Source organism: Asticcacaulis tiandongensis (genome assembly GCF_006475605.1).
In the GTDB taxonomy this organism is placed as follows: Bacteria; Pseudomonadota; Alphaproteobacteria; order Caulobacterales; family Caulobacteraceae; genus Asticcacaulis; species Asticcacaulis tiandongensis.
This window is the reverse complement of record NZ_SSBC01000010.1, coordinates 57672-115342: the sequence shown is the minus strand read 5'-3', so window position 1 is coordinate 115342 and position 57671 is coordinate 57672. Positions and strand designations below refer to the sequence as shown.

55 protein-coding genes (2 of these 55 cut by a window edge) are annotated in these 57671 nt (G+C 55.7%); 25 read left to right on the top strand and 30 right to left on the bottom strand.

Annotated elements, in window-relative coordinates; translation table 11 throughout:
- The 3 genes in view from hutG to E5201_RS04525 are tightly spaced (at most 26 nt apart) and all read left to right on the top strand, a layout consistent with a single transcriptional unit that may run on beyond the window.
- On the top strand, nucleotides 1-107 hold the 3' portion of the coding sequence (gene hutG / locus E5201_RS04535) for an N-formylglutamate deformylase (RefSeq protein WP_246050396.1). 793 nt of this gene lie to the left of the window's left edge; 107 of the gene's 900 nt are visible here — the last part of the coding sequence; its start codon lies beyond the left edge, outside the window; the stop codon is at nucleotides 105-107.
- Nucleotides 108-133: 26 nt separating this feature from the next.
- On the top strand, nucleotides 134-1057 hold the full coding sequence (locus E5201_RS04530; protein WP_140984821.1) for a bifunctional 5,10-methylenetetrahydrofolate dehydrogenase/5,10-methenyltetrahydrofolate cyclohydrolase: 924 nt from the start codon (nucleotides 134-136) through the stop codon (nucleotides 1055-1057).
- The gene (locus E5201_RS04525) at nucleotides 1058-2281 is read left to right on the top strand and encodes an NAD(P)/FAD-dependent oxidoreductase (protein WP_140984820.1); all 1224 of its coding nucleotides are present in this window, start codon (nucleotides 1058-1060) and stop codon (nucleotides 2279-2281) included.
- Here E5201_RS04525 and E5201_RS04520 read toward each other — a convergent pair.
- The 4 genes from E5201_RS04520 to E5201_RS04505 all read right to left on the bottom strand — a co-directional run bounded on the left by E5201_RS04520 (nucleotide 2278) and on the right by E5201_RS04505 (nucleotide 5007).
- Nucleotides 2278-3000 (bottom strand): hypothetical protein, encoded by a 723-nt coding sequence (locus E5201_RS04520; protein WP_140984819.1) that lies wholly within the window; start codon nucleotides 2998-3000, stop codon nucleotides 2278-2280. The genes E5201_RS04525 and E5201_RS04520 overlap by 4 nt on opposite strands.
- A complete protein-coding gene (locus tag E5201_RS04515) occupies nucleotides 2990-3730 on the bottom strand; it encodes a hypothetical protein (protein WP_140984818.1) in 741 nt (246 codons plus the stop codon). Before E5201_RS04515 ends, E5201_RS04520 begins: the two co-directional genes overlap by 11 nt.
- 105 nt (nucleotides 3731-3835) lie before the next feature.
- A complete protein-coding gene (locus E5201_RS04510; RefSeq protein ID WP_140984817.1) occupies nucleotides 3836-4291 on the bottom strand; it encodes a MarR family winged helix-turn-helix transcriptional regulator in 456 nt (151 codons plus the stop codon).
- A gap of 50 nt (nucleotides 4292-4341) precedes the next feature.
- Nucleotides 4342-5007, bottom strand: coding sequence for a J domain-containing protein (locus tag E5201_RS04505; protein WP_140984816.1), 666 nt, complete (start codon nucleotides 5005-5007; stop codon nucleotides 4342-4344).
- 139 nt (nucleotides 5008-5146) lie between these two features.
- Between E5201_RS04505 and E5201_RS04500 the strand changes: the two genes are divergently transcribed.
- From E5201_RS04500 to E5201_RS04490, 3 genes are all read left to right on the top strand, one after another.
- Nucleotides 5147-5428 carry a BolA family protein gene (locus E5201_RS04500; RefSeq protein ID WP_140984815.1) on the top strand — a complete coding sequence of 94 codons (282 nt, stop codon included), beginning with the start codon at nucleotides 5147-5149 and terminating at the stop codon, nucleotides 5426-5428.
- 135 nt (nucleotides 5429-5563) lie between these two features.
- Complete coding sequence (locus E5201_RS04495; protein ID WP_140984814.1) at nucleotides 5564-7375, top strand: long-chain-acyl-CoA synthetase; 1812 nt, start codon at nucleotides 5564-5566, stop codon at nucleotides 7373-7375.
- Between the two features lie 216 nt (nucleotides 7376-7591).
- Entirely contained in the window at nucleotides 7592-9289 is a 1698-nt protein-coding gene (locus tag E5201_RS04490) for a cellulase family glycosylhydrolase (RefSeq protein WP_140984813.1), read from the top strand.
- A gap of 44 nt (nucleotides 9290-9333) precedes the next feature.
- Here E5201_RS04490 and E5201_RS04485 read toward each other — a convergent pair whose 3' ends face one another.
- Complete coding sequence (locus E5201_RS04485) at nucleotides 9334-11952, bottom strand: TonB-dependent receptor (protein ID WP_140984812.1); 2619 nt, start codon at nucleotides 11950-11952, stop codon at nucleotides 9334-9336.
- Nucleotides 11953-12439: 487 nt separating this feature from the next.
- Between E5201_RS04485 and E5201_RS04480 the strand changes: the two genes are divergently transcribed.
- Nucleotides 12440-13861, top strand: a complete 1422-nt coding sequence (locus tag E5201_RS04480) for a protein adenylyltransferase SelO (RefSeq protein ID WP_140984811.1) — start codon at nucleotides 12440-12442, stop codon at nucleotides 13859-13861.
- Between the two features lies 1 nt (nucleotide 13862).
- On the opposite strand, the gene E5201_RS04475 is transcribed toward E5201_RS04480, so the two are convergent.
- The 6 genes from E5201_RS04475 to E5201_RS04450 all read right to left on the bottom strand — a co-directional run bounded on the left by E5201_RS04475 (nucleotide 13863) and on the right by E5201_RS04450 (nucleotide 19540).
- Entirely contained in the window at nucleotides 13863-14222 is a 360-nt protein-coding gene (locus tag E5201_RS04475; protein ID WP_140984810.1) for a hypothetical protein, read from the bottom strand.
- Between the two features lie 19 nt (nucleotides 14223-14241).
- Entirely contained in the window at nucleotides 14242-16167 is a 1926-nt protein-coding gene (dxs, locus tag E5201_RS04470) for a 1-deoxy-D-xylulose-5-phosphate synthase (RefSeq protein WP_140984809.1), read from the bottom strand.
- Between the two features lie 98 nt (nucleotides 16168-16265).
- A complete protein-coding gene (locus tag E5201_RS04465; RefSeq protein ID WP_181404537.1) occupies nucleotides 16266-17183 on the bottom strand; it encodes a polyprenyl synthetase family protein in 918 nt (305 codons plus the stop codon).
- Nucleotides 17184-17238: 55 nt separating this feature from the next.
- Nucleotides 17239-17481 (bottom strand): exodeoxyribonuclease VII small subunit, encoded by a 243-nt coding sequence (locus E5201_RS04460; protein ID WP_140984808.1) that lies wholly within the window; start codon nucleotides 17479-17481, stop codon nucleotides 17239-17241.
- Between the two features lie 24 nt (nucleotides 17482-17505).
- Nucleotides 17506-18108, bottom strand: a complete 603-nt coding sequence (locus E5201_RS04455; RefSeq protein WP_140984807.1) for a histidine phosphatase family protein — start codon at nucleotides 18106-18108, stop codon at nucleotides 17506-17508.
- A 175-nt stretch (nucleotides 18109-18283) separates the two neighbouring features.
- Nucleotides 18284-19540: an SAM-dependent methyltransferase gene (locus E5201_RS04450; protein ID WP_140984806.1), complete on the bottom strand. Its 1257-nt coding sequence runs from the start codon at nucleotides 19538-19540 to the stop codon at nucleotides 18284-18286.
- A gap of 163 nt (nucleotides 19541-19703) precedes the next feature.
- Between E5201_RS04450 and E5201_RS04445 the strand changes: the two genes are divergently transcribed.
- Nucleotides 19704-20183, top strand: a complete 480-nt coding sequence (locus tag E5201_RS04445) for a surface-adhesin E family protein (RefSeq protein WP_140984805.1) — start codon at nucleotides 19704-19706, stop codon at nucleotides 20181-20183.
- 63 nt (nucleotides 20184-20246) lie between these two features.
- Here the strand turns inward: E5201_RS04445 and E5201_RS04440 are convergent, their stop codons facing one another.
- Nucleotides 20247-23120 carry a TIM-barrel domain-containing protein gene (locus E5201_RS04440; protein ID WP_140984804.1) on the bottom strand — a complete coding sequence of 958 codons (2874 nt, stop codon included), beginning with the start codon at nucleotides 23118-23120 and terminating at the stop codon, nucleotides 20247-20249.
- Nucleotides 23121-23146: 26 nt separating this feature from the next.
- On the bottom strand, nucleotides 23147-24766 hold the full coding sequence (locus E5201_RS04435; RefSeq protein WP_140986040.1) for a GH35 family beta-galactosidase: 1620 nt from the start codon (nucleotides 24764-24766) through the stop codon (nucleotides 23147-23149).
- Nucleotides 24767-25189: 423 nt separating this feature from the next.
- Here E5201_RS04435 and E5201_RS04430 point away from each other — a divergent pair, with 423 nt between their 5' ends.
- From E5201_RS04430 to E5201_RS04390, 9 genes are all read left to right on the top strand, one after another.
- Entirely contained in the window at nucleotides 25190-25894 is a 705-nt protein-coding gene (locus E5201_RS04430; protein ID WP_140984803.1) for a FadR/GntR family transcriptional regulator, read from the top strand.
- Between the two features lie 107 nt (nucleotides 25895-26001).
- Nucleotides 26002-26241 (top strand): aa3-type cytochrome c oxidase subunit IV, encoded by a 240-nt coding sequence (locus tag E5201_RS04425; RefSeq protein WP_140984802.1) that lies wholly within the window; start codon nucleotides 26002-26004, stop codon nucleotides 26239-26241.
- 77 nt (nucleotides 26242-26318) lie between these two features.
- A complete protein-coding gene (locus E5201_RS04420) occupies nucleotides 26319-27161 on the top strand; it encodes a DUF817 domain-containing protein (protein WP_140984801.1) in 843 nt (280 codons plus the stop codon).
- Between the two features lie 205 nt (nucleotides 27162-27366).
- Nucleotides 27367-28497, top strand: coding sequence for a Re/Si-specific NAD(P)(+) transhydrogenase subunit alpha (locus tag E5201_RS04415; RefSeq protein WP_140984800.1), 1131 nt, complete (start codon nucleotides 27367-27369; stop codon nucleotides 28495-28497).
- A gap of 12 nt (nucleotides 28498-28509) precedes the next feature.
- Nucleotides 28510-28839 (top strand): proton-translocating transhydrogenase family protein, encoded by a 330-nt coding sequence (locus tag E5201_RS04410; RefSeq protein ID WP_140984799.1) that lies wholly within the window; start codon nucleotides 28510-28512, stop codon nucleotides 28837-28839.
- On the top strand, nucleotides 28839-30257 hold the full coding sequence (locus E5201_RS04405; RefSeq protein WP_140984798.1) for an NAD(P)(+) transhydrogenase (Re/Si-specific) subunit beta: 1419 nt from the start codon (nucleotides 28839-28841) through the stop codon (nucleotides 30255-30257). The genes E5201_RS04410 and E5201_RS04405 overlap by 1 nt, the downstream gene beginning before the upstream one ends.
- 165 nt (nucleotides 30258-30422) lie before the next feature.
- Nucleotides 30423-30797, top strand: coding sequence for a hypothetical protein (locus E5201_RS04400; protein WP_140984797.1), 375 nt, complete (start codon nucleotides 30423-30425; stop codon nucleotides 30795-30797).
- Nucleotides 30798-30861: 64 nt separating this feature from the next.
- Nucleotides 30862-32496 carry an FMN-binding glutamate synthase family protein gene (locus E5201_RS04395; RefSeq protein ID WP_246050394.1) on the top strand — a complete coding sequence of 545 codons (1635 nt, stop codon included), beginning with the start codon at nucleotides 30862-30864 and terminating at the stop codon, nucleotides 32494-32496.
- 105 nt (nucleotides 32497-32601) lie between these two features.
- Nucleotides 32602-33315 carry a hypothetical protein gene (locus E5201_RS04390; protein ID WP_140984796.1) on the top strand — a complete coding sequence of 238 codons (714 nt, stop codon included), beginning with the start codon at nucleotides 32602-32604 and terminating at the stop codon, nucleotides 33313-33315.
- Here E5201_RS04390 and E5201_RS04385 read toward each other — a convergent pair.
- Both E5201_RS04385 and rpsU read right to left on the bottom strand, forming a co-directional pair.
- A complete protein-coding gene (locus E5201_RS04385; RefSeq protein WP_140984795.1) occupies nucleotides 33308-33808 on the bottom strand; it encodes a hypothetical protein in 501 nt (166 codons plus the stop codon). The genes E5201_RS04390 and E5201_RS04385 overlap by 8 nt on opposite strands.
- Before the next feature lie 140 nt (nucleotides 33809-33948).
- Nucleotides 33949-34209 carry a 30S ribosomal protein S21 gene (gene rpsU, locus E5201_RS04380; protein WP_140984794.1) on the bottom strand — a complete coding sequence of 87 codons (261 nt, stop codon included), beginning with the start codon at nucleotides 34207-34209 and terminating at the stop codon, nucleotides 33949-33951.
- Between the two features lie 186 nt (nucleotides 34210-34395).
- Here rpsU and E5201_RS04375 point away from each other — a divergent pair, with 186 nt between their 5' ends.
- From E5201_RS04375 to E5201_RS04365, 3 genes are read left to right on the top strand one after another with little or no spacing between them, the layout of a single operon-like run.
- Nucleotides 34396-35043 carry a COQ9 family protein gene (locus E5201_RS04375; RefSeq protein ID WP_140984793.1) on the top strand — a complete coding sequence of 216 codons (648 nt, stop codon included), beginning with the start codon at nucleotides 34396-34398 and terminating at the stop codon, nucleotides 35041-35043.
- On the top strand, nucleotides 35040-35366 hold the full coding sequence (locus E5201_RS04370) for a hypothetical protein (protein ID WP_140984792.1): 327 nt from the start codon (nucleotides 35040-35042) through the stop codon (nucleotides 35364-35366). Before E5201_RS04375 ends, E5201_RS04370 begins: the two co-directional genes overlap by 4 nt.
- A 39-nt stretch (nucleotides 35367-35405) precedes the next feature.
- A complete protein-coding gene (locus E5201_RS04365) occupies nucleotides 35406-36611 on the top strand; it encodes a hypothetical protein (protein WP_140984791.1) in 1206 nt (401 codons plus the stop codon).
- A 31-nt stretch (nucleotides 36612-36642) separates the two neighbouring features.
- Here E5201_RS04365 and E5201_RS04360 read toward each other — a convergent pair whose 3' ends face one another.
- The 9 genes from E5201_RS04360 to ispH all read right to left on the bottom strand — a co-directional run bounded on the left by E5201_RS04360 (nucleotide 36643) and on the right by ispH (nucleotide 45042).
- Nucleotides 36643-37140, bottom strand: coding sequence for a hypothetical protein (locus E5201_RS04360; protein WP_219993565.1), 498 nt, complete (start codon nucleotides 37138-37140; stop codon nucleotides 36643-36645).
- A gap of 219 nt (nucleotides 37141-37359) precedes the next feature.
- Nucleotides 37360-38901 carry an aminomethyl-transferring glycine dehydrogenase subunit GcvPB gene (gcvPB, locus tag E5201_RS04355; RefSeq protein WP_140984789.1) on the bottom strand — a complete coding sequence of 514 codons (1542 nt, stop codon included), beginning with the start codon at nucleotides 38899-38901 and terminating at the stop codon, nucleotides 37360-37362.
- Complete coding sequence (gene gcvPA / locus E5201_RS04350) at nucleotides 38898-40241, bottom strand: aminomethyl-transferring glycine dehydrogenase subunit GcvPA (protein ID WP_140984788.1); 1344 nt, start codon at nucleotides 40239-40241, stop codon at nucleotides 38898-38900. The genes gcvPB and gcvPA overlap by 4 nt, the downstream gene beginning before the upstream one ends.
- 13 nt (nucleotides 40242-40254) lie before the next feature.
- Nucleotides 40255-40623, bottom strand: coding sequence for a glycine cleavage system protein GcvH (gcvH, locus tag E5201_RS04345; RefSeq protein ID WP_140984787.1), 369 nt, complete (start codon nucleotides 40621-40623; stop codon nucleotides 40255-40257).
- A 2-nt stretch (nucleotides 40624-40625) separates the two neighbouring features.
- A complete protein-coding gene (gcvT, locus tag E5201_RS04340; protein ID WP_140984786.1) occupies nucleotides 40626-41750 on the bottom strand; it encodes a glycine cleavage system aminomethyltransferase GcvT in 1125 nt (374 codons plus the stop codon).
- Nucleotides 41751-41843: 93 nt separating this feature from the next.
- Complete coding sequence (locus E5201_RS04335; protein ID WP_140984785.1) at nucleotides 41844-42752, bottom strand: EamA family transporter; 909 nt, start codon at nucleotides 42750-42752, stop codon at nucleotides 41844-41846.
- 63 nt (nucleotides 42753-42815) lie between these two features.
- Entirely contained in the window at nucleotides 42816-43562 is a 747-nt protein-coding gene (locus tag E5201_RS04330; RefSeq protein ID WP_140984784.1) for an NYN domain-containing protein, read from the bottom strand.
- An 83-nt stretch (nucleotides 43563-43645) separates the two neighbouring features.
- Nucleotides 43646-44092: a ribonuclease HI gene (gene rnhA / locus E5201_RS04325; RefSeq protein WP_219993591.1), complete on the bottom strand. Its 447-nt coding sequence runs from the start codon at nucleotides 44090-44092 to the stop codon at nucleotides 43646-43648.
- Entirely contained in the window at nucleotides 44089-45042 is a 954-nt protein-coding gene (ispH, locus tag E5201_RS04320; RefSeq protein WP_140984782.1) for a 4-hydroxy-3-methylbut-2-enyl diphosphate reductase, read from the bottom strand. Before ispH ends, rnhA begins: the two co-directional genes overlap by 4 nt.
- 172 nt (nucleotides 45043-45214) lie before the next feature.
- On the opposite strand from ispH, the gene E5201_RS04315 reads away from it, so the two are divergent.
- The 3 genes from E5201_RS04315 (at nucleotide 45215) to E5201_RS04305 (ending at nucleotide 48369) form a co-directional block, all read left to right on the top strand.
- Nucleotides 45215-45877, top strand: a complete 663-nt coding sequence (locus E5201_RS04315) for a Tat pathway signal sequence domain protein (RefSeq protein WP_140984781.1) — start codon at nucleotides 45215-45217, stop codon at nucleotides 45875-45877.
- Nucleotides 45878-45956: 79 nt separating this feature from the next.
- A complete protein-coding gene (gene argS, locus E5201_RS04310) occupies nucleotides 45957-47750 on the top strand; it encodes an arginine--tRNA ligase (protein WP_140984780.1) in 1794 nt (597 codons plus the stop codon).
- Between the two features lie 85 nt (nucleotides 47751-47835).
- Complete coding sequence (locus tag E5201_RS04305) at nucleotides 47836-48369, top strand: hypothetical protein (RefSeq protein WP_140984779.1); 534 nt, start codon at nucleotides 47836-47838, stop codon at nucleotides 48367-48369.
- 30 nt (nucleotides 48370-48399) lie between these two features.
- Here E5201_RS04305 and E5201_RS04300 read toward each other — a convergent pair whose 3' ends face one another.
- Nucleotides 48400-49287 carry an SDR family oxidoreductase gene (locus E5201_RS04300; RefSeq protein WP_140984778.1) on the bottom strand — a complete coding sequence of 296 codons (888 nt, stop codon included), beginning with the start codon at nucleotides 49285-49287 and terminating at the stop codon, nucleotides 48400-48402.
- 74 nt (nucleotides 49288-49361) lie between these two features.
- Between E5201_RS04300 and E5201_RS04295 the strand changes: the two genes are divergently transcribed.
- Complete coding sequence (locus E5201_RS04295; protein WP_140984777.1) at nucleotides 49362-50900, top strand: UbiD family decarboxylase; 1539 nt, start codon at nucleotides 49362-49364, stop codon at nucleotides 50898-50900.
- Nucleotides 50901-51045: 145 nt separating this feature from the next.
- Nucleotides 51046-52311 carry a phosphoribosylamine--glycine ligase gene (gene purD / locus E5201_RS04290; protein WP_140984776.1) on the top strand — a complete coding sequence of 422 codons (1266 nt, stop codon included), beginning with the start codon at nucleotides 51046-51048 and terminating at the stop codon, nucleotides 52309-52311.
- A gap of 38 nt (nucleotides 52312-52349) precedes the next feature.
- Here the strand turns inward: purD and E5201_RS04285 are convergent, their stop codons facing one another.
- The 5 genes in view from E5201_RS04285 to E5201_RS04265 are tightly spaced (at most 3 nt apart) and all read right to left on the bottom strand, a layout consistent with a single transcriptional unit that may run on beyond the window.
- Complete coding sequence (locus tag E5201_RS04285; RefSeq protein ID WP_140984775.1) at nucleotides 52350-53189, bottom strand: aldo/keto reductase; 840 nt, start codon at nucleotides 53187-53189, stop codon at nucleotides 52350-52352.
- Between the two features lie 3 nt (nucleotides 53190-53192).
- Nucleotides 53193-54191, bottom strand: coding sequence for a tetraacyldisaccharide 4'-kinase (lpxK, locus tag E5201_RS04280; protein WP_140984774.1), 999 nt, complete (start codon nucleotides 54189-54191; stop codon nucleotides 53193-53195).
- Nucleotides 54181-55479, bottom strand: coding sequence for a 3-deoxy-D-manno-octulosonic acid transferase (locus tag E5201_RS04275; protein ID WP_140984773.1), 1299 nt, complete (start codon nucleotides 55477-55479; stop codon nucleotides 54181-54183). Before E5201_RS04275 ends, lpxK begins: the two co-directional genes overlap by 11 nt.
- On the bottom strand, nucleotides 55476-56171 hold the full coding sequence (locus E5201_RS04270) for a lysophospholipid acyltransferase family protein (RefSeq protein WP_140984772.1): 696 nt from the start codon (nucleotides 56169-56171) through the stop codon (nucleotides 55476-55478). The genes E5201_RS04275 and E5201_RS04270 overlap by 4 nt, the downstream gene beginning before the upstream one ends.
- On the bottom strand, nucleotides 56168-57671 hold the 3' portion of the coding sequence (locus tag E5201_RS04265) for an ABC transporter ATP-binding protein (RefSeq protein ID WP_140984771.1). 353 nt of this gene lie beyond the right edge of the window; the window shows 1504 of its 1857 coding nt (coding positions 354-1857); its start codon lies beyond the right edge, outside the window; the stop codon is at nucleotides 56168-56170. The genes E5201_RS04270 and E5201_RS04265 overlap by 4 nt, the downstream gene beginning before the upstream one ends.

The window sequence follows — 57671 nt, the reverse complement described above, 5'->3', positions numbered from 1 at the left end:
ATATGGCGGCACCGCAAATCTTCGACGAAGACCGCGCCCAACCCCTTATTGACGCCCTGAAGGTGCTCACCAAGGCCTTGCTTTTGGCGGCAAAAAGGGTCAATTGAAACCCGATTAATTCCGGAGCCTGATCATGACCGTTACCGTTCCCTCTCCACGTGGCAATATCATCGATGGCTTCGGTTACGCGAAGGGACTGCGTGAGCGGATCACCACTCAGGTCGCGGCCCTCAAGGCTGATCATGGCCTTACGCCCTGTCTTGTGGTGGTCATTGTCGGTGAAGACCCCGCCAGCCAGATCTATGTGAAAAACAAGGGCGAAACCACCAAGGCCGTCGGCATGGAAAGCCGCACCATTACCCTTCCGGCAACCACCTCTGAGGCTGATCTTCTAGCATTGGTAGCAGAACTTAATGCAGATAAGGCCGTCAATGGCATTCTGGTGCAACTGCCTTTGCCGGAACATATGTCATCCCTTAAGGTGATTGACGCTATCGATCCGCTGAAGGACGTGGACGGCTTCCACATTCAGAACGTCGGCAAGCTGTCGGTCGGCCTTGAAGCGATTGTCCCCTGCACGCCGCTGGGGTCGCTGATGCTCCTGAAGGACGCGATCAAAACGCATGGCAACGGCAGCCTGTCGGGCCTGAACGCCGTCATCGTCGGACGCTCGAACATTGTCGGCAAGCCGATGGCCCAGCTTCTGCTCAATGAAAACTGCACGGTCACTGTCGCCCATTCGCGCACACAAAATCTGGCTGAGGTCTGCCGCAGCGCCGACATTCTCGTGGCCGCTGTCGGTCGTCCTAAATTCATTAAGGGTGACTGGGTCAAGGACGGTGCCTATGTCATTGATGTCGGCATCAACCGCATCGATACCGCAGATGGCAAATCGAAAATCGTCGGCGATGTGGACTTTGACGCCGCCAGGGAACGTGCCACGGCCATCACCCCTGTGCCACGCGGTGTAGGCCCGATGACCATTGCTTGCCTCCTGAACAACACGCTCCACGCCACCCGCCTGCAACACGGCATCGCTGCCCCGCAAGAGGCATAGATGTCAGGCGTCGTCATTATCGGCGCCGGTCATGCCGGCGGCTCGGCAGCGGCCTTTTTACGCCAATACGGCTATGAAGGTCCGATCACCCTGATCGGCGCGGAACAGAGCCTGCCCTATCAGCGCCCGCCCTTATCAAAGGCATGGCTCAAGGGTGAGGCCGGTGAAGATGACCTTCAGCTACGCCCGCAGGCATTTTATGATTCCAACAATATAACTGTACATCTTTCGACATCGGTCGAAGCGATAAATACCGATGCACAGGAAATCATCCTTCCCACGGGTCGCTTGGGTTACGACCACCTGATCATTGCGACAGGCTCCAAAGCGCGACCGTTTACACTCCCTTATGCGGATGAGACACCCTATTTTACTCTACGCACTATTGAAGATGCCGAACGGCTAAAACCGCGGCTTATTGCCAACGAACCCATAGGTATTATTGGCGCCGGTTATGTGGGGCTTGAAGTTGCCGCCGTAGCCCGCAAACTGGGCTGCATCGTTTCGGTTTTTGAACGCGAAAACCGTATATTGTCGCGTGTAGCTTCCCCCACCTTGTCTGCCTTCTACACCCGTATTCACAAAGACAATGGTGTACTTCTGTACACTGATGCACAGATCAAATCCATTCAGCCGCGCAGTGACGACGTAACCGTCGCCATGCAGTCGGGCGACAGCTTCCCGTTCCATGCTCTGCTGGTCGGCATTGGCGCGCTGCCTGCCGATGATCTGGCTCAGGCCGCGGGTATCACCTGCGCTAACGGCATAGTCGTCGATGCTGAGGCCCGTACCTCAGTGGCCAATGTCTTTGCCATAGGCGATGTTACCTCGCGTGAAATCAAGCCGTGGTATGAGGGCCGCTACCGCCTTGAGAGCGTGCCCAACGCCCTTGAACAGGCCAAACAGGCCGCTGCCGCCATTACCGGCTTCAAAGCCCCGACACCCGAAGTTCCATGGTTCTGGTCGGATCAGTACGAATACAAACTTCAGATTGCGGGCATTTCCCGCGCTGACGCGCAGCTGATTACACGCGGCGACCCCGACAGCGGCGCGTTCAGCGTCTTTCACCTAAACGACAATCAACAGTTGATTTGCGTCGAAGCCGTCAACCGCCCCGCTGACTTCATGGCCGGAAAGCAACTGATCGCCAAACAGGTCCCGCTGGACGCCGCCATTATCCGTGACGCGGACGCCTCCCTCAAACCGCTTCTGGCCCGCTATTAAGCCAGCATGTTTTTCTTATGTTTGGGCAAGGGTTTGCGTTTCGGCTTGCCGCCCGTTGAAGGCGCTTCAGGAGGCGGCATCTCTGGGGCAGTAGTCGCCATTGCGGAAGGCAACGCAACGGACGTTACCTTCTCAGGCACAGCCTTTTTGCGGGCATCTTCCAACCGCAGCAGATCAGCCTGAGCCGCTTCGATCATGGCTTTGATCGTCGCCTCCTCGTCCCAGACAGTCTTGAAGTCGTGCAGAGCCTGCCAGACCTCAATATTTTGCTGAGTGATGGTCTTGTCATACTTCACCATTTGCGGCTTTTGAGTGGGCTCCGCAGGCCCTTCAGGCGCATCCAGCGCCTTGCGCAGATCATCAAACAACTGGCCGGATTTTTGGTGCAATATCCGCACATGCCCAAGTCGGGCCTCAATGACTGCCAGCAGTTCACGCGCATACTGAAGCTGAAGCCCCCCCCCGGCGCCTGCGGCGCGTTTAAGGTGATAGGCGATACTGTCATAGATAAGGCTGACACTGGCGCTAGTACGTTTGCGATACAGATACTGCCCGGCAAAATGCCCCAGCCCCCAGCCTAATAACCCTACACACGCTATGATCAGCAGAAAAAGAAGTATCAGCCGAAAGTCCAGCATATAGAACAGGCTGTCCCCCGTGCGCTCATAGACAGAACCGCCAAAGGGATCGGCAAAATCATCAGGTGTGTCAGGATACATGAGGTTTATGTCCTGATGATTTAGCCTGCAAATGCCCATGCGCCAGACCGTCAGGCGGCGACCAGCCCTCTGCCCTGAGCAATTGCGTCTGCGCCCCATGATAATAGGCGTGTATCAGAACCTTGTCCCGCCACAGGTCAGACAGCTTCTGCAAAGCAAGCCACAGACGCGCGGCCCTCGATAGCGCGAAAGACCTCCCCTTAAGCTCAGATGATGCCTCGGCAATCGCAGTACAATCCGAAACCGGTGGCACAATCTGACCGCTTTGATTGACGGCTATATTAATCACCGTGCCGTTGGCACCCACAGCCCCACCGACCGGGCCAGCCCCCTGACGCCGCCTGATATCTTCGGCAGTCTCTGCACGCTCGCCCGTCGGTGACAGGGCGCTCGACAAGGCCTTGGTGCGGGTTTCCAAAAGTTTGGCAAAAGCATTCAAACGACCAAAGGCGCTTTCATCGGCCCCAAGTACAGCCTTAGCATGGGTCTCTACATCGGACTGGCTGCCCGTAGTTCCGTCCGAAATCGCCCTGTTTACCTGATGTAGCCTGCCGGATATATCCTGTCCCTGCCTCAGGCCACGGCGGAAGGCGACGAAGGCACAGATGGCCGCAACAGACACACAGACAAAGATCAGGCTGGCCCCGAGGATTGTGGTCAGCAACAGATCATGCAAGCGCGCTTCATCCGTAAAGCCGCCAGACGCAGATGTATAATAATCGTTGTACATGCCCCCGCCCCGCTGCCTGTGCTACCCCTCACACGACAAAAAGGTTAACAGAAGGATTTAAGCGAGGCGAGTCCTAAGACTGACAGTGAGGCGACAAATTTAGGCTCAGGTTTTGCTCTGGGCTTTGATCGCAGCATCCTCGACACGACGCAGCAGGTCTTTGAGGGTCTGGATTTCCTCCGGTGACAAACCAGCCAGGACTTCTTTTTCATATTCCACGGCGGAGGGAGACACGTCGTCAAACAGCCTCTGCCCCTCAACGGTGAGGATTAGGTGGTGTGAACGACCATCATGCTCATGCGGGGCGCGGGTGATCAAGCGACGTTTGGCCAGCGCCTGAGCGGCACGGGAAATGGTCACCTTATCCATGCCGGTACGCTTGACCAGCGCCTGCTGCGTCGAAGGCCCGTCCTCGTTCAGCACCCAGATCAGACGCCATTCCGGCACCTTAAGGGCATAGAGACTGTCATAGGCCGTCGAAATAAGGCTTGAGACCGCATTGGAGGCGACCGAAAGGCGGTACGGCAGGTAGTTATCCAGAGCCAGTTTTGTAAAAGCCATCGATGCCTCCTGATTCGTATAGACATCCACAGGATGCAACGAATTTCAGCCTATGCCAAAGCCATTTTTTTCAGCACCTTATAGGCCTTGATGACACGCTGGAGCTTGTCTTCAGCGGACCGGTCACCACCGTTATTATCCGGGTGACAACGCTTAAGGAGTTCGGTGTAACGCGCACGTACCTCTGCCGGATCGGCACCGGCCTCAAGGTCAAGGTCTGCATAGGCCTGACGCTCGATCTTACCGTACTGACGCTTGGAGGCTTCGGCCTTCTCACGGATCGGCGCGGCACCGGCCCCAAAGACGCTATGGGGGTCATAGAAACCATTCCCCTTACCGGTTTTGGCGGTAAAGGCTGCGGCTTCACGACTGGCGGATGAGGCCCGAAAGGCCCATGTCGGACGACCGCCGGTCATGGTGGCTTCGCGATGCTGCTTGGCCTCACCTTCGCTCATGCCGGCAAAGAAGTTCCAGTTTTTGTTATATTCGCCGGCGTGCTGCTGACAGAACTGATAGTATTCGTTCATCATTTCACGCGACTTGGGCGCGCGCGCACTGGCGGCGCGGTGGCATTCCGGCCATTCGCAGCGTACCTGACCGGGCTTGAGCGACAGGACATCATCCTCAGGACGCTTACCCTGAACCTCACCCTCCTTGGGCGGGCGGATACGCATATCCAGACCAAACTTCGGTTTAAATTTATACCCTTCGCTCATTACGAACGTACGCCCCTGATAAAGCCCTCATGTCAAAAGCGGAGACCGACTTTTGAAAAAAACATGCGGCGTCAGATTAAATAATAACAGACTCACCCCATATGGGCGCTCTAGCATAGAGCTTCAATGAGGTAAAATTATGGGAATGATCACCGACCGCATCACCGCCAAACTCACCGAGGCCTTCCAACCCTTGCGTCTGGAAGTCACCGACGACAGCGACAAACATAAAGGTCATTCGGGCGCACGTGAAGGGGGCGAGAGCCATTTTTCTGTGTTCATTGTCTCAGAAAGCTTTGTTGGGCAGAACCGTGTGGCCCGTCAGAGACAGGTCAATGCCGCCTTGCGCGAAGAACTGGCCGGGCCGGTACACGCCCTGAGCCTGCAAACCTTGACACCTGATGAGGCGGAAAAGGGCTGAATAAAGGCCGGGCGATAACTTTCCGTTCACGTCAATTTGTGAATAGCCAATTCGCAAATTGGATATATGTTTGTGTTTAAAGTCATTTGTCTGTCTTACAGACAGTGAACACAAAACAATAACGGAGGTGACCGGATGAAGTTGACGGACAGGGTCAAGCGCGAGTTCATTTTCCTTAAGCGCCTGCTGCGTCTTCTGAAACGCATCAAGTCTATTTCTCCGACCTCTGCGGAACTGATCTGCGATAATTTTGAGGCGGTCGTGGATAAACATGCCACCCGTCCGGCCCTGCTGTTCGAAGGGCGCACCCTGACCTATGCCGAGACAGACGCCCTGGCCAACCGCTATGCCCACTGGGCGCGCGGACGGGGTCTTAAGGCGGGCGATACGGTCGCCGTCATGCTGCCTAATCGCATAGAATATTTCCCCCTCTGGCTGGGGCTGAACAAGATCGGTGTGGTCGCCGCCCTGATCAATAATTCACTTACCGGTGCCGGACTGGCGCATTGCGTCAATATATCTGATGCCCGAATCAGCATCGTCGATTCCAGCACAGTCAGCGCCTTTAATGAGATCGAATCCGAATTGACACTCAGCCAGACCGTCTGGGTGCTCGATCTGGCGCGCGAAGACGAAACTGAGCATCGCCGTTCGCTTATGCATGCCCTCAAGAGCGTAAGCTCAGTGCGGCCTGACAAGGAATTGCGCCACGAACTGTCATCCGCCTCGACCGCGCTCTATATTTATACCTCCGGCACCACAGGTCTTCCCAAGGCCGCAAAGATATCCAACGCCCGTGTTCAGCTCTATATGAAGGCCTTTGCCGGTGTGACCGGCATGACGCCTGATGACCGTATCTATATTGTCCTGCCGCTCTATCATTCGACAGGCGGACTGTGCGGCATGGGGGCGGCCCTGCTTAATGGCGCATCGGTTTGCCTTAAGCGCAAGTTCAGCGCCTCGGCCTTCTGGAGCGATATCACTCAGCATAACTGTACGCATCTGGTCTATATCGGCGAACTGTGCCGCTATCTGATCAATTCGCCTCCGGCTCCCAATCCTGATGACGAGAAAAAGCACAAGCTCCGCATGGCCTTTGGCAACGGGATGCGGCCCGAAGTCTGGGAAGAATTCCGTAAGCGTTTCCGCATTCCGGTGATTGTTGAGTTTTATGGCTCGACTGAAGGCAATGTGTCCTTGTTCAATCTTGATGGTCATCCGGGCGCGATCGGACGGGTGCCCTCCTACCTCAAGAGCCAGTTCAATATCCGTTTGGTACGCTTTGATGTCGAACAGGAAATCCCCGAACGTCGCATGAACGGCCTGTGTTATGAATGTAAGCCCGGTGAAATCGGTGAGGCTATTGGTGAAATCGCCAGCGACCCGCGCCATGCCTATAGCGGCTATGCCGATAAGGCCGCATCCGAGAAAAAAATCCTGCGGGATGTCTTCAAGAAGGGCGATCAATGGTTCCGAACCGGCGATCTGATGCGTCAGGACAGGGACGGCTACCTGTATTTCATTGACCGCATCGGCGACACCTTCCGCTTCAAGGGAGAAAATGTCTCCACCTCAGAGGTCGCAGAATACTGCGCCCGCGCTACCGGCGTGGATGAGGCCATCGTCTATGGCGTCGAGGTGCCTCATTATGATGGCAAGGCGGGTATGGTATCGCTGATTGTGGATGACAACTTTGATATCACGGCATTTGGCGAACATGTGCGTGATCACCTGCCAACCTATGCGCGGCCACGCTTTGTCCGCCTGTTGCAGGAGGCAGAAACCACCGGCACGTTCAAGTATAAGAAAATGGATCTGGTCAAGGCAGGCTATGATCCGGCCTTAGTCACAGACCCTCTGTTTGTTCTGTCTCCGGATAGCGACACCTATGTGCCGCTTGATGCGGCCTGTTACGGCCTGCTGACAGATGGTGAATACCGCTTCTGAGCCCCCCCCCCTTCTCCTCCCTGCGCTGAAGGCATGGGTGGTGCCTGAGCAAAACGAGGGCGGACAAACAGCCTTCAAATCGAAATGACATCGATGTCATTTTTCTTGACTTGCCCGTTCACTCCCCTAATTTACCGCGCATAATCATAATAATGCCGATCAGGATTTTCCGGTTTTCACACCGGAGAACGACACGTGCAACTCAGGGGAGCTATCATGAAACGAGCCGTTCTTTATCTGGCATTAGGCTGTCTTTCATTGGGCCAGTCTGCCATCGCCAAAGATTTTCTATCGACGCAGGGCCATCACATCATCAACGAGCGCCAGGAGCCGGTTATATTACGCGGCATGGGGCTGGGTGGCTGGATGTTGCAGGAAGGCTATATGCTGGAACTGTCGAACTTCGGCACGCAGCAGGTTATCCGCGCCGAAATTGAAAAGCTGATCGGGCCACAGAAGACAAAAGATTTCTATACAGCATGGCTCGATAACCACACCACCAAGGCCGACATCGATGCCATGAAGCGCTGGGGATTCAACTCCGTGCGCCTGCCGATGCACTACAACCTCTATACCCTCCCCGTCGATCAGGAGCCGGTGAAGGGGGAAAACACCTGGCTAGAGGACGGATTTCGCCGCACAGATCAACTGATTGAATGGGCGAAGGCCAATGACATCTATGTCATTCTGGATCTGCACGCCGCGCCGGGGGGACAGGGTAATGACCTCAACATATCTGACCGCGACCCGACAAAACCGTCTTTCTGGGACGACATGGCCCACCAAGACAAGGCAGTGGCGCTGTGGGTTAAACTGGCCGAGCGTTACAAGGATGAGCCCTATATCGCCGGTTATGACCTGATCAATGAGCCGAACTGGGGGTTCACTGATCCGGCCGATAAAAACGGCTGTAAGGAAAAGGACAACACACCTCTGCGGCAGTTCCTGACGCGGGCCACCAAGGCCATCCGCGAAGTCGATACGAAACACATCATCTTCATTGAGGGCAATTGCTGGGGCAATAATTACGAGGGCGTGTTCAGCAATGGTGTCTGGGATGACAATATGGTCATCAGTTTCCACAAATACTGGAACCATACGACGCCTGATACGTTGGCCGGTGTTCTGGCCCTGCGCGATCAGCATAATCTGCCGCTGTGGCTGGGGGAGACGGGTGAAAATTCCAATGACTGGTTCGCCCGCACCGTTCATCTGGCTGAAAGCCATGGCATCGGTTGGGCGTGGTGGCCGCTGAAGAAAATCCGCTATAATAACCCGCTGCAAATCGTACCGAACGAAGGCTACAACCGTCTTCTGGCCTACTGGCAGGGTAAGGGTGAAAAGCCTGCGCCTCAGGAAGCGGAAGCCGCCCTGATGCAGTTTGCAACTCACGACATACATCATGATAACAACATTTATCACCCCGATGTCGTCGATGCCCTGTTCCGTGCGCCGCACACCGACTCCACAGTCCCGTTTAAGGCGCATAATATCGGGCCGGAAGGCGGGTCTGTGCGCGCCGCTGATTTCGACATGGGGCGCAATCATCACGCCTATTTTGACCTGACACCGGCCAATTATCATGTCTCAGACGGCGGGGAACGGGTGACATGGAATCCGGCCATGACCTATCGCAATGACGGGGTTGATCTGGGGATCGCTCAGGACGGCAGCGTCTTCGTTGCGGATATGCAGGCGGGGGAATGGCTGAAATTCACCTTGAATGCCGAAGCCGACGGGGCCTTTGACCTGACGGTTGATAAAAGCGGTGGTGAGGTTGCGCTGTACCTGAACGGGCAAGTTCTGCCTGACCTTACGGGTGTAAAGCTTCTGAAAGGCAGCAACACCCTAATAGTAAAGGCCGAAACCAATGGTTTCGACCTTTATGGCATCGATTTCGCGCCCGTAAGATAATCTGCGCGCCTCCCTCCTGCTTAGCGGGAGGGAGGTTGAAAATCCTAGTACTTCACCCGCAGGGTCAGGCCATAGGTTCTTGGCTGGCCCATAAAGGCATCGTAGGTATTGCTATCAAGCGTCGCATTATAATAGGTGCCATCCGGCTGAACCGTGGGCTGGAAGCCTGAGCCCTGCATTGGCGCATTGATGACCACCTGCTTATAGGCCTCGTCAGTCAGGTTCTGCGCCCAGAGTTCTAGCATCCAGCGCTGATCCGGTGCACCAATGCCGAAGCGGGCATTCACCAGCGTGTAGCCATCCTGCATCTTGAACGGGATCAGATCCGAACCGGTATTATAGGAGTCCGAATATTTGGCCGAGATATTGGCCAGACCGCGCAGATTTTCCGTAACCCGTCCAGTCCATGTCGCCGCCAGAGAGCCTGACCATTCCGGTGCAAACGACATCTGCGCACCGGGCAAAAGGGACAGTTGCGGGAAGCGCGCCGGATTAGACAGGTCCCCCGGCCCGAAGTCGCCAAACTCGGTCTTGGCATAGGACAGGCCACCTTGAAGGCTCAGGCCACGGATAGGCGTGTTCCAGTAAATGTCAGCATCGATACCCTGCGACGTCAGTTCAGGGATCGATTCCACCACAAAAGCCGTTCCCAGGAAGGTATTGAGTTGGAAGTCATGATAGGTCTGATCGAACACCGAGACATTGAGGATCAGGCGATTATTATAGAAATTGCTCTTAACCCCGAGTTCATAGGAATCGACGGTTTCCGGCCCGAAGTAGAGCGATGCCTCAGGCGTAAGGCCGGTTGTGGCCCGATCCAGATTATAGCCCCCGCCCTTATAGCCACGGGCATAGGAGGCATAGGCCATGAAATTATCACTGAAGCGGTAGCTGCCCTTAAGGGTGCCCGACCATTCTTTTTCGGTGACTTTTTCGGCCAGCGAACGGTTGGTGAAGGCCGGATTGGCCCAGAAGGTACAAAGATTGCCCGCTAGTGTCGCGGCGCGGTTATTGGTTGGGGTTGAAGCGGCAATTGCCCCGATCCAGTAAGGGTTGGCACCCGCACCAATGGCCGCAGCAGCATCACCGTTGTTTTGCGCATAGAGTGCGCCCGCCTGCTGATAAACCGCCAGTGCCGAACCACAGCCTATGCCGCCATCGGTATTATTGTAATAGGCGGACATCTTCTTGGTTTCCTGCGTATAGCGCAGTCCCATAGTCACTTCGAAGCGGTCAGTGAACTTGTAGCTGTTGTTGGTAAACAGCGCGAGGCTTTCGGAATTTTGCTTATACCTATCAAGTGCCTGCTGCCCGCCCACATAGGAGGTGCCCGGCGCGCGTCCGGTCAGTGCCGAAATAAAGGTCGGTGTCGCATTGGCCTGACCGAGCATATTGGCCGACAGTACCAGTGACAGATAGGTTTCGTACTGGCTGCCGTAAACATAGGAGTCGTTACGCGTCAGGTCTTCGTCGGAATAGAAGGCACCCACCAGCCAGTTGAGCCGGTCATTGCCGCCTGCCAGGCGCAGTTCCTGAGAAAACGTGTCGAACTTGGCAGAGAAATCGCCATTGTCATTGCGATAGAGAATGTCGGCACCGGTATAGTCGATATCCTGACCATTGACGTTCTTCCAGCTACGGATGCCGGTCACCGAGGTCAGGGTCGAACCGCCGAAAGCGTTAAGCTCTTGGTTGACCTCGACCGTTACCCCGCCATCGGTAATGCGCTGGGCTGTGTCGCGGTTGGAATAAGCGACACGGGCTTCCGGGTCAGCCGTAGCCGCAATCCCCTGCCCGCCCGTCAGCATGTTGATAATCGCGCCTGTCGGGCCGGTACGGGTCTGAACGGTGGCGCAGCAATATTCCGAACGGCGCGAATAGTCGCCGATAACGCGGATCTTGGTGCGCTCAGACGGGGTAAATAGTAACTGACCACGAATAGTGCCAAAATTCTGCGTGGCATCTTCGGTAACGGTACGCGGCCCGATACCGGTATTCACATCATAAAAGCCGCCGCGTTCGCGCTTGGCGATATAGAGACGCGCTGCCACCTGATCCTCAACCAGAGGACCGGTTATAGCCGCCGAGAAACCGCGCGCATCATAGTTGCCCACCGTGGCTTCAGCTTCGGCCCCGAAGAAGAAATCCGGTTCCTTGGAGATAATATTGATCACACCGGCCGAGGTATTTTTACCAAACAGCGTACCTTGCGGCCCCTTAAGGACTTCAATGCGCGACAGTTCGCCCAGATCACCAAAGCCTACGCCATTACGCGGGCGGTAAACGCCGTCAATAACCACACCAACTGACGATTCCATGCCGGGATTATCGCCCACCGTACCCACGCCGCGAATCCGCGCGGTGGTCAGGCTTTCGTTCTGGGTTGAGGTCACCGTCAGGCCAGGTGTCAGCACCTGCATATCCTTGATGTCACGTACACCGGCATCCTGAAGAAGCTTGGCCGGAAGGGTCGTGACCACAATCGGCACATCCTGCAAGGATTGTTCGCGCTTTTGCGCCGTGACTGTAATAGTCGTGACTTCATCCGTTTCATCCTGGGCATAGACAGGCGCCAGACCACTGAGGACGAAGACAAGACTTGTGGTGACCATTAAAGACTTATTAAGGGTAATTTTCGCTTTAACTGAATTGACGGTGCGCATTTCACTTCCCTTAGGTAAACAGGCGTCAGTACATAACCCACGCAGGCACTACAAAGGGTTAATAAGTGACGCGGACGGCGTTCCTATCTTATAGTTTCTTAATTCACACCCCGTTTGGGGGTTACATTACTTTACCCTAAGAGTTATGGCACAGCACGAAGGCATGACAATTCATAAATTTCATTGCACTGCACACAGCATGTTTGAATAAAGCGGTGGATAAACGGATTAAAAATGCGCCGAAAAAAACCCAACAACCATAAAAACCAATGAATAATTGACACTTACGTAAACGTAAAGTTTATCCATGAACGCGCAACCGCCATATTGCGCCCGCACATAGCCGATATCACAGTTGCGTCATATTTTGTTCGCTATGGTATTTTGATCACCATTCCCATAGGTAAGGCGATTAATCGCGCATACTGATGCGGTTTAAAGTGCCGATTTACAAACATAATTTTTATATTCTGCGAAAGCGTTCCGCATGCCCTCCTTACGCACCTATCATCCTGATCCGCTTTTGAGTCGCAGCGGCATTGATGTGCTCGATAGGGTAGAAGCGGCAGATTTTCCGCAGACTGTATTGCGCTATCGCAATAATTGGGCGGCGGCGTCCGTTGGACTAGACGACCTGTCTGATGCCGAATGGCTGGCCCATTTCGGGCGATTCGCCCCCCTGCCCAACAATCAGCCTCAGCCGCTGGCCCTGCGCTATCACGGCCATCAGTTCCGGCAATATAACCCCGATCTGGGGGACGGACGCGGATTTTTGTTTGCACAATTACGCGATAATCAGGGGCGTTTACTTGATCTTGGCACCAAGGGGTCAGGCCAGACCCCGTGGTCGCGCGGCGGTGACGGACGCCTGACCCTCAAAGGCGGCGTGCGTGAGGTACTGGCCACAGCCCTGCTTGAGGCCGTGGGCGTCAACACCTCAAAAAGCTTTTCCCTGATTGAAACGGGAGAAGCCCTGCAACGCCACGATGAGCCCTCTCCGACACGTGGCGCAGTTCTGGTGCGCCTGAGCCATAGTCACATCCGCTTTGGCACCTTTGAACGCATGGCCTATCTCAATCAGACCGATGAGATGACGCAACTGATCCGGTTTGTGGCCGACACCTACTACCCTGATCTGTCAGCTCATGAAGGCGCGGCCTTAAGCGCGGCCCTATTCGATCAGGTCGTCAGCAAAACAGCTCAACTCTGTGCGCAGTGGATGTGCGCAGGTTTTGTGCATGGCGTGCTGAATACAGACAATATGAACATTACCGGCGAAAGCTTTGATTACGGCCCTTACCGTTTTCTACCCTATTATCAGCCGGACTTCACAGCGGCCTATTTCGACCGTACGGGGCTTTATGCCTATGGCCGTCAGCCGGAAGCCGTGTTCTGGAACCTCAACCGTCTGGCACAGTGCTTCCTCCTGACCTGTGAGGACAAGCCGCTGATTGCATCGCTGGAAACCTTCGGTGAACGTTTTGAGGCAGCGATGAATATCGCGTTTCTCAGGCGGCTGAACCTCAGCCCCAGAGATAACGAGAGCGACACTGCGCTTGTGGCAGCAGGCTTCAAAGGCCTGGCGCACCTGTCACCGGATGGCGGATTTGAAGGCTTCTTCTTTGACTGGTTTGGTGGTTCCTTAAGCGAAGCCCGCGCCCTGAACGGCCCGCGCAAAGCCTTTTATCAGGACGAAGCCTTCGCACCGTTTCGAAACTTGCTTGAGCCTTACGAGGCCGTGGACGCCACCCGACTGACGCACGCGGCCTTCGCCCAGCCAGAACCTGTGACACTGATCTATGAAGAGATCGAAGCCCTGTGGACACCGATAACCGAACATGACGACTGGTCGCTATTTGAGCAAAAACTGGCCGAGATAGACAACTACAGGCAGGCCTTAAACCTGTAACCTATTCCGGGCAGGGGATTTTCGTCGCATCTTCGGCCAGAAGGCTATAGCCCTGCACCTTGGCACGCGCCGTATCTTTCGCCGCAATGCTGAAGATCACAATACGTCCGTCAGGGTAGCCGCACGCCGCCGGATACATCCGGCCATCGCTTCCACAAGAGGCGTCGGTCACCCTCACACCGGCCTGCGCCAGTTCACCGCGCAACGCATCCAACGACTTCCCGCCGTCTTCACATTGCTTTGAGCCGGTGGATTTAGACACCTGAATGGTCTCGGAAAGCACCGGTCCGTTGACCGCCTCATCGCCTGTGGCGCAACCGGTCATCAGAACGGCGGCCAATAATGGAAATACCAAACGCATTTTTCGTGCCTTTCGGTTGTCAGACCGCCGCCATACGGGCAATGGTCGCCTCATCAAGCCCCAAAGCAAACAGCGCCGTTGCCACAATACCCGAGGCATCCAGACCCGCATCACGATACTGGTTTTCCGGCTTGTCGTGATCCTGAAACACATCCGGCAGGGTCAGGGTGCGTATCTTAAGCCCCTTATCCAGCGCCCCCACTGAAGCGAGATAATGCAGCACAAAGGCCCCGAAACCACCAACCGCGCCCTCTTCGACCGTAATCAGGCATTCGTGGTGTCGCGCCAGTTGCAACACCAGTTCCGTATCCAGTGGCTTGGCAAAACGGGCATCGGCCACAGTCGTTGAAAACCCCTTGGCATTAAGCGTATCTGCTGCCTTAAGCGCTTCCTGCAAACGCGTACCAAAGGACAGGATGGCGACCTTTGAGCCCTCGCGGACAATGCGCCCCTTACCGATTTCAAAAGGGGCCGCCACTTCGGGGATGGAGACACCCACCCCTTCGCCACGCGGATAACGAAAGGCCGAGGGCCCGTCATCATAGGCGGCGGCGGTGGCAATCATGCCCGCCAGTTCCGCCTCATCCGAAGCGGCCATCAGCACCATTTGAGGCAAGGCTCCGAGATAGCCGATGTCAAAGGTACCGGCATGGGTCGCGCCATCGGCTCCGACCAGCCCCGCACGGTCAATGGCAAAGCGTACCGGAAGGTTCTGCAAGGCGACATCATGTGCCACCTGATCATACCCGCGCTGCAAAAAGGTCGAATAGATGGCGCAGAACGGCTTCATGCCCTCTGCCGCCAGACCGGCGGCAAAGGTCACCGCATGCTGTTCGGCGATCCCGACATCATAGGTACGGTCGGGGAAAACCTCAGCAAAACGATCAAGCCCCGTCCCCGAGGGCATGGCAGCGGTAATACCGACAATTTTCGGATCGATCCGCGCCTGTTTGATCAACTCAGAGGCAAAAACTTCGGTGTAGCTTGGGGCATTGGCCTTAGGCTTTGATTGTTCGCCGGTGATGATATCGAATTTGGAAACACCGTGATATTTGTCGGCGGCCTCTTCGGCAGGGATATAGCCGTGACCTTTTTTGGTGACCACATGCACCAGCACAGGGCGGTCGTTGATCTCACGCACCTTCTTAAGCACCGCCAGAAGATGCTCCAGATTATGGCCGTCAATCGGCCCGACATAATAGAAGCCGAGTTCCTCGAAAAAGGTGCCGCCGGTAAACCAGGTGCGGGAAAATTCTTCGGATTTACGCGCCTGCTCATAAAGTGACTTCGGCAAACGCTCAGCCACTGACTTGCCCCAGCGACGCACCGCCTGATAGGCTGTGCCGGACACCAGATTTGCCAGATAGGCACTCATGCCCCCGACCGGAGGCGCAATCGACATATCATTGTCGTTAAGGATGACCGTCAGATTTTTGGTGGTTTCGGCAGCCTTGTTCATCGCCTCATAGGCCATGCCCGCCGACATGGAACCATCACCGATGACGGCAATCACCTTATTGTCTTCGCCCTTAAGGTCACGCGCGGCACAGAAACCGAGCGCTGCCGAAATCGAGGTCGCGGCATGGGCTGCACCAAACGGATCATAGACGCTTTCAGAACGCTTGGTGAAGCCCGACAACCCACCGCCCTGACGAAGCGTGCGGATGCGGTCACGCCGTCCGGTCAGTATCTTATGCGGATAGGTCTGATGGCCGACATCCCAGATGAGAATATCGCGCGGGGTTTCAAACACGTGATGTAGGGCCACCGTCAGTTCGACCACCCCAAGCGCTGACCCCAGATGCCCGCCGGTTTTGGAAACCACCGATATGGTCTCCTGACGCACTTCATCGGCCAGAACCTTCAGGTCAGCCGCCGTCAGATCGCGGATTCTCTCAGGAGCGTCGAGCGTATCAAGAACAGGCGTAACGGGCGAATGCAGCATAAGGGGCAGATACTCTGTGGCCGGATCAGGCTTAGGATGCGATCCTATCGCGGGGTTTATAAAAAGTCTGCGTCGAAAAACCGCGTTTTCTAATCAGATTAATTCTGGCGGTTTAGCACGAAATCAACACTATCGCGCAGGATTTGCGCCGATGACCCGAAAATATCAAGTCTCGCCTTGGCCTGTTCAGATAAAATCTGCACCTTACCCTTGGCTTCGCCCAGCCCCAGAAGGGTGACGAAATTGGTTTTTCCCTTTTCCGCATCCTTACCACCGGCTGCTTTCCCCAGAAGGTCGGGGTCACCTTCTACATCCAGAAGATCATCCGCAATCTGATAAGCCAGCCCGACATCCTGAGCGAAATGGATCAGGGCGTGGGATTCCTTTTCACCGGCATCGGCAATAATAAGCGGAATTTCAAACGCATAACCAATTAAGGCCCCCGTCTTCAGGCGCTGCATACGTGCCACGCCCCCCAGATCGTCCGTCACACCAATCAGGTCAATCATCTGACCACCCGCCATGCCCTGTGCGCCCGATGCCTGCGCCAGACGCATCATCAACTCGCAACGGATCATGGGGTCTTCGTGGGTATCTTCGTGTGACAATATTTCAAAAGCCACGCTTTGCAGGGCATCGCCCGCCAGAACGGCCGTCGCCTCATCATAGGCACGGTGCACCGTCAATTGCCCGCGACGCACATCATCATCGTCCATACACGGCAGGTCATCATGCACCAGCGAATAGGCATGGATACACTCAAGCGCACAGGCGGCCCGCAATACCGCCTGAGGGTCAGCGTCAAACAAACGACCGGTTTCAAGCGCGAAAAACGGACGCAAGCGCTTGCCCGGACCAAGCACCGCATAGCGCATGGCTTCCATCAGGCGGGACTCAGGCCCCTCACCGCGCGGCAGAAGCTGATCAAGGGCCATGGTCACAAGATCAGCCGTCTCCTGCATGCGTCGCTGCAACGGCGGAAGATCAGAATTGGCAGCGGTCAGAGGCAAATCCATATAATCCTAAAGTATGTCCCGACTGGCCGAAACCAGGACTCTCATTAAAACGGCTCTAATTAAAATCGGCGGCGGCGGTTCCCTCAACCTGCCCTGCCTTGTTAAGGGTAATTTTTTCAACCTGCAAGCGCGCGGCCTCAAGCCGCTGTTCACACAAGGCCTTAAGGGCGGCCCCTCGCTCATAGAGTTGCAGCGATTTTTCAAGCGGTGCCTGACCGGATTCCAGTTCAGCCACGATCTTTTCAAGCTGAGACAAGGCGTCTTCGAAGGACAGGGTATCGGTAAGATTTTCGCTCATTTTACAGGTTCTCTAATTTTTAAATTAGTGGCTACGCTTTTCGTAGCGGCGACAGCCCCAGTACTTAAACCCCTGCTCGCAGGTTTGGCCATAGCCCGCCTTCACCAGTTCCAGAGAAATCATAAAATTGAAATAGCCATGCGCCATCAGCAGCACATCGCCGCCTTCAGAAGCCTTTTCAATCAGGAAACGGGCGGCCTCACGTGCGCGCACTTCGGCCTGTTTGCGATTTTCCTGTCCCTGATGATGGTTAAACGCCCACCACCAGATTCGCGATATCCCACCCCAGTATTTAGGTGAAAACCTGATGAAATTCGGAAACTTCGGCGGTGGCAAAGGCGCTTCGACAAACAAGGGCAAGGACTGAAAAGGTTTACCGTCTGACACGGCCTTAGCGGTTTCAATAGAACGTGGCAGGGTCGAGGAGAAAATATAGGCGGCCTCTCGCGCATAGGCTTTCAGGCGCTCAGGCGGAATCTGCCCTTCAAGCAGACCGGACTCATCATAACGCCGCCACCAGTCGCGATAGCCTTCGGCGGTCAGCTTTACCCGTCGGGACAAGGCCGGTTCACCATGCCGCGTCAGGGTAATTGCGCCGTAAGGCTTTGCCCCGTCTTCGGTTTTCACCCTATCCTGCACTGGCTGCACTGCGCCCCCAAATCGGTAACCGTCCGCACATCACAGCCGATTCTCCGTTTGTTGTTAAAGGAACGGGTTTGGTAGCCCGCTCAACAAGGGGTTACAAGTGTTTATTGTGCTGTCACTTTGCGGCCTGAGCGCAATTTCCCAACCCTATCCCCAATTAGTTTGCCGGTTTTTGCACCCCGAAATGCACGACATTGGTGCGTCCGGTGCGAAAACCGGCCTCACAATAGGCGAGATAGAAGAGCCAGAGTTTACGGAAGGCGCGGTCAAATCCGGTGATGCGCCCCTCCGTCCATGCGGTCTCAAACCGCTGCGCCCACAGTTTCAGCGTCAGGGCATAGTCATGCCCAAAACCGGCATCAGACAAGACCTCAAGACCGGCTTTTTGTGTCTGATCTTTCAAGCGCCCTATTGAGGGCAGCATACCCCCGGGGAAGATATACTTCTGAATAAAATCAGGCCGTTCCTTATATTCTTCAAACAGATCATCGCGAATGGTAATGACCTGAAGCCCCGCCTTGCCCCCGGGTTTCAGACAGGCCTTAAGCTGTTTAAAATAGTCGTCCCAGTATTGCTCGCCCACGGCCTCAAACATCTCGATTGAGACAATGGCGTCATACTGGCCGGTAACATCACGGTAATCGAGAAGCCGGATATCAACCCTGTCACTCAGCCCCAGACGCTGCATACGTTCGACCGCATAGTCATATTGGGCCGGTGAGATGGTCAGGCAGGTCACTTTTGCCCCGATCACCCCGGCGGCATATTCGGCAAAGCCACCCCAGCCACAGCCAATCTCAAGCACATGCTGGTCAGGTTTAAGCTCAATCAGCCTCGACAGGGCGGCATATTTCTCGGTCTGCGCCGCCTCAAGCACTTTTTGTGCATCAGCCTTGACGATCGCCTGCTTTTTAAACAGAGCCGAGGAATAGGTCATGGTGGCATCAAGCCACTGACTGTAAAAAGCATTACCCAGATCATAGTGGGCGAAAATGTTCTTCCTTGAGCCTTCGCGCGTATTGCGATTGAGGAAATGGCCAATGCGATTGACCATTTTGATGACCGGATGGCCTGTCAGGAAACGTTTCAGGCGATCTATATTGAGGGTGACCACCTCAAGCAAGGCCGCCAGATCCGGTGTATCCCACTCCCCTTTACGGTAACCGTCACAAAATCCGATATCGCCTGAAGCCAGAACGCGGCGCAGGAAACGGAAATCATGCACCTTAAGAATGCCTTTCGGCCCCGGCTCCTGTCCTTTGATCTCATAGACGCCACCATTGGGGAAAATGATTTCCAGCGTGCCCGTGCGCCAGTTGCGCCCCAGTGTCCTGAGGCTGCGCCTTAAACCCGCCGGTACGATCTGCATATCCGGCACGTTCAGGGATTGTGTCTCAAAGGATGTAGAAACCATAAGCTACGTCTCCTTAAAGGCATTAAATAACAAGCACAGCTAACGGGCCTCGACCGTAAAAAATCCATACATAAATCATAGAACCGCATCCCCCCTGAACAGGGGTTGTGTGACGGTCTCTGAGCACGGACACTTGGTCACCTATTCTTTGAAAGCTTCAATCATGCTGAAACGCGCAGTTATTTCCGTCTCTGTCCTGTGCGCCGCCCTTTTGCCCGCCATGGCCCATGCAGATGTTTATGTGGTGGATTCGCTGGCGAATGGTGCCACGGCGATTTTCGTCAATACGAACATTGCCGAACCCGCCCCACAGTTGCGGCGCGCTACCATAATCATGGTCAGTAACGGCCCGGCCATTAAGGACGACATCAAGCATACGCACATTACCTATGAGATTAACTGCGCAACCAGTCAGTTACGCGCGGTCGGACTCAAAGCCTATAACACCAGCAACGCCCTGACACTTAATGATGATTCCGTTGATAGTGCCTCGTCTCCAATCAAAACCGGCAGCGTGTTCGACACCATAAAACAGCTGGCTTGCAGCACGCCGGAGGCCCGCGAAACCGATTACGGCAAGCGTAAGTTGCCTGACGATAAAATGGTGGCCTTTGCCGATTACCTCTTTAGTAATCCCGAATAGTCAGGCAGCAAAAATAAAGCCCGAAGCATGCGCTTCGGGCTTTACGTTTTTATGGCTTACAGCCTATCTGGACTTTACCGTCAGAGCCTTACCTGTATAGGCCACCTGTGTATCGGAGGCTTCAAAGTCGGTGGTTTTGCCGCCGGCCCTGATGAAGCGCACCTTGAACTGACGGTTGGCCACCATGCCCTCGAAGTTGCCTTCGCGCGCGGCAATCGTCAGTACACCCGACTTGTCGTCATAGCTGAAGTTAATGCGGCTATGGGCCCCTGCCTTCTGATAAGCATTGGTCACGCCATCATCCTCATAGAGGCTAAAGGCCCCATCAGCGCCCGTATAGACATTGATCGTCAACGGTGCATCCGGCTTTTCATCGACATATTGCGTCACCGGCCCCATAGGGACAATCGAGCCCGCCTTGACAAACAGCGGCATCTGATCGAGCGGTGCGGCGACGTTCAGTTCCTGACCGCCGGTATGCTTCTGACCGGTATAGAAATCATACCAGTCTGCGCCCGCTGGTAGATAAACCTGACGTGACGTGGAATCGAACTTATAGACCGGCGCGACCAGGAAAGCCTTACCGAACATATACTGATCGTTGAGGTTACGTACCTTCGGATCGTGGTCGAAATCGAATACCAGACCGCGCATCAGGGTGCCGGACTTGTAATAGCTATCGGACGCCGAAGCATAGATATAGGGCATCAGGCGATAACGCAGTTCAAGGAACCACACCATATTGGCCCGCATATCGCTGCCTTCGGGGGAGATTTCGTGGATTTCCCGCTTCACCCCTTCGCCGTGTGAGCGCATCAGGGGCGAGAAGGCCCCAAACTGCCACCAGCGTTGATTCAGTTGACGCCATTCGCGGATGTCCTCAGCCGTGCCAGAACCCCCGCCACCACGATTTTCCTGAAGCATGCCGACCTGAGCACCCTGAAAACGGGTTTCCTGCGCATAGCCGCCAATGTCATGCGTCCAGTTCGGCACGCCCGACAGGCCGGTCTGTACGCCGGCGGAAATCTGGTCAAGATAGTTGGCCCATGTGCCGACCACATCACCGCTCCACAGAGCCGCAGAATTACGCTGCACACCGGCAAAGCCTGAACGCGTCAGAATAAAGTGACGTGTATCGGGCTTATCGCGTTGCAGGCCGTCAAACACCGCCGCCGTCGCCACCAGAGAATAGGCATTATGCACCAAGGCCCCCGGCCCCATCTGGGTCGGCGTGATCAGCTTGGCGAAGTCTTCTATACGTTCGTTGGAATTGACATCAGGCTCGGTATTATCGATCCACCAGGCGTCAATGCCGAGATGACCAAGTTTACTGCTAAGCTGGCGATAGTACATATCGCGGGCTTCCTGATTATAGGGCGAGTAGTGGCTGTTAAGATAGCCGGGCCCGACCCAGTCCTTCGTACCGTTTTTGACGTTCTGCGTCCACATATAGCCTTTGGACTCAAATTCTTTGTAGTGTTCGGTATTGGCGTAGAACTTACCCCAGATCGAGAACATGATGCGGGCATTTTTGTCATGCACCTCATCCACCATCGCCTTAGGGTCAGGGAAGCGCGACTTATCGAAGTCGTGTGAACCCCACTGGTCTTCGGGCCAGTAGAACCAGTCCTGTACGATATTATCGATCGGCCACTTGTTTTCACGGTAGGTGCGCAGGACGCTCAGAAGCTGCTCCTGTGTCTCATAACGCTGGCGTGACTGCCAGAAACCATAGGCCCACTTCGGCATCAGCGGCGCTTCGCCGGTCACATGACGATAGCCGCCAATGACCTCATCAAGGTCCGCACCTGAAATGAAGAAGTAGTTGAGGCCGGTACCGGCTTCTGAGGTCAGGTTCAGCGAGTGTTTATCGATATCCGGCCGTGGATTGTTATGATGGATGGCGATCATGCCGCCCGCCGGTTCCCATTCGACCTGAAGCTTAACCGGCTCTCCGGCTTTAAATTCCTGCTCGAAATTGTGGTACCAGGGGTTCCAGTTCTGACGCCAGATGCGGTCAAAGATGGTCTTACCATCGACCTTAAGGGTGGCATAGTCAGACGAGTACATCCGAAGCTTATGCACGCCGCTATGCTCCGAGGTCATGGTGCCTTCCCAGACCACCTTAACCTTCTTGCCTTGTGTCGCTTCGCGTGTCAGGGCGGCGTCTTTCGGCCAGAACTCGGCTACGTCCTTGAGGTACTGATAACGGATGTCGTCTTCGATGCGGGTCAGCACCAGTTGACCATCGACATAATATTTCGCGGTCAGGCCTTTGGAGCCATCCACCGCCGTCAGCTTCAGGTCACGGCTGAACAGGGCATAGGGTGTCGGATTACCGAAACGTGTGACGGAGTTATTATCCCACAGGATGCCATACTTCTTGTTGGACACCAGGAACGGAATACCGATGTCCATATTGTGCTGGCGCAGCTCGACATCTTCGCCGTTCAGATCCATCTGGGCGTTCTGATGTTGCCCCAGCCCATAGAAGCTTTCTTTGGTGCCACGGTTAAATTGCGCGGACACCGATACAAAGGGCTTGCCCTCAATGGTTACCGGCGTGATTGAGCTCTGGTGCTCATTAAGAACCGCCTCGCCCTTGGCATTATAGAAGGTCAGCTTGCCATCGGTAAGCGAGACATCAGCCGATGCCTTAGGCAGGGTGATGCGCACCTTGCCACCCGTTTCACTGGTCTTAAAGTCACCCGAAGGCTTCGCGACCTGCATCAGGCTTTCGATCTGCTCACGCGCCGGATCATCAACCGCCAGCACCTGAATGATACTATCGCCATAAACGGTCAGGCGAACTTCTTTGGCGCTACCTGTGTCCGGCTTTACGACAATGCCGGTTTCCGTGCGCTCCCATGTGCCTGCCAGTGCCGTCGAGGCCATCAGACAGGCCACAAGCGCCGGTGCAAACATATAAGGTTTCATAGTTTTCTCCCAGTTTTATATTCGTATTAATAGGTTGCCAGCTTGACCTTGAGGATGCGGGGCGCATCCGTCAGGTTCAGTCCGTAATCCGTCTGGTCACCGTTCCAGATGCGATCGACAACCCACTTGCCGTCAACGAAGCGGCCCTCTTCGACCGATCGGTAAATCACATTCTTGCCCTTTTGTTTGTCGCCGACATCAAAGGTCACGCGGGCATGAAGCCCCAGAAGCAGAAACTCGTCTTCGGACAATTGTGCGACCACCATGCCGCCATTGGGCTTTTCACGCCCAGGCACAGCCTCGAAATCCCCAAGCCATGTCCAGTTCTTGAACCCGAACTGCCATTCGCCATAGGACACAGTCGCCTTCCAGCGGCCATTGAGATCAACCACCTGATCTGCGCGGTCATCACCTTCGGCAACGCCCCATGTCTGATTTTCAAACGCCAGCTTCGCCCATTCGCGTTGCGCGGGGCCAAACAGGGCATAGACCTTCGAAAAGGGCTTCAGGCCTTCCGGACTGATGTCCTTGCCGCCCAGCGGATAGTTGGTGTAGCCGGTGTAGTCGATGCCAAACGGGGCAAAGCCGATACCACCACGCCCGAACACACTGAAGGCGTAACGGGCAAATTCAGTATCCGAGCCGGTTTCCGGCACAAACAGCGGGTTATCGTACTTGCTGTAAAGATCAAGCACGGCCTCGTAGTTCTTCGAATCGCGCTTATAGATATCCGGCGCGATGATATCGATTTTGGGTGCCGCCGCCTGATAGATGTCGATCACATTGTGGGTAGGCCCGCCCGAAGAATAGGACTCCGGCCCGACATCCAGAAGTGGCTCACGAATAGCGGCATTGACATACATCGGCAGGTCATATTCAGCACGACCGGCTTCAGCGACGCCATTAATATAGCTGGCGATATGCCAGGCATGGAAATATTCGTCCGCATGTTTGCCGAACACCTGTTCCCAGCTGTTCTGGCCTTTGGCGGGTTTCAGACCCTTCTTTTTCAGAAGCGCTTCGGGCACGGGGCCCTTGAAGACTTTTTCAGCCTTGGGCGAATAATCGCGTACCGAACCATAGGTGCCGCTCTCGTTCTGCACCTGCACCATAATGACCGTGTGCTGCTCGCCATCGATTTTCTTGAGGTGGCGCATCAGGGCGGCAAAAGCCTTTTTGTCGGCCTCAAGCGTCGTTTCTTCCATTGGCGACAGACAATAGGAGATGGTGCCATCCTGCTTGGTCATACGCGGGAAACGCTTATTGTTCAGTTTCACCCAGTCCGGCGCATAGTGCGGCGAGGTATTTTTCCACGTACCGAACCACAAGAGCACAACGCGGACATTATTTTCACGCGCCTGAGTGACCAAAGCATCGACAAACGAGAAATCATATTGGCCTTCGACCGGCTCAACCTGCTCCCACGCGACATTGACCTCTACGGTGTTGGCACCGATGTCTTTCAGCGCTGGCCACACATACGGAAGCTGTGACGGATAGTTCGAAGAATTGTTCACCTGCGCCCCAAGCATCAGGTAGGGCGCGCCATCCACCATTAACGCCGCCTTGCCATTCTTTTTGACAAGATGCGGTATAGGCTTAGGGGCGGATTGTGCCAGTGCCGCAGGGGCTGCCGATACCGACATGACCATCGCCGCCGCAGCCAGTGTGAGCACACCCTGACGAATGCCTTTGCGAATGACAGCGCTTACCTTAGACGTCGAGCTACCGGATAATTTCATGTGCATATGTGTCTGTGTCTCCATCCCTCAAGCCAGATTGCAGCTGTTTACCATACCGCTGGCCCTGATTTATCTTATAATTTTGTGTAGCATTATAGATTTAAAGCACAAGCCAAAAGTGATAACGCTATCATCACAACGACTTTAAAATCCCCAACCCATTATAATTATAGATGAAATGAGACAACAGCCTTTGACTTTTTAACGAGATTGACTATGGCTGTGTTGTACACTTACCCTCTGGACAATTACGGTATTTTCTGCCGTTAAATATAAGGGTGTCCGTTTTTAAACCGTAACGCCCATTTACAGGCAGGCCAAATTCTTATGCGCACACCTCACGGCGTCAGCCTTACCTACGGATTACTGGAAACGCTCGGGCAATCGATTGTCTCCGGTGCCTATGACGGGCGGGGCTTTCCGACCGAAGCCGAGCTTTGCACGCAATTCAGCGCCAGCCGCACGGTGGCGCGCGAAGCGGTTAAAATGCTGACGGCCAAGGGCCTGTTGAGCGCACGTCCACGTCAGGGCACCAAGGTGGAACCGGTCAGCCGGTGGAACCTGCTTGACCCCGATGTCACGCGCTGGCTGATGGAACGCCCGTTCTCAAACACGATCTATCGCGAATTCACCGAGGTACGTCTGGCGATTGAGCCGGTGGCGGCATCGCTTGCGGCCACGCGCGCCAACCGCAAAGATATTCAGGCAATCCGTGACGGGCTTAACGGCATGCGCGATAATGCCAGTGAACATGAGCAGGCCCTTCAGGCTGACATCGAATTTCACGTGGCCATCCTGCGCGCGTCGGGTAATCCGTTCTTCTGGCAACTGCGGGAACTGATCAACACCGCCTTACGCATATCCATTAGCATTACCAATAAGGTAGCGGGGCACACGGCGTCCATTCCAGCGCACGAAGCCGTCCTGCTGGCGATCGAAGCCGGTGATGCCGAGGGCGCGCAACTGGCTATGCAGGCCATATTGCGCGAATCCCTCGACCTTATTGGCACCTATCAGCCGGAACTGGCCTGAACGGTTTGCCGCAACCGTAAATAATTCCCCTAAACGCCAATTGACGTGTGGGCAGGGCTTTTGTAAGACAGCCAGACTCACAGTCCCTTCTTCAGGAACCGCTATCCATGGCCGATCACAACTCTGACCACATCAAAGGTGAAATGGACATCCACGAACAACGCGCCAGCTATGAGTTGTTCGGCAACCTCACCAAGTGGGGCAGCCTGATCGTAGCCGTTGCCCTCCTGTTCTTCACCATCTGGTTTGCCGTCAGTGGCGCAGGTTTCCTGCCCGCCGCGATTACCGCTATTGTCGTTTCGATTATTGGCTTCTTCATTCTGAAAGAAAAGCCCGACGCGCACTGATAGCCTGATAAGCCATCATCACTTTCCGAAAGCGCCGCGGGTTTTAACCTTCGGCGCTTTTTTATTACGGTCCCTCAATGCCCCCTCACCCGCTGGCCACCTATCTTCAGCCTGCTCGCCGGATCATCCGGCAGGGGCTTGGATATCTGCCCCCTACCCTTGCCGAATTTGTTCTGTTTGGCCTGAAAATGGCCTGGGCCTGCCTGTTTGGCGCGGTGATGCTGGGGCTGCTAATTCTCACGCACCTGTTCTGGCCGGAAAACGCGCCCATACATCGCTACGATTTTCTGTTTGTCGCCGCACTGATCACACAGATCCTTATGCTGTGGTTTCGGCTTGAGAGTCTTGAGGAAGCCAAGGTTATCCTGCTCTACCATCTGGTGGGTACGGTAATGGAGATATTCAAAACCCATGTTGGGTCATGGAGCTATCCGGAACCAGCTCTGATCCGCATCGCGGCGGTGCCCCTGTTTACCGGCTTTATGTATGCCTGCGTCGGGTCATTTATAGCGCGCGCCATTCGCATATTCGATATGCGCTTTAATCGCTATCCGCCTTTTTGGCTAACCGGCTGTCTGGCGGCGCTGATCTACGTCAACTTTTTCACACACCACTATATCTATGACATCCGCTACCTGCTGTTCGCCGCCATAGCCCTACTGTTTTTCCGCACCATGATCGTCTATCGCATAGACCGTAAAAACCGGCATATGCCCTTCATTCTCGCCAATATACTCACGGCGTTTTTCCTGTGGGTAGCTGAGAATATCGGCACGGTTACGCGCACATGGGTCTATCCCGACCAGCAGACCTGGCACCTTGTCAGTCTGCACAAGATGGGAGCCTGGGCGCTGTTACTGGTCCTCAGTTTTGTGATGGTGAGTACGGTTGTGAAACCTCAGCCCGCGGAAAAGAAATAAGATCATGCCCCACAAACAATTTGACACCGGTGTCACATACGTTTTTATAACACCGTCATGAAAAGAGGGCGCGCCTGACAAACTGTAACAAGCCTTTACAACATGCTTAATTCTGCTAAGGCCCTAAGCCTGCACCGAATAATAACAAACTCTTACACGTCAAAGAATTTACGGCTTTGCGCCGAACATTCTGAGGAGACTTAACTTGGCCATAAACATAGCCATCACCAAAGAAACCCGATCGGGTGAGACGCGGGTCGCCGCGACACCTGATACTGTGAAAAAGTGGGTGTCCGCCGGTCAGACGGTTCTGATCGAATCCGGCGCCGGTATTTCTGCGTCGTTTTCCGATGACGCCTTCGCACAAGCCGGTGCGACCATCACCACGGCTCAGGAAGCCAAATCGATGGCAGACATCTGGCTTAAGGTACGCGGTCCCGAGGCCTCAGAGGTTGCGGGCCTGAAATCCGGCGCGACCGTTGTCGCCCTTCTGGATGCGCACCGTGAAAAGGATGCCCTGAAAGCTCTGGCCGATGCAGGTGCCACTGCATATGCCATGGAATTCGTGCCGCGTATTACCCGTGCTCAGGTCATGGATGCCCTGTCGTCTCAGGCCAATCTGGCCGGTTACCGCGCCGTCATCGACGCCGCCTACCTTTATGGTAAGTCGTTCCCGATGATGATGACCGCTGCGGGCACGGTTGCCCCCGCCAAGGTATTCATCATGGGCGTTGGCGTTGCCGGTCTTCAGGCCATCGCCACCGCCCGTCGTCTGGGGGCGGTCGTGACCGCCACTGACGTGCGTCCGGCCACCAAGGAACAGGTCGAATCGCTGGGTGCCAAGTTCCTTGCAGTTGAGGACGAAGAGTTCAAAAACGCCCAGACCGCAGGCGGCTATGCCAAGGAGATGTCGCCGGAATATAAGGCCAAGCAGGCAGAGCTTGTGTCTTCGCACATCGCCAAGCAGGACATTGTTATCACCACCGCCCTGATCCCCGGCCGCGCCGCCCCTGTGCTGGTGACCAGGGCTCAGGTCGCTTCGATGAAAGCCGGTTCGGTTCTGGTTGACCTGGCAGCGCCTCAGGGCGGCAATGTCGAAGGCACCGTCGCCGACACTGTGGCCGATGTGAACGGCGTCAAGATCTATGGCCCGACCAATATCGTCACGGCCATCGGCAATGATGCCTCCGCGCTCTATGCCAAGAACCTGCAAGCCTTCGTAGGCCTGCTGATCAACAAGGAAGGCCAGTTCGCGCCCGATTTCGAAGACGAAATCCTCAAGGCGGCTCTGGTCACCCAAAACGGTGCGGTTGTGCACCCTGCCCTGCAATCATAAGGGGGAGCCATAATGGAACATATCAATCCTACCGTATTCTATTTCGCCATCTTCGTACTGGCCGTCTTTGTCGGTTACTACGTTGTCTGGTCAGTGACCCCCGCCCTGCACACGCCGCTTATGGCTGTGACCAACGCGATTTCATCCGTGATCATCGTCGGTGCGCTCATGGCGGCTGCCGCGTCGGGTTTCGGCGCAGGCGCATGGGTATCCAAGGGATCTGGCGCAGTTGCTGCTGCCCTTGCTGCGGTCAATATCTTCGGGGGCTTTATGGTCACCCGCCGCATGCTGGCCATGTATAAGAAAAAAGAAAAGCCCGTTAAAAAAGAAGGGGCACACTAATGTCATATACGGATTTCTCCGCACTCGCCTACCTTGTGTCAGGCGTGCTCTTCATCCTTGCCCTGCGCGGGCTGTCTTCGCCTGAAACCAGCCGTCAGGGTAACCTCTATGGCATGGTCGGTATGGCTATTGCCGTTGGCGTAACGCTCCTTGGCCTGTTTATCGGTGGCTCGCTCGATGTCGTTACCATCGCCCTTATCCTTGGCGGCATCGCCGTCGGTGGTATCGCCGGTGGTCTGATCGCCAAAAAGGTCTCCATGACCTCCATGCCGCAGCTTGTGGCCGCATTCCACTCACTGGTTGGTCTGTCGGCCTGTCTGGTGGCTGTCGGTGCCATGTATGCCCCCGAAGCTTTCCATATCGACTCCGGCCTCGGCATCAAGACGGCATCTCTGATTGAACTTTCGCTCGGCGTGGCCATCGGTGCCATCACCTTCACCGGTTCGGTCATCGCCTTTGCCAAGCTGAACGGCAACATGTCCGGCGCGCCGATCATCCTGCCTGCCCGTCACCTGCTGAACATCGCGCTCGCCGTGGCTGTGGTCGTGCTGATCGGTGTCCTGATCGCCACTGCCGGTCAGGCTGTCTGGGCTTTCTGGGCTATCTTTGCTATCGCGCTGGTGCTGGGTATCACCCTCATCATCCCTATCGGTGGTGCGGACATGCCGGTCGTCGTGTCGATGCTGAACTCCTACTCTGGTTGGGCCGCTGCGGCTCTGGGTTTCACGCTGGAAAACGTTGCCCTGATCATCACCGGTGCACTGGTCGGTTCGTCAGGTGCCATCCTGTCCTACATCATGTGTAAGGGCATGAACCGCTCATTCTTCAGCGTTATCTTAGGTGGCTTCGGCGCCGACACCTCTGCGGCAGCCGGTGGCGGCAAGGTCGAAACCCGTCCGGTAAAGCAGGGTTCGGCTGACGATGCGGCCTTCATCATGAAGAACGCCTCCAAGGTCATCATTGTTCCCGGTTACGGTATGGCCGTGGCTCAGGCCCAGCACGCCCTGCGTGAAATGGCCGACAAACTGAAGGAAGAAGGCGTCGAAGTGAAGTACGCCATCCACCCTGTTGCTGGTCGTATGCCCGGTCACATGAACGTACTGCTGGCCGAAGCCAATGTGCCCTATGACGAAGTGTTCGAGCTTGAGGACATCAACTCCGAGTTCTCAACGGCTGACGTGGCCTTTGTTATCGGCGCTAACGACGTGACCAATCCGGCGGCCAAGACCGACCCGACTTCGGCCATCTTCGGCATGCCGATCCTCGATGTCGAAAAGGCCCGCACGGTTCTGTTCATCAAGCGCGGCATGTCTTCAGGCTATGCAGGCGTTGAAAACGAACTGTTCTTCCGCGACAACACCATGATGCTGTTTGCCGACGCGAAGAAGATGGTCGAAGGCATCGTTAAGGCGCTTTAAGATCAAAGATAAGATTCAAGGGGCCTTAGGCCCCTTGACCCCATACCTAAGAGCAGATGGCAACATCTGCTCTTTTTATTTGCGCGCCATTAAATTAGTGATCATCATGCGCCCATGCGGGGGAAAAAACCAAAATTGCAACCAGATGACAAGCAAAGCATATATGTGCGCTTTGTTTGCTCCCATTTGGTTGACGGGCAAAGATACAGACTGGGCCTGTTTCAGGTTAGGGATTACGTCAGAACCAATGAGCACTCCGAAGGTTGGGCCTTAAGCCTCATCGAAGAGGCCAGTCTATGGTTTGAAGAAAAACTGGAACGCCCCACTATATTTAATTATGGCCAGAAAAAAGACGCTCAGCAACCCATCTGCTGGTTTAAGCCCGAAGCGCGGGAACATATTCAGCGCATGCACGATCTGAAAATCGCCTTCGAAGCCTGCGGTATTCACGTAGAGGTTCTGCGCACCCGTGATGTCGGAAAAATACTATACGAAGACGAACATCAAATCGCCGCCATTCCCAATCGCTTCACCTTCTGAGAAGGCCATTAGCCTTTGCGCTTGAATACAGCTAAGCTGCACCAAAAATCTGCCGAGGTTCATTGTGCTGCCAGTTACGCGTTATTTCGTTTTTCGTATGGTCTTGTTGCTGACGGTTCTGGCCGTCATCGGCGGGTATTATGTGCACCCGCTGATCTATCGTGCGCTTTATGTCCTGCTGCCGCTTTCGGCGCTCGGCATCTATGACCGCGTGCAGACCCGTCACGCCATCTTGCGTAACTATCCGCTGATGGGGCATTTCCGTTTTTTGTTTGAGAGCATCCGCGTCGAAATTCGTCAGTATTTCATCGAAGATGATCAGGCCCCTGTCCCCTACAGCCGCGAACAGCGCGCACTGGTTTATCAGCGCTCAAAGAACGAAACCGATAAGCTACCCTTCGGCACCATCAAGGACGTCAATGCCATCGGCTATGGCTGGTTATCCCACTCGCTGAAACCCGTCTCTAATCTTGATCATGACTTCCGTCTGACCATGGGCGGTAAGGACTGTCAGAAGCCTTATTCAGCCTCGATTTTCAATATTTCCGGCATGAGCTTCGGGGCCATGTCGGCCAATGCCGTTCTGGCCCTCAGCAAAGGTGCCAAAACCGGAAACTTTGCCCAGAATACCGGCGAAGGCTCAATCAGCCCTTACCACCGTCAGGGCGGCGGCGACCTGATCTGGCAAATTGCCTCCGGTTATTTCGGTTGCCGAACCGCCGAGGGGCGATTTGACCCTGAGGCCTTTGCCCGTCAGGCCGCGGATCCTCAGGTAAAGATGATTGAGATCAAGCTGTCGCAAGGGGCCAAGCCCGGTCACGGCGGCATATTGCCTAAGGCCAAGATTACCCCTGAAATTGCCGCTACACGCCTGATTTCCCGCGATCATGACTGTGAATCACCCGCAGCTCATCCGGAATTTTCCACTCCGCGTGAAACCATTCAGTTTATCGCCAGACTACGTGAACTCTCCGGCGGCAAGCCCGTTGGCCTTAAGCTGGCTATTGGGCATCGTTCTGAATTCTTAAGCCTTGTCAAAGCCATGCTGGCGATGGGTACCGCGCCTGATTTCATCGTCGTCGATGGTGGCGAAGGCGGCACGGGGGCCGCACCGCTTGAGTTATCCAACAATGTCGGCCTGCCGCTGATTGAGGGCCTGAGCTATGTGCACAATGCCCTGCTGGGGGCCGGTCTGCGTCAGGAAGTCCGCGTCGGTGCGTCGGGTAAGATCGTTTCGGCCTTTGATATCTGTCGTATCATGGCGCTGGGGGCCGATTTCATTATGGCTGCGCGTCCGTTCATGTTCTCGGTCGGCTGTATTCAGGCCCGCGCCTGTCATACCAATAAATGCCCGACCGGCGTCACCACTCAGGATAAGAAACGCCAGAGCGCACTGGTCGTCGAGGACAAATATATCCGCGTCGCCAACTATCATCGCAACACTATGAAGGCGCTGGCTGAGATGCTGGGCACCGCAGGGATAAAACATCCCGGCGATGTGCGTCCCTGGCATCTGCATATCCGTGCCAATACCGGTGAGATTATTCGCGGTGATGTCGCCTATCCGCGCGTCAAAGACGGCGCGCTGATCGATGGTACGGCCAATGAAGCCTTAATGCGCGAATGGCATCGGGCGCAGATCGACTCCTATGATCAGATGGACGAAAGCATTGTAAAGGCAGTGACTACGCCCGCTTGATAAATCCTTGTCGTCCCCCACATTGGCTTTCATCTCCCGTTCAGCCTTAATTTGGCAATATAGGCATCCTATATTACGCATATGCACATATTGATGAGAGAGACTATGACAGCCAAAGCGGTAAAGGCCCTGTTGCTTGGGGCCGCCCTGAGTACAGCCAGCTTCACCGCCGTTACACCCGTAATGGCTCAGACCACTCAGGACGGCGTCTATCGTAACGAAGTTGCCGCCGACAGAGCCTTTCCGCTGCTGAAGGGCTTTCTGGGCCTGCCCGTTGCGGAACGCGATGCCATCAATCTGAACTACGTTCTGCGCATCAAGAACGGCAACCCGAAGGATGCCCAGATTCTGCTAAAGCAGGGCGGGCAGTCAACCAGGCTCAGCATTCTGGCCGATGGCCGCATCTCGCCTCTGCCGACATTGGCGCAGATGAATTCCGGTGCGCGAATCGAAGTCACCGGCCCGTCTACCATGTCGGTCGCCATGCGCCTGAGGGTCTATGCGACGGCCAAACCGGCGAAAACCATGCCGACAGCCCCACTGGCCAAGGCCGTCGATCAAACCAACCGTGTCGCCCGTAAGGTCGGCGGCGTGATGGCGCTGGCCATCCCGCGTCAGGATCGCGTTTTCTTCGATGGCGCGGGCAATGGCACCGTGACGCTTTCGGACGGCAGCACCAGAGCCCTGCCCAAGACCCCGCGCAATGATGTCGTTCCCGCCGGAACGCCCTTCTTTGTTCCGGCCGATTTCAAAAACGCCACCTCTGTGACCTTTGATAATGTGCCAAGGCGCATTATCGTTAGTGATCAGGTTAAATAGTCCCCTGCTGGCGCAGGTGACGCATGGTCGCCTGCATCCCCGCCAGCCCCGCCAGATAGGCCGCTACGCCACAGAGCGGGATACTGATGAATACGACCCAGTTCGGGTGTGGAATAATCAGCAGGTGAAGCAGGAAACCGGCATAGAGCAATATGGCCGTCAGCCACGCCGGATAACCGCCGGTGCGGGCAATACGTGCCGCCAGATATCCCCCGCCAAACGTGCCCAGCGTCCAGCCCAGAAGCTTGACAATATAGGCATCCGCCGGAATCGTATCAAGCAAGGCGCGGATATCTTCCGACGAGGCCATATCCAGTGTTGGCGGCGGCGGGAATATAAAATTGCCGGTCAGCCGGAACAGGGTATCCAGCACCATGCCCGCCAGAAGGCCGGTCAGTACAGCCAGTGTGACATGCAGCACCCGCCGCAGTTTGTCTTCGTCCCATTCCCCCAGCCATGAGGCCAGACTGTGCGTCAGTGTCCTGCGCGGCATTTTCTGTGGCTCCCTCAAAATCCCGTCCAAAATGTCAAGACCGCACGCAACGGTCAATGACCATTAGGACATCTCCCCCAAAGAAAAAGCGCCGGAGCTTACACTCCGGCGCTTTTTAAAAGGCATAACCTCTGGATCGCTTAGGCGCGACCGCGCGCCACAACCCCACCGCCTTCGCGCTGAATCCGCTTGCGGGCCAGCTTACGGGCGCGGCGCACGGCTTCAGCCTGCTGACGGGCGCGCTTTTCCGAAGGCTTTTCGTAATGCACGTGGCGCTTCATTTCGCGGAAGGAACCTTCACGCTGCATTTTTTTCTTCAGGGCCTTAAGCGCTTGATCGACGTTGTTGTCGCGGACAAAAATCTGAACCAGAGGTATCTCTCCATTCGGTGATTGCCGCATCGCCCATCTTGATGGCAGCGGCTAAAAAAAATCCTGCCCGCAAACGGCGGTTTGCAGGCGTGTGGCGCAAGGCCTTACAGCAAGGCCGCCATGATGGCAAGTCAAAGCCTTAAAGGAAACGTCCTAATCGACCAGAATTTTGATAAAATCCTTCTCACTTGCCTGCATAAGGCATATGATCAGGCCATGTCACAGGAATCCTTGCATACGCTTGAACTCAGGCTGGCTGCGGCCACGGCTGCTTATATACCCACTCTGGGCCTCAGCAGCCATGCCTTGCGTCGTGCGGCACAGGACACGGGCCTCAACGAAGGCGAAGTCTCCCTGCTCTGCCCCAATGGCCCGCAGGATATAGCTGCGATTCTCTGGCGTCAGGCCAATCAGGCCGTAACAGACAATTGCACACCCGAAGCCCTTGAGGGGCTGAAAATCCGTGACAAAATACGCACCCTGCTGGTGACCTGGCTTGATGCCGCCGCCAGCGATGAGCCGGTGGCCCGTCGCCTGACAGGGCATCTGGCCCTGCCGCAGCACCTAGGGCTTTATCAGCGGCTTCTGTGGGAATCAGCTGACCTGATCTGGCAGAAGGCGGGCGATAAGGCGCTCGATGAAAACCATTATTCCAAACGCGCCATCGTTTCGGGAATTCTGGCGACCGCCCTTCTGACGCGGCTCTCTCAGGGCCGAATCGCCCAAAACGAGCAGGTTGAACGTAATATCGAACAGGTCATGGCCTTTGAAAAGTTCAAGGCTAAATTGCCCTTCAAACCCGAAGACGGCTTGCTGGGCCTGTTTGAAACCTTGGGTAAGTTGCGGTTCGGCAAGGCGGCATGAACCGTTTTATCAGGGCCTTGCTTACCCTTGCGCTGACGGCGCTTATAGCGATGCAGGTATCGCTGGTCACGCCCGCCCTGTCTGCGCCTACGCCCGAAAGCGCCACGCCCTGCCACTCAAGCGAATCACCGTCCACGCCCAATAAGGGCAAACCCGTCGTCTCCGCGCATCTGGCATGCTGTTCGGTGGCAGTCATCGTGCCTGAACCGGTTTTGTTTGTCCGCCTCCATAGCCACGCCGCCCCTCTGCGGCCCAGTCGGGACAATCGACCCGTTTCCTTTGCCCCCTACGAAGTGCTTCGCCCGCCAAATGCTTTGCTCTGAGGCTTCCCGCTCTTTGCAATCCATTTGAAAGCTATATCTATGAAATCCTCTTCTTTGTGCGCCCTCTCTGGTGGCGCAGCGCTTTGGCTGTTTGCTGTGCCGGTTGCGGCGCAAGACCACAGCCACCACCACCACACGCCCTCAGCCCCCTCTCCTTCCGAAGCCGTCAGTGTATCCGACTGGCAAATCCACGGCCATATCCGCCTTGATGGCGTCAGTATCGACCAGTCAGGCCCTCGCGGCGGCTCCAAAAGTTTCATCGCCGGTATGGGAATGCTCAATGCCAAACGCCAGTTGTCAGAGCATGATACGCTTGAGTTGCAACTGATGCTGTCGCCTGACCCGTTCATGGGCAAGGGCGGCTATCCCCTGCTGCTTCAGGCCGGAGAAACCGCTGATGGCGTAACGCCCCTGATCGACGCCCAGCATCCGCATGACCTGTTTATGGATATGTCAGCCAAACTAACGCGGCGCTTTGATGCACGCTCATCGGGCTATGTGAAAATCGGCTGGCCATCGGAAACCCCGTTCGGCCCTACCACCTTCATGCACCGGCCTTCGGGGGAAAACCTGCCGACCGCGCCGATCACTCATCACTGGTTCGACTCGGCGCATGTGACCATGGGCGTTGTCAGTGCCGGTTACAGCTATGGCCCGCTGACGATTGAGGCCGCCCGCTTTACAGGACGCGAGCCGGACGAAAAGCGCTTCGACCTTGAAACGCCGAAACTCGATTCAACGGCGGTACGCCTTAAGTGGCAGATCACCGATGGTATTCAGGCACAGATATCCCGCGCCGATGTCAAAAGCCCTGAGGGACTTTATCCGGATGTTGACCTGACCAAGACCTCGGCCAGCGTCGAAACCGCTCATACCATTGGGAAGGCGCGCCTGAATACGGCTCTGGCCTGGGGCCGCAAAGAGGCCGAAGGCGGGCACCACGCCACAGACCCTATGGATGCCTGGCTGCTTGAGGCCAATATGGCGTTTAATCCGCAATGGACTTTGATGGGCCGCTATGAACGCGTGCATCATGATGAACTGGTGGAACATCAGGCCCATTGGGTCGCCAAAAGCGAAATCGGCGTTTTGCGCACCTTCCGGTTATCAGGCACAACCGATATCGGGGTCGGTCTGGTCAGGCAGCAAACCCATCTGCCGTCAGGGCTTAAGCCGCTTTATGGTGACAATCCCTCAGGTACAGTCGGCTTCTTGCGTTTGAACAGACATTTTATGCGCATGTAAAACAAAAGGCTCCGGTACTGCCGGAGCCTTTTCATTTTCTTGGGCGCAGGAAGCGATGCCTGAATACCCGCAGGACACGATTTTCACGCCTGAAGACCAGACGCTCAGTCCTCAGGGCCTGCTGCCAAAAGACCGAGGCCACCTTGGGCTTGGGCCGCAGCAACTTACGGATCGGCATCAGCCAGTTAGGATGCTTTTTCTTCAGGCGGATGAACTGACGCTTGGCCCAATATGAGTTACGCATAACCACCACAAGGCCAAGCAAGGATATAGGCAGACCAAACGGGCCGGGCAAAGGCGCAATCAAAGCACCGGCCACAATCAGCAAAGATCCGGTCCCCATAAGGAACAGACGCCACACCCGACGCATGCCCATAAACAGGAGGCTTTTCTTTTTACGGGCTTTCTTTTGCGGCTTTAGGATGTCAGGCACTTCCATGACAATAGCGCGCGATTTCCCCTTCCTCCGGGAGGCCTTGGAGGGCTTGGCCAAAACGCCTGCATTTGCACGCATTTCGGGCGGGGTCATAACGGGGCTCCGGCGACCGTAGTGCGGTCTCAGACAAGGGGTTTCGAATATGCAGTCGGGGGATCGGCCAATCATAACTGTAATTTATGACGGCCTGATATGTCCCGATATAGGGATCATACCGATGATTATAAAGTAAGGCTTAAGACGAAATTACGGCCTGAATTTATTAATCCGCAGGTGATGCCCTATTACCACATAGTTTTACCACACAGGAGTTTACCACACGAGTCTTGGGAAGCGCGCCGCGCGCGTCTCATCCAGACGTTTTGTCGGCGCGAGGTGCGGGGCAGCCGTAAAGCGTGTCTTGTCATTCGACGGCTTAACCGCGTCTTCGGCCAGCGCCCGTAAAGCTGTGATAAACCGGTCGAGTTCCGTCTTCGATTCGGTTTCGGTCGGCTCAATCAGCATGGCCCCGTGCACGACCAGCGGGAAATACATGGTCATGGGGTGAAAGCCTTCGTCGATCATCGCCTTGGCGAAATCAAGCGTGGTCACACCCGTCCCCTCAAGCCATTTATCGTCAAACAAGGCCTCGTGCATACAGGGGCCGTCGGGAAAGGGCACGCTCATCAGATCGGATAGCGACGCCTTAATGTAGTTGGCATTCAGCACCGCATCACCAGATACCTGTCGCAGACCATCGGCCCCATGACTGAGCATATAGGTCAGGGCGCGGATATACATGCCCATCTGGCCGTGGAAGGCACACATACGCCCGAAGTTTGCCGCACTTTCCCCTTCGCCATGCTCAAGCAGGTCGAAACCGTCCGCACCGGAGACTACCCAGGGCGCAGGCGCGAAGGCGGCCAGAGCTTCGGACAGCACCACCGGCCCCGCGCCCGGCCCGCCACCACCGTGCGGCGTCGAGAAGGTCTTGTGCAGGTTGATGTGCATGGCATCGACCCCAAGGTCACCCGGCCTCACCCGTCCGACTATGGCGTTGAAATTGGCCCCATCGCAGTAAAAATAGCCGCCCGCCGCATGGATGATATCAGCAATGGCGATGATATCGCGTTCAAACAAACCGCAGGTATTGGGATTGGTCAGCATAATCGCCGCCACATCGTCAGACAGCCTGGCCTTAAGGTCTGCAATATCGACGCGCCCATCCGCCGTCTGTCCGATCTCACGCACGCTATAGCCGACAAAGGCTGCCGTCGCCGGATTTGTGCCGTGGGCCGATTTCGGCACCAGAACCGTGCGGCGATGGCCCTGCCCGCTGGCTTCATGCGCGGCCTTGATGGCCAAAAGCCCGCACAGTTCCCCATGTGCACCCGCCTTGGGCGACAGAGCGACCGCCGGCATACCCGTCAGGGTTTTCAGCCAGCGGGCCAGCACATCCATCAGTTGAATCGCCCCCTGAACCGTCGATACCGGCTGCAAGGGATGAATATCCCCAAGCCCCGTCAGGCGTGCCATTTTCTCATTGAGGCGCGGATTGTGCTTCATGGTGCATGATCCCAGAGGATAGAGCGCCAGATCGATCGCATGATTATATTGCGACAGGCGCACATAGTGGCGTATGGCCTCTGGCTCAGTCAGACCGGGCAACCCCATATCCTCTTCGCGCAGCAACCCGCTGAGATCATCGGCGGCAATCTCTATGTCAGCGAAATCAACGCCCGTGCGCGTATAGTCTTTCTTCTCAAAAATCAGGCGTTCCGATTGCAGAAGCCCCCGCCCGTCGGTCAGGGACGCAAAGCCTTCGTGTGCAGTGACAACCGGTGCCGTCGGGCGACCTGTGCGGTTCATACTCATGCCAGCACCTCCGTAAGCGCGGCGACAAATTGCGCCTGATCGGCCTCAGTATTGGTTTCGGTGGCCGCCACAATCAGCCAGTTTTCATACCCTTCCCCCCGATGAAGGCGTGAGAATGGCACGCCGCCCAGCACGCCTTTTGCGGCCAATGCCTCGACGATCTGATCGGCCGATTTCGGCAGTTTCAGGGTAAATTCATTGAAAAAACGCGGCGTCAGCACCTCTACGCCATCAATGGCCGAAAGCGCGTCTTTCAGGTCATGGGCCTTTTGGTAATTAATTTTCGCCACCCGCTTCAGCCCCGTCTGGCCCAGCAAACTAAGGTGAATGGAAAAGGCCAGCGCACACAGGCCGGAATTGGTGCAGATATTCGAGGTCGCCTTTTCGCGGCGGATATGCTGCTCGCGCGTTGAAAGCGTCAGGACAAAGCCGCGCTCACCATTGGCATCGACCGTTTCACCGCATAGTCTGCCCGGCATCTGGCGCAGATATTTATCTTTTGCGGCAAACAGGCCGACATAAGGCCCACCATAGGACAGAGGCACGCCAATGGATTGCCCTTCGGCGGCGACGACATCCGCGCCCATCTCTGCCGGGGATTTCAACAGGCCGAGCGACATGACCTCGGTGACCACGACGATCAGCAAAGCCCCTGCGGCCTGCGTCGCTTCGGCGATTTTGGTCAGGTCGGTCGCCGTGCCGAACACATTTGGGGTTTGCACCACTACACAGGCTGTATCGGGACCAATATGGCTTAAGGTATCGGCCTCGGCATCAATCGCCGGTGTCAGGGCCTCGGTCTCTATGCCCACCGCATGGGCAAGGGTTTCCACGGTTTCACGGTAATGCGGATGCAGACCACCGGACAGCACAGCCTTGTTGCGCTTTGTCACCCGCGCCGCCATCAGCACCCCTTCGGCAGCGGCGGTTGAGCCGTCATAGAGCGAGGCATTAGCCACTGACATGCCCGTCAGCCGCGCCACTTGCGTCTGGAACTCGAACAGCACCTGAAGCGTACCCTGCGCAATTTCCGGCTGATAGGGCGTGTAGCTGGTGAGGTATTCCGAGCGCTGAATGATATGGTCGACCGTGGCCGGTATGTGGTGACGATAGGCCCCTGCCCCGACAAAGAACGCCGCCTGTGACGGGCTGAGGTTTTTCGCCGCCAGAGCCGCCATCTGCGCCTCGACCTCAAGCTCACCGGCAAAGGGCGGCAGATCAACCGGCGTGCTCAGGCGGGCGGATTCGGGCACATCGACAAACAGATCATCGACCGAGGCTACGCCAATGGTCTCAAGCATCTGCGCCCGATCCGCATCATTCAAAGGCAGGTAACGCATGGAAACTCCATAATCAGAGGGTTCCGAGGAACTCCTCATAGGCCGTACAATCCATCAGGGCCTCAAGCTGAGACGGATTAATGATCCTGGCCCGCACAAACCACGCGCCCGATTCCGGCACGGCATTGACCGCTTCGGGGTCATTACCAAGGTCCGGATTGCCCTCGATGATCTCAAGATCAACGGGCGCATAGACATCGGATGCCGCCTTGACGCTTTCGACCACACCAAAGGCTTCGCCCTGTTTTACGACACGTCCCGCCTCAGGCAGTTCTACATAGACCACATCCCCCAGCGCTTCGGCAGCATAGTTGGAAATGCCGACAAAGGCCGTACCATCGCCCTGATCCCTGACCCATTCATGCTCTTTGGTGAATCGCATGATTACCTCTCCTGTACTTTTGGTTTTCGGTGATAGCTGTGGGCGACAAACGGCAGGCTGGTGACCTCCGCCGGATGCGATTTGCCGCGCACTTCGATGTTTAGACCGGTGCCCATCGCCGCAAAGGCGGGCGGCACATAGCCCATGGCAATGGAATAGCCGAGGCTTGGGGACGGCACGCCTGAGGTAACCAGACCTATGTCCGTGCCGTCCTCACTAAGTATCCGCGCCCCTTCGCGGGCGGGCGGCCCGGACAGAACCCGAAGGGCCACGCGGGTGCGCTCAAGCGCTCCGGCCTTCTGTGCCGCCAAACGCGCCTGCCCGCGCACATCGCCGCGCGCCAGACGGGTTTTAGCCACACCGAACCCCAGACCGGCCTCGAACGGCGCACAGGTTTCATCCATTTCATGGCCATAAAGCGGCATACCGGCCTCAAGGCGCAGACTGTCACGCGCCCCCAGACCGACCGGCTTCACGGCCTCAAACGCCAGCAGGCGATCCCACAGTTCGGAGGCTTTGGCGTTTGGAATACTGATCTCGAAGCCGTCCTCGCCGGTATAGCCGGAACGCGAAATGATCACCCTTTCCCCCAACAGTTCAAACCGGCCGCAATCCATGAAATAAAGGTCGGTAGCTGCCGGACAGACCTCGGCCATGACCGCTTTCGCCTCTGGCCCCTGTAAGGCCAGAAGGGCGCGATCACTGAGAACCTCAAACTGTGTGTCCGGCCTCAGATTTTCCTGAATAATCCTGAAATCCTGATCCTTGCAGGCCGCATTGACCACAAGGAAGAAGCCGTTCGCATCAGGGCGTGATACCATCCAGTCATCAAGAATGCCGCCCTGTTCATTAAGCAAGAGCGCATAGCTCTGACGCCCCGCCTTGAGACGGCTGGCATCCAGCGCCGTCAGGGCCTCAAGGGTGGCGACAGCCCCCTCACCATGTAATCTGGCCTGCCCCATATGCGACACATCAAACAGGCCCGCCGACGCGCGCGTCCACCTGTGTTCGGCCACAACGCCTTCGTATTGAACGGGCATGTCATAGCCGGCAAACGGCACCATACGCGCCCCGAGGGCCACATGGTGCGCATGTAAGACGGTGGTTTTCAACGAGGGTTCAGGCATGGCGGGACTCACAGAAGGCTTACAGGCCTGCTCCCGCAGGATAACCAATGTTTGCGCAGGGCCGTCAGACCTGTCAAGCCATATGACGCGCGACTAAACCGGCCATGAAATGTGGATCAGACTGGCCAGCGTAAACAGCACAGACGCCGTCAGCACATTGGCCGGAACCCTGAACGGTTTTCGCTTCACACGGCTTACGATCAGGTTTAGCACCAGAACCAGCATTGGCCAGAACACGGTCAGCAATATGGTTTGCGACAGGCCGATGCGCGCGATAGACTCAAAAAACAGCATATAGGCAAAGCCGAAACTCAGGACGCCATGCACCAGAAACGGCCAAAAATACCGATATTTAAGCCGGTTCAGCTTGGCACGTTTTCCCTGCACCACCGCGTAGACAAACGTGGTCATGGCCGTGATCACCAGAGCGCTGAATAAGGCCCCAAGCGTAATATGTATGGAGGCGGCATTGCCCGACACACTGCGTGCCAGAATTTCACCGCCCGCCCAGGCCAGCGCCAGCGCCAGCCCGAGCATCACCCCGGTTATCTGACGCCCCTTATGAAAAGCCCCTGACAAGATCACCACAATCCCCAGACCAATAATAGCTGACACCACCGCCTCATGCAGCCCGAAAGGCTCACGGAACAGCAACACCCCCGCCATGATTGACACAGCCGGTTTGACATTGGCGAACTGAGAGGCGACCTCTGCCCTGTCGCCATAGGCCAGACTACAGAGATAATAGAGACCGGTGCCTATGGGGAAAATCAACAGGCCCATCAGGGCCACATTCGGGCTCCATGCCCCCAGTGGATTTACAAAGCCATTTAAAGCCCAGCAGACTGTAAATCCCGCACTCAGGCACGTCGTCATCGCTATAAGAATCAGGAACTTCTTATCGTGCGGAGCCTGACGCAGTCTCCCCAAACCGATATTCACCACCGGCGCGGACACGGCCCATAAAAGTACAGCCAATAACGCTGGCAAGATATCAGGCAAGAGACACACCTGCTCCGTCAGGTAGAGTTACGCAAAACCTACAAGGGATAACTTCGATACACATCAGTATGTATTATTCACAACCATTTTCAGATGCCCTTTTTCCCGAAGTTCCGGCGGATCATAGGCTTCGGGACGCTGAATGATCTTTTGCGGCCCGAGGAACCGTTGCCTGTACTTCGTCATCTGCGGTAGTAATGCCCCCTCAAGCAACTCCCGCCCGATCTCCATCGCCCGGTCGGCATAGGGCAATATATTCGGGTTAGGGTATCGACCGGGCGGGCTGACCAGCACCAGTTGCTTGTGCGGAAAACGTTCCTTCAGATATCGCGCCGTCGCCGCATGATCGCCATCGGCGGTTACCAGATAACAGACATCAAACAGATCATCCTCGGCATCGGCAGCAATCGACAGGGCCAGATTGACATCGCCCTGCTTTTCGATGGCCAGTTGCCAGCTATGGCCACAGGCATTGCAGCCATCAAGCGCGGTGACATAATGACCGACACGGCAGATGACACCACGGATTTTAAGGGCCTTCATATAGTCTTCGTGACGTTTGACGCCTGAGCGGTTTTGCGGCCGGAAGGCCGAGCACCATACCACCCGCTTCACCACTTCTGACCTGAGCGCCAGCGCCTGACCCAATGCCTTAAGATCGAGCCATTTCAGATAGGGACGTTTATAGGCATCAACCGCCGTATAGAGATTGAAGCCGTCATAATAGATCGCCGCCCTCAGTCTGGCGAACGGCCAGCGAAAGCGTGAAATCTTCTTTTGGGCACCTGTGCGCCCCCCGACATCTGACATTCCCCCCGAACCCCGCAACGCCCCAGCATTAACCCTCAGTTAACACTAAAGCCCAAGTTCAGGGATTTGTCAGCCCGTTTTATTCACACACCAGAGTTGGCTTCATCGATCGCCCGATTAGCGAGCGCGTCCGCGCGTTCATTCATGACATCACCGGCATGGCCCTTGACCCATTTCCAATGGATTTTGTGCCTTTGACGCGCCGCATCAAGCCGCTTCCACAGGTCATCGTTTTTCACCGGTTTTTTGTCAGCCGTTTTCCAGCCACGTGCTTTCCAGCCGTGAATCCATTCCTTGATGCCCTTTAGGACATACTGACTGTCGGCATGAAGCTCGATTTCACACGGCTCTTTCAGGGCCTCAAGCGCCTGAATGACCGCCATCAACTCCATGCGGTTATTAGTGGTTTCCGCCTCATAGCCATACAGGTCTTTTTCATGCGGCCCGAAGATGAGGATCGCCCCCCAGCCACCACGGCCCGGATTCCCCTTGCAGGCCCCGTCAGTATAGATAGTGACCTTTTTCATCAGGCTGAAGCTTCGGTCAGCACACGCGGCAGCTTAAAGACAACCGTTTCCCGCACACCACCGGTTTCGTGAACCTCCGTCTCGAAACGCGCCCCTATAGCCGCAATCACATCGGTAATCAGGTTTTCAGGGGCCGAAGCGCCCGCAGAAATGCCCACCGTTGACACCCCGTTGAACCAGTCCCAATCGATCTGGGTGGCATCATCAATCAGATGGGCGACCTGCGTACCGCCACGCAAAGCCACCTCAACCAGACGTTGGGAGTTGGAAGATTTTTTGGAACCAATCACCAGAAACAGCTCACACTCGGCCGCCACCTGTTTCACTGCATCCTGACGATTGGTCGTCGCGTAGCAAATGTCTTCCTTGTGCGGCACGGCGATCTCAGGGAAACGGCTTTGCAAAATGCCAACGATCTCAGAGGTATCATCGACCGAAAGCGTCGTCTGGGTGACAAAGGCCAGATTTTTCGGATCCACCGGCGTATAGGTGCGCGCATCTTCGGCAGTTTCGATCAGCTTGACCACACCTTCGGGAAGCTGGCCCATAGTGCCGATAACCTCAGGGTGACCGGCATGACCGATAAGGATGATTTCGCGGCCTTCATTGTGGTGGCGCTCGGCCTCGACATGCACCTTTGACACCAGCGGGCAGGTCGCATCAAGATAGAACATCTTGCGGTCACGTGCCTCAGCAGGCACAGATTTCGGCACACCATGCGCGGAAAAAACCACCGGTCGATCTGGCGGACATTGCTCCAGTTCCTTGACAAACACTGCCCCAAGCCCCTTGAGCCGATCCACGACATGTTTGTTATGCACGATTTCATGGCGCACATAGACCGGCGCACCATGCAATTCGAGGGCGCGTTCAACAATCTGGATGGCACGGTCAACACCGGCGCAGAAGCCGCGCGGCGTCGCCAGTTTAAGCGTAAGGGAAGGCTTGCTCATGGGCCTTACATAAGCGCATTTGTCAAACTTCGCCACAGACTTTGCGCAGAAATCAGAAAGGCAAATAAAAGCCGCTTTTGCCGCTTACCTCTGCAAATTATAGTCTTTGAAAAATCCGCGTGAGGCGTTACTAAGGTCGCCTCTTTGCCTCCTTCGCTGCGAAAGGCCTTTTATGTCGTCGAAACTGCGTTCGCTTTTGCTGGGTTTATCTCTGACCGGCGTGCTGGTCACCAGCCTGCCGCTTGATGCCGACGCCCAGTCGCGTAACCGTGACCGTGAAAGCACCGAGAATAGCGCCGCTGACCGCGCTCGCGAAGAAGAAGAATGGGGCGTCAAAAACCTGCGCCTGGATAAACGCCGCGCCGATGGCCCCTGCCCCTACGTCAAGGTTTTGTACGACGCCGCACGCTATCATGAATTCGAAAACAACGTCGAATCATCGGCCAATGCCAAATGGACGGGCCAGATCAATGGTGTCGCATCCGACTGCGCCTATCGCGGCGATGCGCCGATCGAACTTGAGATGATTGTCGGCTTTTCGCTGGGCAAAGGCCCTAAGGCCGAAGGCAATGGCTATACCTATCGTTACTGGGTTGCCGTGACCGATCGTGACAACGCGGTTCTGGCTAAGGAATATTTCGACCTGCCGGTTCAGTTCGGCAGTGAAAACACCGTCAATATCGCTACCCGCGTTGAAAACATCGTCATCCCCCGCGCCTCAGCCGATGTCGCCGGTTCCAATTTCGAAGTGCTTGTGGGCTTTGATGTCACCCCCGCCATGGCCGACTTCAACCGTCAGGGTAAACGCTTCCGCTTTGCCCGCGTCGCCGACTAAGGCTATTTTTCAATTTTAAGGTTGATTGAGGACGCTCTTAGGTTTTACGAGCGTCCTTAATTGTATTTATGGACATGCCATGACCACCTTTTCTGAGACCTTCGCCAACACCGCCGATTTCAAAACCGTCCTGACGGACAAGACCGGCGAAGCCTTTGTACGCGAAGGCTTTGACGCGACATGGGGTAAGGTCAATGTCTCCGACCGGCCTGATCTGGCGGATTTTCAGTGCAATGGCGCTCTGGCCGTCGCCAAACAGGCCAAGGCCAATCCGCGCGAAGTGGCCACCAAAATTACCGCACATCTGACCGGTGACACAGCCATCAAAAGCCTTGAGATCGCAGGCCCCGGTTTCCTCAACTTTGTATTATCGGACAGCGCCCTGAGCGACCGCGCCAACGCCCTCAGCGCCGATGAACGTCTGGGTGCCCCGGTGGTGGAAACCAAGCGCAAGGTTATTATCGATTACGGTGGGCCAAACGTCGCCAAGCCAATGCATGTCGGCCACCTCAGAACGGCCGTAATTGGCGAAAGCCTGAAGCGCATCATGCGCTTTATGGGCGATGAGGTCATTGGTGACGCGCACTTTGGTGACTGGGGCTATCAGATGGGCCTGCTGATTACCGCCGTTTCGGATGAACAGCCTGACCTGCCCTATTTTGATGAGACCTTTGACGGTGAATACCCAGTACATTCACCAGTTCTTCTGTCAGACCTTGAACGCCTTTATCCCTTTGCCTCAAATAAGGGCAAGGAAAACGCCGAGTATCGTGACCGTGCCCGTAAGGCCACCCGCGAACTTCAGGATGGACGCAAAGGCTACCGCGCCCTGTGGCAGCATTTCGTAGATGTATCAAAAACTTCGCTAAAAGAAGACTACCGAATACTAGGGGTTGAATTCGACCTGTGGAATGGCGAATCGGATGCTGATCCGTTTGTTGCGCCGATGATTGAAGAATTAAAGGCAAAAGGTCTGCTTGAGACCGATCAGGGAGCCGAAATCATCCGCGTCGCACGCGAGGACGATAAGGCGGAAATCCCACCACTTCTGGTCGTGTCTTCCGAAGGCTCGGCCATGTACGGCACTACTGATCTGGCGACCATAAAACAACGCCGCGAAGAAGAGTGCCCCGACCTCATTCTCTACGCAGTCGATCAGCGTCAATCGAACCACTTCACGCAGGTCTTCCGTGCGGCTTATCTGGCGGGCTATGCCTCCGAAGGCCAGCTTGAGCATATCGCCAATGGCACGGTCAATGGTACAGACGGCAAGCCCTTCAAAACCCGTGAAGGCGGCGTGCTTAAACTTGGTGACTTATTAGCACAAGCAAATAGTGCCGCTAGCGTGCGCTTGCATGAAGCTGGCTTAGGAAAGGGTCTGTCTGACGAGGATTTTAATAAAACCACGTGGCAGATCGCCGTTTCAGCCATTAAGTTCGCCGAACTGTCGAACCATCGCCTGACCAACTATGTGTTTGATCTGGATAGGTTTATGGTCTTTGAAGGCAAGACCGGCCCCTATCTGATGTATCAGGCCGTGCGCATGAAATCGATCCTGCGCAAGGCCGTGGAGCAGGGCGTCTCCGCCGGTGAGATCATTGTCACCGAAGCAGCTGAACGTGAACTGGTGCTGTTGCTCGATGGTTTTGAGGCCGCACTGAAAGAAACCTATCTCAAACGCGCACCGAACATTCTGGCTGATCATGTCTATCGTCTGGCTCAGACCTTCTCGAAGTTCTACGCCGCCTGTCCGGTGCTGATCGCCGATACCGACGCGCAAAAGTCATCGCGTCTGGCGCTGGTAAAACTGACGCTGGCGCAACTGGAAAAGGGTCTTGACCTGATGGGCCTGACCGCCCCAGAAGTTATGTGAGTGGAGTCGTAACCTGGAAAGTTTTTAGAGCATAACTTTAGCTAGTTCGATCAAATACAAATCAGTTTTTTGAAGGGATAGAGCATTGGGTGGGGAAATATTGCGAAAAACGATTTTAATATCAGTGCTATCTATAGGCTTAGCCAGTTGCGATAAATTACACGAATACCGTCAATCACAAGAATTAAAGAAAGAACTGGCGGAACATAAAAAACTGAAAGCCGAAAGAGAAGCAGAAATTCAGATTCTGAAATTGTCTTTCTTGAAAACATGTGAAGATGAGTTCAAAAAACGACTAAAATCTCCAATATCGTATTTGAGATATTCCGAAAAAACGAGTATTAATGTGTCATCACAATACGGATACGAAAAATCATGCCGTGGAGATTGGTGTAAAGGAAAAACAATAACAATAAAAGAGGGGGATAAAAGATGGAATTCAATTATAGAATACGATGCGTCAAACTCATTTGGGGCCATGATACGTGGGCGATATGAGTGTGATTATTTTGGAAACGATTTTTCCAATGAAACCAATCTACTTATAGATGGCATGACACCCTCTGAATATAGTTATCAATCCGCCATCTCTAAAATGCGGGCCATTGGAGGATATTGATCCCCCTTAACAACTCACAAAATCAATCAACTAAGAACCCATCAATGCTATCTCTATTTGCTTTAAAAAATAGGGCCTAAACCCATCCGGCGCATAGCCAAAATCCTGCGTAGCTTCCGAATGGTCGAACACCATATCGGTATTCATGCGCAGGGCCATATTGATATTGGTTTTCAGCGCACTTGGCGGGCTTAGGGTGTTTTTAAGCCAGAACCCTGTTTGCCAAAGCCATTTCGGCAATGAGATAATGCGCGGGCGTTTGCCCTTAGCCGCAAACACCCGCGCCACCATGTCATGATAGCTCAGGGTTTCGCCGCCACTAAGGTCATAGGCTTTGTCGGCGGCTGCCTCAGAAACCACGGCCCGTAAGGCTGCCCGCGCCAGATCGCGGGCATGAACCGGCTGACGCATCCCCTTTGCGCCGTCACAGACCGGAAAAAAGCCGCGCCGGTCAACAAAGGCGGCAATCCGGCTGATGTTATCATCATGCCCTTCATCATAAATCAGGGTCGGCCGCAGAATAGTAAAGGTCATGTCATGGGTGGCGGTGAAAGCCACCAGCTTACCCTCGGAACGCGCCAGAAGCTCGGCCACGCGGCGCTCTTCGGGTTCAGGCGAAAAGGTCTTGGAAAAGCGACTGGTCGACGAAAAAGCGACAATGCGTTTAGCGCCCTGCCCCCACAAGACCTCGAGCACCTCATCGGTAATCAGCCATATGGGCGAAGTGATAATCACATGCTCAAATCCCTGCCCAAAAAAATCTTCCGGCCTTAGCAGATCGAGAAACAGATCGTCCGGATGTTTCGGCTTACGGGTCGTGAAACAGGCCTTAAAACGCTCATCACCGGCCACCGCCTCACGCAAACGCCGCCCGACAAGGCTTGAGGCCCCGATAATCAGAAGTTTGGTCTTGGCCATGATGCTCTGTTTCTGTAAACCGTTGACAGCATTGATTACCCAAGCCTCCCCTTAGTGCAAGATGGATTTCCCTCATGAGCGCCTATAAGTCCTTACGCGAGTTTATCGACAAGCTGGAACGTCAGGGCGAACTGGTGCGCGTCACCGAGCCAGTGTCAACGCACCTTGAGATGACCGAAATTCAGACCCGTCTGCTGGCCGAAAAAGGCCCCGCCGTATTGTTTGAAAATGTCCTGCTAGCGGATGGGACACCTTCGGACATGCCGGTGCTGGTCAATCTGTTCGGCACGGTAAAGCGCGTGGCTATGGGCGTCACCCTTGAAGGGAAAGAACGCCATACGCCGCAGGAATTGCGCGAAGTGGGTGAACTACTGGCCTTTTTGCGCCAGCCCGAACCGCCACGTGGCCTTAAAGATGCGCTTGACCTGATGCCGCTGGCCAAAACCGTTTTAGGCATGCGCCCCAAGACCGTTTCCAAGGCCCCCGTCCAGGAAGTGGTGCTCAAAGGCGAGGATATCGACCTGACGAAACTTCCGATTCAGGGCTGCTGGCCCGGCGAACCGGCACCGCTGATTACCTGGGGTCTTGTGGTTACCAAGGGGCCGTCAGACGAACGTGAAGATGATTTCAATCTGGGCATCTATCGCATGCAGGTTCTGGGTAAGGATCGCGCCATTATGCGCTGGCTGGCTCATCGCGGCGGCGCGCAGCATCATCAGCGCTGGAAAAAAGCCGGAAAGCGTGAACCCCTGCCCGCCTGTGTGGTGCTGGGGGCAGATCCGGGCCTGATTCTGGCGGCGGTGACGCCTGTGCCAGACACATTGTCGGAATACCAGTTTGCGGGCCTTTTGCGCGGTCAGGCGGCAGAACTTGTTCCCGCAAAGACCGTGCCTTTGATGGTGCCTGCCCACGCCGAAATCGTCCTTGAGGGCCACGTGTTGCTCGATGAATATGCCGACGAAGGCCCCTATGGCGATCACACCGGCTATTATAATTCGGTCGAAAAATTCCCCATCTTTCAGATTTCGGCCATCACCCGCCGCAAAAAACCGATCTACCTCTCAACCTTCACAGGCCGTCCGCCCGATGAACCCTCCGTTTTGGGCGAAGCGCTCAATGAGGTGTTTATTCCGCTCATTCAGCAACAATTTCCCGAAATTGTCGATTTCTGGCTGCCGCCCGAAGGGTGCAGCTATCGCATCGCGGTGATTTCCATGAAAAAGGCCTATCCGGGACACGCCAAGCGCGTGATGATGGGGGCATGGTCGTATCTCAGGCAATTCATGTACACCAAGTGGCTGATCATCGTTGATGAGGACATCAACTGCCGCGACTGGAAGGATGTCATGTGGGCCGTATCCACTCGCATGGACCCCGCGCGCGACATTACGGTGATTGAAAACACGCCGATTGATTATCTTGACTTTGCTTCCCCCGAAAGCGGACTGGGTTCCAAGATCGGACTTGATGCCACCAATAAGTGGGAGCCGGAAACTCACCGCGAATGGGGCGAAAAGCTTTATATGGAACAGGACGTCATCGATAAGGTCTCGGAGAAATGGGCTGCTATGGGCCTGCCCGGTTCCGGCAAGCCCATCTGGCAGGGTCACTGACCCTGCACCCATCAGCCCCAAGGCAGGTAACACTTTCCACCCCTCATTACGCGCAGTCGGCAGAGGGGGCAAAAATCCTTCCCCTTTCCGTTCGTATCAAGTACATGCCCTATAAATCCGCAACGCATGACAAAGGTTTAGATTTATGAACATTCTGCTGATTGGCTCCGGTGGCCGTGAACATGCGCTGGCGTGGAAAATCAGGCAGTCCCCGCTGGTGAAGCGTCTGGTTATCGCGCCGGGTAATCCGGGCATGGCGGAACTGGGGGAAATTCATAACCTTAAGGTCACTGACGTTGCCGGTCTGGTGACTCTTGCCAAAGACATTGCCGCTGATCTTGTGGTGGTTGGCCCCGAAGCGGCGCTGGCCGAAGGCATTGCCGATGCGCTTAAGACCGTGGGCATCCCCTGTTTCGGGCCGTCACAAAAGGCCGCGCAACTGGAATCTTCCAAGGCCTTCACTAAGGACTTCTGTAAGCGCTACGACATTCCGACGGCTGATTATCAGACCTTTACCGATGCGGATTCGGCAAAGGCCTATCTCAAGACCCTGCCCGCGCCCTATATCATCAAGGCCGATGGTCTGGCCGCCGGCAAGGGCGTGGCGATTTCACCCGACCTTCAGGACGCCAATGCCGAGGTCGAAGCCATGTTCGGCGGGCGCTATGGCGCCGCCTCATCAAAAATCGTCATCGAAGAATTTATGACCGGCGAAGAAGCCTCAATCTTTGCCCTGTGTGACGGAGAGACCGCGCTTCTGTTCGGTTATGCGCAGGATCACAAACGCGCCTTTGACGGCGACACAGGCCCCAATACCGGCGGTATGGGCACCTACAGCCCCGCACCTGTGGTAACCAAAGCTATCCTTGATCAGACCCAAACCGAGATTCTTGACCCTACCCTTAAGGGCATGAAGGCCGATGGCCTGCCCTATACCGGCGTCCTCTATGCCGGTCTGATGATCGAAAACGGTCACGGACGGCTGGTGGAATATAATGCCCGTTTCGGTGACCCCGAATGTCAGGTGCTGATGCTCCGGCTCAAAAGCGATCTGGTGCCCTACCTGCTGGCGGCCGCCAAGGGCAAACTAAAAGAGATGCCCCTGCCAGAATGGCATGATGAAGCCGCCGTCTGCGTCGTCTATGCGGCGCAGGGCTATCCCGACAGCCCCGTCTCCGGCTCTATCATCCGTGGTGCTGAGCAGGATTTCGGTTCAGATGTGGTCGTTTTCCACGCCGGTACGAAACGCCTTGAGGATGGCAAGCTGGCGGCAGCCGGCGGGCGTGTGCTGAATATCTGCGCCCGAGGCAAGACCTTCCCTGAAGCGCGGGCCGCTGCTTATGCGGCGATTGAAAAGATCGACTGGCCGATGGGCTTTTTCCGCTCGGACATCGGCTGGCGAGCGCTGTAATAAAAAAGCCTCCCTGATCCGGGAGGTTTTTTTAATTATCAATCATTGGCCCATTGCGGCGCATAGGCTTCCGGCTTGGCCATGCGTGCACCTGTGCGGGCCAATGCTGAGATCGCAGCCATGTCAGCAGCCGACAACTCAAAGTCAAAAATGTCAAAGTTCTCCCTTACCCGTGACACGGTGGCGGTTTTTGACAACACGGCCACGCCCTCATGCTGGATAACCCAGCGCAGCACCACCTGGGCGACCGTCTTGCCGGTCTTTGCCGCAATGGTTTTCAGCACCTCGTCTTCATGCACCTGACCATTGGCCATGGCGAAATAGCCGGTCAGGGACAGGCCCAGTTTGCGGGCCTCGGCATAGACGATGTCCTGTTTGAGATAGGGATGAAATTCGATCTGGTTCGTGATGATCGGTGCGTCGCTGAAGGCCATCGCTTTGCGCATCAGGTCAACCGTATAGTTCGACACACCAATATGCCGCACCAGCCCCGCCGCCCGCATCGCATTGAGCGTGGCGATCTGTGCCTCGAGCGGCGCATCGCTGAATACCGGCCAATGTAGCAGCAACAGATCAACATAGTCTGTTTTCAGGTCTTTCAGGCTCTGATGCAAAGACGCGACAAACACGTCATTTGCGAAACGGTCAGGCCGTATCTTGGTCGTTAGAAAAATGTCCTTACGCGCCACGCCGGAATTGATAATGGCCTGCCCGACGGCATCTTCGTTGTCATAAAACTGCGCGGTGTCGATATGACGAAAGCCAGTAGTAATGGCTTCAGGAACGACCTTTTGCACCTCGACCTTAGGCATGCGGAAGGTGCCGAATCCGATAGCGGGGATGGCGGCCCCATTGGCCGTCACTAAGGGTACAGTCATCCTCTATTCCTTCAGCAAGGCGCGCATAAAGCCCGCCTGATCATCAAAACGTGCCGTTATGGGTAAATAATCAATCTTTTCACGCCACTGCGGTGACAACTTCACCCAGTCTTTTTCCGTGGTTATCAGGCTGACTCCCTTGGCGACCGCCTTGTCCCAAAGACGGGTCAGGGTCGCATCATCCAAAGCCTGATGATCCGGAAAATCAATAAAATCCAGAAGACTATACCCAAGTCCTGACAGTGTGTTTTTAAACTTCCACGGCTTCGCGATGGCGGCGAAAGCAATCACCTTTGATGGCGCACTTCGCGGTCTGGGCACAAGTCTGGCAACATAGACAGGCTTGGACGACAAACGCCTCAACAGCCGCGGATCAGCTATTGCACCTTCATCCGGCAACCACAACACAACAATATCTGCTCGTGCCAGCCCCGCCGACAAGGGTTCACGCATAGGGCCGCAGGGGAACATAAGCTCGTCGCCAAACGGCCAGCTATCATCAGACGTATCGCCGTCAACGACCAGAATATGGGTGTCTTTGTGGATGCTGACATTCTGGTGGGTGTCATCGGTAATAATGATGTCAGGTTCGACGGCCTCAAGAAACCTCAGGCCCTCGGATCGGTCACGGGCGATGTAGACGAGATAGTCAGCAGCGATCATCACGGCTTCGTCCCCGACCTCTGAGGCCGAATGTTCAGGCTCGACCTTCACCGGCCCCTCAAGGCTGCCGCCATAGCCGCGCGTCAGCAGCGCAGGCTTAAAGCCCCGCTTCGTCAGCCGCCTCAGAAGTTCACGTTCAAGCGGGGTTTTGCCGGATCCGCCCAGCGTTACATTGCCTACAGATATCACCGGCTTCATGGCACGATAGGGTCTGGCGGTCAGGCGCTTATAGGCCCCCGCCAGCCACCAAAGGCCTGACAAAGGCAGCGCCGCAAAGCGATAAAACGGGGCCCCTTTGGCGTCGCGTTTATACCACCAGACCGGCGTCTTAAGCGGCATGACCGTCCTCCTGTTGCGGCAGGAAAGGTGCCATATGCCGCCATACCAGATCAAGCGTATCCGTGTCCGTTTCCGCCAGTTTCAGAGCGCGCGCATTCGCATCAACGATTGATTGCGGTGTGTCAAACAGGGTTTGAGTGACAAACCCCAATTCATCGCTATTGGCGACCTTGAAGGCGCAACCCGCTTCGAACATATCGCGATAGACGCCCTCCCAGTTGGACAGGTCGGGGCCTGTGATAACCGCCTTCCCGAGACGCGCCGCCTCAAGCGGATTATGCCCGCCGACGCCCTGACCAAAGCCACCGCCCATAATTACCAGATCGGCTAACCTGAAAAACACCCCAAGCTCCCCAAGAGTGTCAGCCAGATAGATGTCGGTCTGCGCCGTCAAAGGCTCGGCCATTGACCGCTGCGCCACATTAAACCCCAGGGCCTCGAGGTCAAACCGAATATCAGAGGCCCTAATCGGATGGCGCGGCACCATAATCAATAAGGCCCCTGTCTGTTTCAGCACGGGCCTTAGCGCATGGGCAATCAGGTTTTCCTCAGTCGGATGGGTAGAGGCCGCCAGCACCATAAGCCGGTCGCCGACCTGCGCCTTAACTGCGCCACGTTCAGGCGCATTATCTGCCAACGGCGCCCCAAGTGCCTTGAGATTGGCCAATGGCCCCATGCGGCTGACTACCTCGGGCCCCAATGCCCGCAAGCGCTGTTCGCTGCCGCTATCCTGCGCCATGATCAAACCATAGCCGCTTAGCAGTTTGCGCATAGTGTCTGGCAATCTTTGCCAGCCCCTGGCAGTTTTTTCCGTAATCCGCGCACTGAGCAGCAGACGGGGCACATGCCGCCGGTCAAGCGCTGTCAGCAGATTTGGCCAGATATCGCTTTCGATAAACACCGCCAGATCAGGTTTCCAGTGATCAAGAAAGGTACTCACCGCCTGCGGTGTATCAATGGGCGCATATTGATGGATAGCCGGAACCGGCAACCGCATTTTCAAAATTTCTGCCGAGGTCGTTGTGGCGCTGGTCACCAGAGCCTGTGCATCCGGATGTTTGGTCAATAGTTGATTAACCAAAGGAATGGCCGACAGGCTTTCGCCAACACTGACCCCATGAAACCAGATCAGCCGCCCGTTTGGGCGTTCAACAGATGCCCGCCCCAGACGTTCCTGCATCCGTTCAACATCTTCTTTTCCCTTTGCCGCACGGCGTCTGAGCAAGCCAGGTGCAAAGCCGTGAAAGCCCCGCATCACAAGGCCATAAAGGTTTAACCACACACTCATACGCCTACCTTATTGTCCGCCTGATCCGTCAGGCTTGATAGGCGGCCCCCCATATCTTCGCGGATAAGCTCAAGAGCCGCCTCATCGGCATCTGCAGGTACTGGTGGCAATACCTCCCACCACATGGCCCCTCTGGCAAATGGCATCGGAATGCGCTGCTTGTCCCAACTGTTGATGGCCGTAAAACGTGAAGAGGCCTGCCCGATCAGCACCACCGCCGCGCCCGACATCTGGGAAAGTTTCAAAGCCCCCTCGGTCATTTCACGTGCCGGACCACGGGGCCCATCGGGCGTCAGGGCTACGGCATTACCGGCGCGCAGCCAGCGCAGCATTTCCCGAAAGGCCTGCGCCCCGCCCTTCTGCTTGGTCGGGTCGGACTTCTTGGCAGCCGAACCGCGAATGATATGATAGCCAAACAGGGAATTGGTGCGAACACTGAAATCGCCACTGCGTGATTGCGACACCAGAATGCACATCTTCTGCGCCCGATCGAGCGGCCAACTGGCAGGGGCATAATGTACCCGCTGATGCCACAGAAGCAACACCACCGGCCCGCCCTGACGCCAGATGGCTTCGACCGCCTCAAGACCTTCGTGATGCCAGCGGGTCGTGGCATAACAAAACTTCAGATAGCCAACGATAATCCGCGCCATTATTGCCTGAAACCACTCTGCCTCCAGAAGCTGCTTCATGCGCCCCCCTCTTGCAAAGTCTCTGGCAAAGCCTCCGGCAGAAGTTGTGTCCCCGCAAGCGAAGCATATAGCCCGAAACGACGCATCAATTCGTCATGCGTTCCGCGTTCGACAATCCGTCCATTATCCATGACCAGTATGAGGTCGGCATGACGCACGGTTGACAACCGGTGGGCGATAATAAAGGTCGTGCGTCCCGCCATAAGGCGTTCGAGTGCCGCTTGCACCTTTTGCTCGGACTGCGTATCCAGCGCCGAGGTCGCCTCGTCGAGCAGCAACAGAGGCGCATTTTTCAGGAAAGCGCGGGCAATGCTGATGCGCTGTTTCTGACCGCCCGACAGGCGCGATCCCCCCTCACCGGTACGCGTCTCAAGTCCCTCAGGCAAGGCGTTGATAAAATCATCTGCCGCCGCATCGGCTATGGCCTGATGAATTTCAGCCTCAGTCGCGTCGGGCCGCGCATAGGCGATATTAGCCCTTAAGGTGTCATCGAACAAAAACGCATCCTGAGATACCAGTGCAATATTATCGCGCAAGGACTTGATCGACAGGGATTTTTGGTTCAGCGCCCCAAAATGGATTTGCCCTGACTGCGCCTCATAGAAGCGTGGGATGAGATTAAGCAAGCTAGACTTACCTGAACCCGATGGCCCAACCAGAGCAATCGCCTGACCCGGGCGGGCTTCAAAACTGATATCGCTTAGGACCGGCTTATCGCCATAGCTGAACCCCACCTGATCAAAACGCACCACACCAAAATCGCGCGGCAACTCAACCGTTTCAGACGCATCGATAATTTTCGGACGGATATCGAGCACACCGAACAGACGCCGTGCGGCCGTAAAGCCTTCAGCCATGACGGTTTGTAAATTGGCCAGCTGGCGCAGGGATTGTCCCGCCGCCCCAAGCGCTGCGATATAGCCGGTAAAGCCCCCCAGCGTCATGGCCCCTGCCTGTGCACGCCAGCCAGCGTAGGTGATCACCAGCGCCAGTACAATCGTCGTCAGAGCCTCGGTCGACGGCGCAGCCGAAGCACGGGCATTGGCGCCTTTGATGATATGGGCCTGACGCCGCGAAATGACGGCGTCGACACGATCCTGCTCATAGGTTTCCCGATTATTGATCTTGACGACCCGAATGCCGTCAAGGCTTTCCATGATCGCGGTCGAGAGGCTTGAGGTCTCCTCCATCGCCCCCTTGGCCGCCTTTTTGGTGCGTTTGTTATACTTGCTTAAGACCGCACCGATCAGCGGCCCCGCCACCAGCACCCCCAGTGTCATGCGCCAGTCAATCACGGCCATGGTCGCCAGCATGGCAATGACAATGCCCGTATGCTGTACGTAATTGATGACACCATTGGTCGTGGCTTCGCGCATCAGACCCGCATCAAACAACACCGACGACAGATAACTGCCTGAGTGGGCTTTATCGAGCTGGCTCAGATCTGACCGGACGAAACCTGAAAACAACTGCGACTGCAATCGCCCCACAAGGCTATGC

Excerpts from the sequence above, each read along its gene's own strand:
- E5201_RS04530 (WP_140984821.1), top strand. The coding sequence starts at position 134 with ATGACCGTTACCGTTCCCTCTCCACGTGGCAATATCATCGATGGCTTC.
- E5201_RS04525 (WP_140984820.1), top strand. The coding sequence starts at position 1,058 with ATGTCAGGCGTCGTCATTATCGGCGCCGGTCATGCCGGCGGCTCGGCA.
- E5201_RS04520 (WP_140984819.1), bottom strand. The coding sequence starts at position 3,000 with ATGTATCCTGACACACCTGATGATTTTGCCGATCCCTTTGGCGGTTCT.
- E5201_RS04515 (WP_140984818.1), bottom strand. The coding sequence starts at position 3,730 with ATGTACAACGATTATTATACATCTGCGTCTGGCGGCTTTACGGATGAA.
- E5201_RS04510 (WP_140984817.1), bottom strand. The coding sequence starts at position 4,291 with ATGGCTTTTACAAAACTGGCTCTGGATAACTACCTGCCGTACCGCCTT.
- E5201_RS04505 (WP_140984816.1), bottom strand. The coding sequence starts at position 5,007 with ATGAGCGAAGGGTATAAATTTAAACCGAAGTTTGGTCTGGATATGCGT.
- E5201_RS04500 (WP_140984815.1), top strand. The coding sequence starts at position 5,147 with ATGGGAATGATCACCGACCGCATCACCGCCAAACTCACCGAGGCCTTC.
- E5201_RS04495 (WP_140984814.1), top strand. The coding sequence starts at position 5,564 with ATGAAGTTGACGGACAGGGTCAAGCGCGAGTTCATTTTCCTTAAGCGC.
- E5201_RS04490 (WP_140984813.1), top strand. The coding sequence starts at position 7,592 with ATGAAACGAGCCGTTCTTTATCTGGCATTAGGCTGTCTTTCATTGGGC.
- E5201_RS04485 (WP_140984812.1), bottom strand. The coding sequence starts at position 11,952 with ATGCGCACCGTCAATTCAGTTAAAGCGAAAATTACCCTTAATAAGTCT.
- E5201_RS04480 (WP_140984811.1), top strand. The coding sequence starts at position 12,440 with ATGCCCTCCTTACGCACCTATCATCCTGATCCGCTTTTGAGTCGCAGC.
- E5201_RS04475 (WP_140984810.1), bottom strand. The coding sequence starts at position 14,222 with ATGCGTTTGGTATTTCCATTATTGGCCGCCGTTCTGATGACCGGTTGC.
- dxs (WP_140984809.1), bottom strand. The coding sequence starts at position 16,167 with ATGCTGCATTCGCCCGTTACGCCTGTTCTTGATACGCTCGACGCTCCT.
- E5201_RS04465 (WP_181404537.1), bottom strand. The coding sequence starts at position 17,183 with ATGGATTTGCCTCTGACCGCTGCCAATTCTGATCTTCCGCCGTTGCAG.
- E5201_RS04460 (WP_140984808.1), bottom strand. The coding sequence starts at position 17,481 with ATGAGCGAAAATCTTACCGATACCCTGTCCTTCGAAGACGCCTTGTCT.
- E5201_RS04450 (WP_140984806.1), bottom strand. The coding sequence starts at position 19,540 with ATGGTTTCTACATCCTTTGAGACACAATCCCTGAACGTGCCGGATATG.
- E5201_RS04445 (WP_140984805.1), top strand. The coding sequence starts at position 19,704 with ATGCTGAAACGCGCAGTTATTTCCGTCTCTGTCCTGTGCGCCGCCCTT.
- E5201_RS04440 (WP_140984804.1), bottom strand. The coding sequence starts at position 23,120 with ATGAAACCTTATATGTTTGCACCGGCGCTTGTGGCCTGTCTGATGGCC.
- E5201_RS04435 (WP_140986040.1), bottom strand. The coding sequence starts at position 24,766 with ATGTCGGTATCGGCAGCCCCTGCGGCACTGGCACAATCCGCCCCTAAG.
- E5201_RS04430 (WP_140984803.1), top strand. The coding sequence starts at position 25,190 with ATGCGCACACCTCACGGCGTCAGCCTTACCTACGGATTACTGGAAACG.
- E5201_RS04425 (WP_140984802.1), top strand. The coding sequence starts at position 26,002 with ATGGCCGATCACAACTCTGACCACATCAAAGGTGAAATGGACATCCAC.
- E5201_RS04420 (WP_140984801.1), top strand. The coding sequence starts at position 26,319 with ATGCCCCCTCACCCGCTGGCCACCTATCTTCAGCCTGCTCGCCGGATC.
- E5201_RS04410 (WP_140984799.1), top strand. The coding sequence starts at position 28,510 with ATGGAACATATCAATCCTACCGTATTCTATTTCGCCATCTTCGTACTG.
- E5201_RS04405 (WP_140984798.1), top strand. The coding sequence starts at position 28,839 with ATGTCATATACGGATTTCTCCGCACTCGCCTACCTTGTGTCAGGCGTG.
- E5201_RS04390 (WP_140984796.1), top strand. The coding sequence starts at position 32,602 with ATGACAGCCAAAGCGGTAAAGGCCCTGTTGCTTGGGGCCGCCCTGAGT.
- E5201_RS04385 (WP_140984795.1), bottom strand. The coding sequence starts at position 33,808 with ATGCCGCGCAGGACACTGACGCACAGTCTGGCCTCATGGCTGGGGGAA.
- rpsU (WP_140984794.1), bottom strand. The coding sequence starts at position 34,209 with ATGCGGCAATCACCGAATGGAGAGATACCTCTGGTTCAGATTTTTGTC.
- E5201_RS04375 (WP_140984793.1), top strand. The coding sequence starts at position 34,396 with ATGTCACAGGAATCCTTGCATACGCTTGAACTCAGGCTGGCTGCGGCC.
- E5201_RS04370 (WP_140984792.1), top strand. The coding sequence starts at position 35,040 with ATGAACCGTTTTATCAGGGCCTTGCTTACCCTTGCGCTGACGGCGCTT.
- E5201_RS04365 (WP_140984791.1), top strand. The coding sequence starts at position 35,406 with ATGAAATCCTCTTCTTTGTGCGCCCTCTCTGGTGGCGCAGCGCTTTGG.
- E5201_RS04360 (WP_219993565.1), bottom strand. The coding sequence starts at position 37,140 with ATGACCCCGCCCGAAATGCGTGCAAATGCAGGCGTTTTGGCCAAGCCC.
- gcvPB (WP_140984789.1), bottom strand. The coding sequence starts at position 38,901 with ATGAGTATGAACCGCACAGGTCGCCCGACGGCACCGGTTGTCACTGCA.
- gcvPA (WP_140984788.1), bottom strand. The coding sequence starts at position 40,241 with ATGCGTTACCTGCCTTTGAATGATGCGGATCGGGCGCAGATGCTTGAG.
- gcvH (WP_140984787.1), bottom strand. The coding sequence starts at position 40,623 with ATGCGATTCACCAAAGAGCATGAATGGGTCAGGGATCAGGGCGATGGT.
- gcvT (WP_140984786.1), bottom strand. The coding sequence starts at position 41,750 with ATGCCTGAACCCTCGTTGAAAACCACCGTCTTACATGCGCACCATGTG.
- E5201_RS04330 (WP_140984784.1), bottom strand. The coding sequence starts at position 43,562 with ATGTCAGATGTCGGGGGGCGCACAGGTGCCCAAAAGAAGATTTCACGC.
- ispH (WP_140984782.1), bottom strand. The coding sequence starts at position 45,042 with ATGAGCAAGCCTTCCCTTACGCTTAAACTGGCGACGCCGCGCGGCTTC.
- E5201_RS04315 (WP_140984781.1), top strand. The coding sequence starts at position 45,215 with ATGTCGTCGAAACTGCGTTCGCTTTTGCTGGGTTTATCTCTGACCGGC.
- argS (WP_140984780.1), top strand. The coding sequence starts at position 45,957 with ATGACCACCTTTTCTGAGACCTTCGCCAACACCGCCGATTTCAAAACC.
- E5201_RS04300 (WP_140984778.1), bottom strand. The coding sequence starts at position 49,287 with ATGGCCAAGACCAAACTTCTGATTATCGGGGCCTCAAGCCTTGTCGGG.
- E5201_RS04295 (WP_140984777.1), top strand. The coding sequence starts at position 49,362 with ATGAGCGCCTATAAGTCCTTACGCGAGTTTATCGACAAGCTGGAACGT.
- purD (WP_140984776.1), top strand. The coding sequence starts at position 51,046 with ATGAACATTCTGCTGATTGGCTCCGGTGGCCGTGAACATGCGCTGGCG.
- E5201_RS04285 (WP_140984775.1), bottom strand. The coding sequence starts at position 53,189 with ATGACTGTACCCTTAGTGACGGCCAATGGGGCCGCCATCCCCGCTATC.
- lpxK (WP_140984774.1), bottom strand. The coding sequence starts at position 54,191 with ATGCCGCTTAAGACGCCGGTCTGGTGGTATAAACGCGACGCCAAAGGG.
- E5201_RS04275 (WP_140984773.1), bottom strand. The coding sequence starts at position 55,479 with ATGAGTGTGTGGTTAAACCTTTATGGCCTTGTGATGCGGGGCTTTCAC.
- E5201_RS04270 (WP_140984772.1), bottom strand. The coding sequence starts at position 56,171 with ATGAAGCAGCTTCTGGAGGCAGAGTGGTTTCAGGCAATAATGGCGCGG.